Source organism: Enterobacter sp. FB, from assembly GCF_000805795.1.
Classification (GTDB): domain Bacteria; phylum Pseudomonadota; class Gammaproteobacteria; order Enterobacterales; family Enterobacteriaceae; genus Enterobacter; species Enterobacter roggenkampii.
Genome location: NZ_JSZC01000013.1, coordinates 1,247,123 through 1,303,893, shown reverse-complemented (window position 1 = coordinate 1,303,893; position 56,771 = coordinate 1,247,123). Strand labels below are relative to the sequence as shown.

Below are 56,771 nucleotides of genomic sequence, written 5' to 3'. Positions count from 1 at the left end.
CGCTGTCGCTTATCGTCACGTTCGATCATGCGCGAACGCCCGCGCAGGCCGGGAAGTTACTGTCTAAAGTTCAGGGAGGAGGATATATGATCGCCGCGCTCATGCCGCTAGTTGCAGGGATCGTTCGCGACAGTTCGGTCTCGCTCACCAGCGCATGGCTGGTGATGAGTGCGGGAGTCGTGCTGTTGATCGCTATCGCGTTCACTTTCAAACCCACCGTGAACGTGCAGGCGCGGTGAATGCGATACCAGAATTGAGAGTCGTATTTCAGAAGGCTCTACGCTAAATTCCGTCATTTCAGGCTATTAAGGAGTGGATATGTCGCAGACGTTACCGGGAATTGATGTCATGTTCGTCGCCGGGTTCGGGCCCATTTCACAGGATACAGCGTCCAGCACCGCGTTTTATATCCAGACACTCGGTCTGCCGCTGAAGCCGATGGAGGGCAATGCCGAGTATCTGCTCACCGAAGAGGGACGCTTACCGGGCGTGAAGCATTTTGCCGTCTGGCCGCTGTCACAGGCGGCAACGTCCTGTTTTGGTGAATCGGAGTGGCCCGTGGAGCATCCGATACCGCAGGGATGGATTGAATACGAGGTGCAGGATCTCGATTCCGCTACCCGTGTTCTGAGTGAAAAAGGCTATCGGTTGTTGGTCGCCAACCGCACGGAACCGTGGGGGCAAACCGTTACTCGCCTGCTCAGCCCGGAAGGTTTGCTGACCGGACTAACAGTTACGCCGTGGCTGCGTGGATAGAGGATGTTATAAGGTGCTGGCTTATATCACGATAGGGACAAATGACTTTCAGCGCGCCGTGAACTTTTATGACGCTATTTTTAACGTGCTGGGCTATTCACGTCTGCCCGCCTGGACTGATAGCTGGGCAATGTGGGGAAACGAAAATCATCCGGATGACGAATTTAGCTTCTGCATTTGTCCTCCTTTTGACCAGCAACCCGCGACGGCGGGAAACGGGACAATGTTCGCATTCAGAGCCGATAGCGCGGAAATTGTCAGACGCTTCCATGCAGTGGGCCTCCGTGCGGGAGGAAAGGATGAAGGCGTGCCTGGTACACGAACCGCCTACGGCCCCGATTTTTATGTTGCCTATCTGCGCGATCCTGACGGGCATAAACTGGCATGCGTTTACCGGAATTATTCACCTGATGCGGATACGCTTTCAGGAGAGGAAGAGTCACTTCAATAATAAAATTTTGCGGTAAGGACCGGTAGACACCCAGTCCTGCGGAGATCACTTCAGCTCCAGCGTGCTTATTACATGGGCAATATCCGCGATGTCGCCAGCTGACAACGGTTGCAGAGGGCGAGGCAGGCAATCCATGTCGGTAAGCCCAAGCACGCCAGCCGCAGCGGCAATAACGCGAATACTTCCGCCATGTTTCCGGAAGAGCGACCACAACGGCTCAAGGCGGGTTGTCAGGGCTGTAACGCGTTGATGATCGTTTGCCGCCGCAGCTTCGGTGATTTGTTTCGCCATCTCAGGGAACAGACCGCCACACACGGAATACCAGACTTCACAACCGGCATTTAATCCCAGCCCCGCATAAGCGTCGCCACTAATACCGATTGTTACGCCAGGGCGCAAAAGTTGACGTAACGCATTCACCCGTTCAATCGCTGCAGCGGGGCTATCCGGGACGCCAGGGATCTTGACCGAGCGAACCCCCTCAAGTGAGGAGAGACGACCGTGAAGTTCATCCGTAAAGGTAAAATGCGTAGTGCCCGGATTATCATAGATACACACCGGTACAGACACGTGCCGGGTAACGGTCTCAAAGAGTGAGAAGACTTCTTCGTCGCGGAGTGACTGGTAGCTGACCGCCGGGAGTAACAGCGCATTCGCACCAGCTGCCTGTGCATCCTCTGCCAGATGCAGAATGGCATCGGTACTGACCGCTCCCACACACACCATAACGGGGATGTTCCCTGCATGCTGTTTAGCCAACGTTGCTACGCGCTTGCGCTGCTCCCGGGTCAGATAGGCGTAGCTTCCGGTTGACCCCAGGATGCCCATAGAATCAACCCGAGCGTCTGTAAGACGGGAAAGAATATGGCTAAAACCCTTTTCATCCACGCCGCGGGTAGTGACTGGGGTTAATGGAAACGCCGACAAACCGGTAAACATAACTCTGTCTCCTGAAGGGTATTACAGCTGTTGTTCTTCGATGAGAGCAACTTCAAACCAGAGACCGGGCATCATTTTTTCCAGGCCGTCGGTCAGCATCTTCCCGGCTTCGTGAAGTCTATCCAGCGGCATCTGCGGGAGACTCTCCAGAATGAACCACATTTGCTGAGCTTCCACGCCTAAGCGGGTTCTGATCCCCTGTCGCCAGTTCCAGCGACGGCAGGTCACGCCGATATCATCACACCAGATAACCTCGCCTTGTGAAGGATACTCAACGGTGGCCTCTCCCTCTTTGACGGTATCAAAAGGCTCTGTTCCTTTTGCCACAGTCAGACGCGGCGCCCCCTGATAGGCAGAGAGATTCTCTCCACCAACCGGAACGGCATAGCGGAGACTAACGGCATTATAAAGATCAACGATAGGATCGAGCGCTGGCATCGTTCCGTCACGTAACACGCGCTTGCGTAACGCATCTGCTGAGCAAGGGGTGCGTTTAGGTTTAGCACCAAACTTTTGAAAAACGTCGGCCCATGCCGCCAGATGAGAGTCCGCCCAATCTGGTTCACCGGCCAGAACGGCTTCACAGGCTTCACGCAGCGCCGTTTCTCCAGCGTCGGGATTAAGCACTGGCGCAGCTTTTACGCAAATGCTCAGTGCACGAAAACCGGGAGCAATACGATAAATTTCAGGGGTAATTGACGGCGATACTGTTAGCACGTGATAATCCTGTAATGACCAATTTATTCCATAATAATGACCAATGACCAAAAAAGTCAATTTAATGACCGATGCAAACGCTATCGTCAACACTGTGAATGAAGCCGTATCTCAGCGAATTAAACTCTATCGTAAGCATAAGAAGATATCCCTCGATGAACTCTCCCGTCGGGCAGGCGTCAGCAAGGGAGCGCTGGTTGAGATAGAGGGATGCCGGGCGAATCCTAGCATTGCCCTGTTATGCCGCCTGGCTGCCGCAATGGGGGTTTCGGTGGCTGACTTTGTGGATGTCAGTTCAAAACCGACCGTGCATCTCATTGCTGAAGATGAGATCCCAGAATTGTGGGAAGGTGAAAAAGGCGGGAGAGCAAGATTGCTCGCAGGGTCAGGTGGCCCTGATATGACCGAGCTCTGGATGTGGGAAATGCAGCCGGGGGAAAAGTTTGCCTCCCCCGGCCACACGGAAGGTACGCTTGAACTGTTTTATGTGCAGTCGGGCACGCTCACACTCGGCGTACAGGAACACGCGTATCGGGTAAATACTGGCTGTTCGGCAACCGCCAGAACGGACGTTCCTCATTTCTATGAAAACCAGGGGGAGAACCCGCTGGTATTTATCATGACAGTACATGAAAAAGCATCCTGAGCATTCCCCGGCATAGAGGACAGCCCTGTGCCTCATCACAAGTAGCCCAAAAGGAGAAGTTCGGTGAATAATCAGCATCTGCGTTTTACCAAAGACAAATTTATTGTCACAACCGATCCCAGCTTTTTTCAGCTGGAAGCCATTCATGATTACCTCTCGCAATCGTCCTGGGCTCCTGGTATTGATGCTGAAACGGTCAGGATATCAATCCAGAACAGCCTTTGTTTCGCGCTCCTGGATGGAACAAGACAAATCGGCTTCGCCCGTCTGGTCACAGACTATGCCACTTTTGGTTATTTGTGCGACGTCTACGTGCTGAACGATTATCAGAAAAGTGGTCTTGGCCGTTGGCTGATTGAATGCTGTCATGCCCATCCATTGTTGTCACGTCTGCGACGGATAATGCTGGTAACCGACAGCGCGCCATGGTTATACCAGAAGCTGGGGTATAACCCATTGAACCGACCAGATTTTGTCTGGCAAATCAATCGACCCGATATTTATCGTAACCCCGGGCAAAAATAAAAGTACTTTTCAGAGAGTAATGATAAATGTGAATCCGCAGGGCCTGTCACTCTGATGCAGAAGAATTTGCTCTTTTAGCCGAACGAATCTTACGACATCCGCTTCTGGCACTGAGCGGATATGCTAACTGAGCTAAAGGTCCGCTGTGAGTGAGAAGCAAACATCTTAAGTAGGTTGTTCTTTTATGCTACTACCTCTATGTAGCCATGTTATATGGCTACATTTATACAGAAGTAAGGATTAGTCTTTTCCCGGACCATAATTAAATTTTGTCCCTTTGCCAATGGCGTAAAACTGTCCGCCAGCTACGTAATGGACAGTACGTAATTCATCTGGTGCATCATCAAAAATCCAGTGCCCATTTTTGAAAACGCGGTCATCACTCCATGCTCCGACAATTTCCCCCATGAACAAGTTGTGCTGCTTTTCATTTTCTTCATTGGGTATGACCTTACATACTAACCAGCCAGCGCAACCTTCCACTAAAGGCAGATCAAACTCTTTCTGATAAAATAGTGGGATTTTACTATTTTTATCGGGTGTGTCGGAATAACTGTGACCCCCAGCATATAAAACCATTTCCATCTGATTTACTACTGGGATCTGTACAACGTAATATCCGCTTTTTTCTACAAGCCCGCGAGTAAATGCCTGTGGACCTATAAAAGCCATCACTTTGTTATTGCCTACTAATCCCACCCAAGCCGCTGCCATGACATTTTCAATGCCATCATTTTTAGCCGATATCATCGTCGTTGGCCCCACCTGTAATAAACGATAGGCTTTGTTTAACTCTACTGGTTGAATTGACATAGTTTACTCTTTTGAGTTCTGATAAAAAGTAAGACAGGTTACTTATTTGATTGTTCGATTATATGGCTGGAATAGTTGCAAATTAATTGCTATTATCAAAATACATTATTGCAAATTTCACAATAATCATGGACAAACTTGACGCTCTAAAATTTTTTATCATCGCCTCTGAGACCTTGAACTTCCGCGAAGCAGCCATCAAGCTGTCGGTTTCACCATCAGTAGTAACCCGAACAGTCGCTGAGCTGGAGAAACAACTTGGTGAACCTTTATTCAAACGCAATACGCGTTCGATCTTTCTCACCAGTTTCGGCGAACTATTTTTACCCCAAGCGAAGCGACTGCTTGAAGATTCTGAAAAACTTTTTCAGACAGCGAAAGATGATAATGAAATGAAGGGTATTGTTCGTATCACATTACTTCGATTTCCAAATCATGAACAAATCTTGTATGAACTATTGACAGCACTACGTCCCTATCCTGAGTTATTTATCGACTGGCGTTTAGATATGATGAAACTTGATACTATTGAGCATCGTATCGATATAGGTATACGCGTAGGGCGAGAACCTAATCCAAACTTTATCATTAAAAATATCGCACAAGTTGAACATATTTTGGTTACATCCCCTGAACTTATTGAGCGCCTGGGAGCACCTACTGATTTAGAAGATCTTCGACAGCGTTATCCATTTAGTGGTTTAATTAATCCTGAAACGGGAAAATCATTTGAGTTTATGAGTGACGCAGTAAATACTTTTGTCCCTCGTCATATTGAGTTTTATACTACAGATCCATATGCCGAAATTCAGGCTGCATTGGCAGGGAGAACGGTTGTACAGTCCAGCGACTTTATCTGTAGGGAGTACTTAGCAAGCGGCCAACTTGTTCCCCCATTGCCAGAACTGCGACAGGAGAAATGGCAATTTTATTTATATCGGCCTTACCAGCTGATTACTCCCAAAAGGGTGACGGTCGTTTTCTCGTTATTAGAAAAAATATTACGCAAATATTTCGCATCAAAATAACATTCTCCTCGACGTCCGCATCTGGCACAGAGCGGACATCAGAATATCGGCTATCCCCAACAAACGGATGGCTCTGGCGACAAAAACACTCACCTTCCCAGTGCCGCAACAATTGCCCCCTCCATTTTCTCGGGCGTAGTCATCGGTGCAAAGCGCTTGAAGGGTTTACCGTCACGCCCGACAAGGAACTTGGTAAAGTTCCACTTGATCCGCCCACCCAGCACGCCGGGCAATTCGTCTTTCAGATAACGAAAAATCGGATGTGCTGCGGCACCGTTGACCTCGACTTTCTCGAACATGGGAAAGCTGACGCCGTAGTTAATGTAACAGGTCTTTGAGATGTCGTCGGCACCGCCGGGTTCCTGCTTACCGAACTGGTTGCAGGGGAAGCCAAGCACCACCAGCCCTTGAACGGCGTATTTTTTGTACAGTGCTTCAAGCCCCGCATACTGGGGCGTAAAGCCGCACTGGCTGGCCGTATTAACAACCAGAACCACCTTACCCGCATAGTCGGCCATAGAGATAAGTTGCCCATCCAGACGGGTGGCGGTAAGTTGATAAAAGCGAGTCATACTAATATCCCTCAAAGCTGGCCGAAAAGTCATGGTGACCACCCGCAGGGCCGTCACCGTGTAGAAAGTTTACATTCAAGCAGGCTATTTGTGATACATTCCTGGCGCGCCATGACCACCACACTCGCTATCAGGTATGCAGAACATAACAAAAAAATTTCGCTGGCTTCTGCTTACTCTGCCACTCCTCAGCGGTTGTGGCACGCTCTCGCAAATGTCCTCCCCGGAAGGTACTCAGGAACTTCTCACTCATGATTCGCTGGATGGCGACGTTGACAGCGTGGTGCGTCACTACATGGCGCAAAAATCCGTTCCCGGGATGACGGTCGCGGTGATCCATAATCACGGCTCACCGCAGTTTTACACCTGGGGCGTAACCGATGCGGTCAATCGCTATCCGGTCAGGCCCGACACCCTGTTTGCGCTCGGCTCGATCAGCAAAGGGATCACGGCGGAAGTGGTGGCTTGTCTGGTCAATGAAGGGCAACTGAACTGGAGCGATAACCTGGCGACATTGCTACCGCCGGGTACGCCGCTTAGCGCGGATGCACAAAAAATCACCCTACTTGAACTGGTAACCCACACCTCCGGCCTGCCGCGTCAGAATATGGATGTTCCGATGCTTGGAAAATTCATCAGCTACTTAAGCACCGGCGATAATTTCTACGGTGAGCTGGATAGCGATAACGTGCTGCTCTACCTCGCCGACTGGCGAGCGCCAAAGAATAAAGTGCCGCAATACTCCAATACCGGCTACGCCCTGATCGGCTACATCCTGAAGCACAAAACCGGCGAAGATATCCAGAGTTTAGCCTCGCGCTATATTTTCCGTCCGCTGCAGATGGCTAACAGCAGCTTTACGCCGCAGCAGCTAAAAGGATACCCCCAGCGGGCGCTAGGCCACGCGGGCGATCAGCCGAAATTTATCCCACGCGGGCAGCTCACACCGGACTGGCATTTTTCCAACAACATGGTGGCGGCAGCGAGCCTATACAGTAACGCCGAAGATCTGGCGACCTACGCCCGCTATCACGTCTCAACGACCCACAATCCCCTGCTGGACAGCGTCTTTGCCGAAGTGAGAAATACCGATATTCAACGTCCCGACGGGGTACAGGGTATTGCCTGGACCACCGACTTTATCGGTCTGGAAAAAATCACCTATCAGGTCGGCTATATCGGCGGCTACTCCAGCTTTATCGGTTATGACAAAGAAAGAGGCAATGCGGTGGTAGTGCTGCAAAATACCTTTAACTGGAGTAATTACATTGGCATTGCGCTATTGATGGATATGGCGAAAAAAGACGGCCTTACCCCTGGTTCGCCGACTTCGGCCTCAAATTCTCGTCAAACGTCAGCCGTTTCCGTTCAGGTTCAACCTCACGCAGCGGCTCGACCTGGTGCATAGTGAGCTTGCAGCGCTCCACCAGCACCTGATACTCCCGCGTGCCCTGCCGCTTCCACGCCAGCTCCTGCTCGCTTAGCTCACGAATCGCTTTGGCCGGGCTGCCGATAATCAGATGGTTGGCGGGCATCTCCGCTTTCGCCTTCACGAACGCCGCCGCGCCGACGATGCTGTTTTCACCAATGACCGCCCCGTCCATCACCACCGCGTTCATGCCCACCAGCGCATTGCGGCGGATCACGCAGCCGTGAAGAATGGCGCTGTGGCCGATGTGTCCGTCCTCTTCCACCACCGTGTCCTGCTCCGGGAAGCCGTGCATCACGCAGTTATCCTGAATGTTCGCCCCGTCTTTCACCACGATACGGCCAAAATCACCGCGCAGGCTGGCATTGGGACCGACATAAACGCCTTTGCCCAGAATCACGTCGCCAATGAGCACCGCCGTTGGGTGAACATAGCTCTCGTCAGGCACGACCGGCGTCAGGCCGTCAATTTGATAAACAGGCATCTTCCCTCCTTATGCGCTTGTAAGACCACCGAAGCGTTGATAGTAGAGCGTGCCGGGCACAGGCAGTTCGCCGACAGAGGTTTCGCCCTTCTCGCTGACAAACGCCAGCGCTCCCGGCGCGACACGCTGATAGATATTTATGCAGAGCTGTCGGGCGCTTTGCCCCGCCCAGTGCGCAGGCAGTAACTCTTCCGGCAGGAGCGGGTCCTTCAGCACCACGCGACGATAAAAATGAATCAGCAGCAGCTGGATCTGGAAACAGCGTTCCGGCGTCAGCTCCTCCGGCGCGGCCTCTTTCAACAGCGGCAGCAGCGGCCGGAACGAGTTGATAAACGACTCGTACATCGCGTTTTGCTCGGTTAACTGCCAGCACTCTTCTACGCGTGAACGCAGCGCGGCGCGCGAGAGCGCCAGCGGCGAGTGGGCTTCAAAAAAAATCACGTTTTCGGCCACGCCGGCATCGTGAAGCAGGGACTGCACGTCCGCCAGATGCTGCGACGGCGAGGCCATCAGGCTCGGCGCCAGCGTGCCAAACCCCTGCCAGATCAGCTGCTTTTTGACGTCGGCCAGGGTGGTTTTATCCAGCCCCTCGGAGAGCAGCAATAACCATTTGCCGTCCCAGGCGGGCAGTTCCGCGCGGTAGATCTTATTCTCCGCGCGACGCGTCAGGCGCAGCCCCTTATCGCTCAGGCGGTAAAAGCTGCGCCGCCCGATGCGCGAGACGTCCAGCCAGCCCTCTTTGTTGAGGCGAAACAGCGCGGTACGCACGAACCGTTCGCCAAACCCCATGCCTTCCAGTAAGGCAGCCAGGCTACCGAGCCAAATCTCACCGCCGCGATGGGAAAGCGCGTCACCGTATAGCGAGGAGATGAGCGAGGTCCCGCTGACGGGAACGGAGCTAACCGCGTGCTGGATAAAGGCGTCGAGTTTATTCATGTGATTCATTCTGTTGTTATTTTTGTCCTGGATGAATCATAGCATAGGATTCTGGGATAGCCCGTCACCCTAACCCCCTCCCTTTGGAAGAGGGCCGGGGTGAGAGGAAACTTAGCCGTTGGCCGCAACTTTACGCAGGTCAAACACCCGGCAGGCTTTCCCCTCCGAGCGCGGGATGCTGCCGCAGTTCACGATCGTCACGTCGGTGGAAATCCCCACCATCGATTTAATGCGGTGGCGCAGCTGGTGGCACACCTGGCAACGCTGCTCGTGCGTCAGCGTCAGGCTGCTCTCTTTCAGCTCCACCTTCACGGAAAGTGAATCAAGATGCCCGCGACGGTTCACCTCCAGCTGGTAGTGTGGAGAAAGGTGCTCGAACTTCACAATCTCCTCCTCCAGCTGCGACGGGAAGACGTTAACGCCGCGAATGATCAGCATATCGTCACTGCGGCCGCTGATCCGGTCCATACGGCGCATGCTGCGCGCGGTGGCCGGGAGCAGGCGCGTCAGGTCGCGGGTGCGGTAGCGGATCACCGGCAGCGCCTCTTTGGTCAGCGTGGTGAACAGCAGTTCGCCCTGCTGGCCGTCATCCAGCGGCGTGCCGTCGTTCGGGTTAACGATCTCAGGGTAGAAATGATCTTCCCAGATGGTCGGACCGTCGACGGTTTCGATACACTCCATCGCCACGCCCGGCCCCATCACTTCGGAGAGGCCATAGATGTCCAGGGCCGTAATGCCTAAGCGTTTTTCAATTTCGCGGCGCATGGCCTGCGTCCACGGCTCGGCGCCGAAGACGCCCACGCGCAGGGAACAGCCGCTGGCATCGCCGCCCATCTGGCGCTCCAGCTCCTCTATCAGGTTGAGGCAGTAGGATGGCGTCACCATGATCATGTCCGGCTGGAAATCACGGATCAGCTGCGCCTGTTTCTCCGTCTGGCCGCCGGACATCGGGATCACCGTCGCGCCTAAACGCTCGGCCCCGTAGTGCGCGCCCAGTCCGCCGGTAAACAAGCCGTAGCCATACGCCACGTGAATTTTGTCCTTCGCGCTGCCGCCCGCCGCGCGCAGGGAACGCGCCACCAGGTTGGCCCAGTTGTCGATGTCACCCTGCGTGTATCCGACAACGGTCGGCTTGCCGGTGGTGCCGGAAGACGCGTGAATGCGCACCACCTGCTCCATCGGCACGGCAAAGGTATCAAACGGATAGTTATCCCGCAGGTCCTGCTTGGTGGTGCACGGGAACTTACGGATATCCGCCAGCTCGTTGAAATCGTCAGGGTGAACGCCCGCGGCATCAAACTTGCGTTTGTACATCGGCACGTTGTTATAGGCATGATGCAGCGTCCATTTCAGACGCGCGGTCTGCAGCGCCTGTAACTCGTCAAGGGAGGCCGTTTCAATCGGATCAAGCTTTGTTGTATTTGTCATTGTAGGGTACTCACATTGTTTTTATGCTCAAACACGCTCGAGGATCATGGCAATGCCCTGACCCACACCGATGCACATCGTACACAGCGCGTAGCGCCCGCCGCGTCGGTGCAGTTCGTTACTCGCGGCCAGCGCCAGCCTGGCGCCGCTCATGCCCAGCGGGTGGCCCAGCGCAATCGCGCCACCGTTCGGGTTAACGTGCGCGGCATCATCCGGCAGGCCCAGCTGACGCAGCACGCCCAGCGCCTGCGCGGCGAAAGCTTCATTAAGCTCGATGACGTCCATATCGTGAATACTGAGTCCGGCGCGCTCCAGCACCCTGCGGGTGGCCGGTACCGGGCCGAGCCCCATCAGACGTGGCTCCACGCCCGCCGTCGCCATCGCCACGATCCGCGTGCGCGGGACTACCCCCTGCGCCAGCGCCATCTTCTCGCTGGCGACGATCAGCGCCGCCGCGCCGTCGTTAACCCCGGAGGCATTGCCCGCCGTGACCACCCCGTTCTTACGGAACGGCGCTTTCAGACCGGCAAGCTGTTCGAGCGTGGTGTCGGCGCGCGGATGTTCATCCACGCTGAACTCGTTGACCGCCCCTTTTTTGCCCGGCACCGGCACCGGCACGATCTCCTGCGCCAGAATGCCGTTCTGCTGCGCCTGCGCGGTACGCTGCTGGCTGCGCAAGGCAAACGCGTCCTGATCGGCACGGCTGATATTTAACAATTCAGCTACATTCTCTGCCGTTTCCGGCATACTGTCAGTTCCGAATTGCTGATGCATGAGCGGATTCACAAATCGCCAGCCGATGGTGGTATCGAAGATCTCCGCCTGTCGCTGAAACGCCGCGGTGGCTTTGCCCATCACAAACGGCGCGCGGGACATCGACTCCACCCCGCCCGCAATCAGCAGGTCGCCGTCGCCCGCCTTAATGGCGCGCGCGGCAAAACCAATCGCGTCCAGCCCGGATCCGCACAGGCGGTTGATAGTCGTGCCGGAGACCGTCTGCGGCAGACCGGCCAGCAGCAACGACATGCGCGCCACGTTGCGGTTATCTTCCCCCGCCTGGTTGGCGCAGCCGAATATCACGTCGTCAATCCGCTCCAGATCGAGCTGCGGGTAGCGGGCCAGCAGCGCGCGCAGCGGCACGGCGCCGAGATCGTCAGTTCGAACAGTGGAAAGCGCGCCACCGTAGCGGCCCACCAGGGTTCGAACGCCATCACAAATAAATGCGTCACGCATCAGGCCTCTCCTGTCACGCTGCCGCCGATGCGGTGAGATTTTCCGCGAAAAAGGGCGACGGTTTTCTGTTGTTGGTTCTGAATTTCAATGTCGTATACGCCGGTCAGCTTGCCCTGATGCTTCACCCGCGCGGTGGCGGTGAGCGTGTCCCCGGCGAAGCCCGGACGCAGAAAGTCAATCGAACAGCCGGAGGCTACCGCCGCCAGCCCCTGGCTGTTGCAGGCGTAGGCAAAAGCGGTGTCCGCCAGCGAAAACAGCTGTCCGCCGTGGCAGGTTTTATGGCCATTCAGCATCTGCGGGGTGATGGTCATGGTCACCACCGCGTAGCCCTCGTCCATCTCGACAATGTCCATCCCCATCGCCTGCGCGCAGGCGTCCCGTTCGTACATGGCGCGGGCGTTATGCCAGGCGTTATGACTCATAGCTACTCTCCAGAAGCGCGCGCTGGCGCAGCAGTGAACAGGGGCGATAGCGCTCTTCGCCGTAATGGCGCTGCAGGTTCTCCAGCAGCGTCAGCAGGCGCTGCCAGCCCAGACGCTCGCCCCAGGCGATCGGCCCGCTCGGGTAGTTCACGCCCAGGCGCATGGCGGTATCAATGTCCTTCTCGCTGGCGACCCCTTTTTGCAGGGCATCCAGCGCCTCGTTGGCAATCATCGCCAGCGTTCGCCAGATCAGCAGGCCGGGATAATCGGCAATTTGCACCACCCGGAACCCCTGCTGTTGCAGGTAGCGGATGGCTTTTTGCGTCGCGGTATGCGGGTTGCTGGCCGCGGCGGCAATGACCGCCACGTCGCGCTCAATGCGGTCGACCACCACGACCGGGCCGTTGAGCCGCAGCGCCAGCGCCTGCGCGGTCTCCCCCTGCGTTTCAATCAGGTACACATCATCAATTTCGGTGACGCCGTCACGTCTTTTTTCCACGCGCATCGGGCTATAGCTGTCGTTCACCGACTCAACCCACTGCACGTCGGGTTTGTCACCCTGCCAGTCGTAAACGCCCTTCCCGCTCTTTTTGCCCAACCTTCCTGCCAGCACCAGCTCCTGCTGAACCAGCGAAGGCAGAAAACGACGCTCCTGCCAGAAGGCGTTAAAGACCGAGCAGGTCACCGCAAAGTTCACGTCCTGACCAATCATGTCGGTCAGCTCCAGCGGGCCCATCGGGAAGCCGCCGCCTTCGCGCAGGGCGGCGTCAATCACCTCCGGCGGCGCGACCTGCTCTTCCAGCGCGCGCCAGGCTTCGGAATAGAACGGACGGGCGACGCGGTTGACGATGAACCCCGGCGTGGACTGGCAGCGAACGGGCTGTTTGCCCCAGTTCAGCGCCAGCTCGCACAGCGCGTCGGCCACTTCCGGAGAGGTCGCCAGCCCGCTGACCACCTCCACCAGCTTCATCACCGGCGCCGGGTTAAAGAAGTGCAGGCCTGCGACGCGTTCCGGGTGGTGGACGTCCGCCGCAATCGCCGTGACGGAGATGGAGGAGGTATTGCTGGTCAGCACCGTCTGCGGCGGACAGATCTCAGCCAGCTGCGCAAACAGCGCCTTTTTCACCTCCAGCCGCTCTGAGGCCGCTTCAATCACCAGATCGGCCGCGGAGAGCGCCTCGATATCCGTGACGGGAACCAGCCGGGCAAGGATCTGGCTCCCGGCATCGGCGGAGAGTTTTCCGCGCGTTACCCGGGAGGCCAGACGCTGGCGGATCCCGTCGATGGCGCGCGATATCGCATCGCTTGAGATGTCGTAGATCAGCACCTGATGACCATGGCTGGCGGCGACTTCGGCAATCCCTGCGCCCATCGTGCCGCTGCCGATCACGGCGACAGTCCGTATATTCAGCATCTTATTTCCCCGTAAAGTTCGGCGCGCGCTTCGCCAGGAAGGCGCTGACGCCCTCGCGGTAGTCATCGCTGCGCCCGGCCAGGCGCTGATAGTCGCGCTCGAGATCGAGCTGGGCGTCCAGAGTGTTGGTTTCCGCGGCATTGATCGCCTGCTTGATCAGCCCCAGCCCGAAGGTCGGCTGCGACGCAAAATGCAGGGCCATCTGCTGCGCCGTAGCGGAGAGCTGTTCGTCATCCACCACCTGCCAGATCATCCCCCACGCCTGCGCCTGTTCAGCGCTGAGCTTGTCACCGAGCAAAGCCAGCCCCATGGCGCGGGCGCGTCCGGCCACGCGCGGCAGCAGCCAGGTGCCGCCGCAGTCCGGCACCAGACCGAGCTTGCTGAAGGCCATCACAAAGCTGGCGGAGCGCGCCGCAATCACCATGTCGCAGCCGAGCGCCAGCGTGGCGCCCGCGCCCGCCGCTACGCCGTTAACGGCACAGATGACCGGCTTTGGCAGCTTTGCCAGACGGCGCACCAGCGGGTTGTAGAAGGTTTCAACGGACATGCCCAGATCCGGCGCAGGGCCGTTGGGGTCGACGTTGCGGTCGTTCAGGTCCTGACCGGCACAGAAGCCGCGTCCTGCGCCGGTGAGCAGCAGGCAGCGAACGGTGTCGTCGCGCTCGGCCTGTTTCAGGCACTCGGCCAGCTGCTGGTGCATCACGTCGTTAAAGCTGTTCAGACGCTCCGGACGGTTCAGCGTAAGGGTCATCACGCCCTGTTCTACATGACTGAGAATAAATTCCACAATTAGCGTCCTTTAAAGTCGGGAGTGCGTTTTTGTAAGAAGGCGTCGATACCTTCCCGGCGGTCTTCGGTGGCAGAAAGCAGCGTAAACAGCTGGCGCTCCTGGGCCAGACCGGCCTGGAGCGGCACTTCCTGGGACTGGCGCAGCGCCTGTTTGGCCGCCTGCAGCGCCAGCGGCGAGTGGCGCGCCATCCGTGCAGCCTGCTTCAGGGCATACTCCAGCGTCAGCGCCGCCGGGAAAACATCGCTCACCAGCCCGGCGCTCAGCGCCTGCCCGGCGGAAATGCTCTCGCCGGTCAGCACCATTTTGCTGGCCAGGGATTTCCCGACGCTGCGGATAAGGCGCTGGGTGCCGCCCGCGCCGGGCATGATGCCGAGCGTGATTTCCGGCAGGCCGAAACGGGCGTTGTCACCGGCAATCACCACGTCGCACAGCAGCGCCAGCTCGCAGCCCGCCCCCAGCGCGAAGCCATTTACGGCGGCGATCAGCGGTTTAGGAAACGCGTTGATTCGCGCCCACAGCTGCGGGCGAACATCGTTCAGAGTGGCAGGCAGGTCTTTCTCCGCCATTTCGTTGAGATCGGCCCCGGCGGCAAAGCAGCGCTCGCTGCCGTAAATCACGCAGACGGCGATGTCGGCATCCACAGCGGCGGCCTCAAGCTGTTCCGCAAGCTGGGTCAACAGCGCGTTGTTGAGGGCGTTGCGCGCCGCCGGACGGTTCAGCGTCAGCTGCAGCACGCGGCCATGACGAGTAACAATCAGTTCGCTCATGCCATCCCCTTCGCGTCAAAGTCGACAATTACGTCCGCGGTTAACGGCAGCGACTGGCAGCTCAGCACATACCCGGCGGCCAGCTCGTCCGGCTCCAGGCTGTAGTTGGTCGCCATGTCCACCTTCCCGCGCAGCACTTTGCATTTACAGGTGGCGCAGACGCCGCCCTTGCAGGCATACGGCAGATCCGCTCCCTGACGCAGGGCGGCATCCAGAATGCTTTCGTCCTCCGCCGTCAGGGTGATTTCACGGTCGCGCCCGTCCTGGCGAACGGTCACTTTCTGTCCTTCTGCCTGCACGTGCGCCGCGCGCTTAACGGTGATTCCGGAGGTGTTAAAGCGCTCAAGGTGAATGGATTTGTCCGGCATCCCCAGCGCCTTCAGCGTGGCTTCCGCGTCGTCCATCATTGCAGACGGGCCGCAGATAAACGCCTCGTCATACTGGCGGAAGTTGATCAGGTTTTTCGCCAGCGCCTGCAGCTTTTCCCCGTCGATGCGGCCATAGAGCAGGTCGCTGTCCAGCCGCTCCTGGCTGAAGATGGAGAGCAGCTGCAGCCGCTGCGGGTATTTGTCCTTCAGGTCCGCCAGCGCCTGGCGGAACATCATGCTCTGGCTGCTGCGGTTGCCGTAGATCAGGGTGAAATGGCTGTTGGGTTCGGTCTCAAGCGTCGCGGAGATAATCGCCAGCATCGGGGTGATCCCGGAGCCTGCCGCAATTGCCAGATAGTGGCCTTCGCGTTCGGCCCGCGGCTGGTAGCCAAACTGCCCCTGAGGAACCATTACCTCCAGCGCCATGCCCGCTTTGATCTCATCCCGGGCATAGCGGGAAAAGCGCCCGCCCTCAATCGCTTTGACCGCCACGCTGATTTCGCCCGGGGCGGTACTCCGGCAGATGGAGTAGCAGCGGCGCAGCTCGTCCCCGCCAAGCGTCGTTTTTAACGTCAGGTGCTGGCCGGGACGGAAGCGGTAGGCCTCCTGCAGGGCCTGCGGCACCGCAAAGGTGATGGTCACCGCGTCGCGGGTTTCGGGTTCCACTTTTGCCACTGTTAATGAATGAAACGTTGTCATGGCAGCCTCAAATACATTTGAAATAGTCGAAGGGCTCACGGCAGGAATTGCAGCGGTAGAGCGCTTTGCAGGCCGTCGAGCCAAATTCACTGATAAGCGCGGTGTCGGTGCTGGCGCAGCGCGGACAGCTCACCTCCACCGGGGCGTGCGCGTGACAGCTATGCCCCACCGGCGGACTGATGCCGTACGCCCGCAGGCGCTCGCGCGCGTCGGGGGTCATCCAGTCGGTGGTCCATGCGGGTTCAAGCTGGAGCACAATGTGCACCGGAGTAAAGCCGTGCGCGGTCATCGCCTCGCGGATCGCCCCCAGCAGGTGTTCCGTCGCCGGGCAGCCCGAGTAGGTCGGCGTGAAGCCGATAACCCAGCCTTCACCCTGCGCCTTCACGCTGCGCACCATGCCTAAATCGGTGATGGTTAACACCGGCACTTCCGGATCGGGGATCTGGCTTAACAGCGCCCAGATCTGCGGGATTTGCGCAGGCGCGATGTCGACGAGGCGTTGCATAGCGTTCTCCTTTACCACTGCTGACCGGGGTACGCGCGCTGGAGATACTGCATTTCCGCCAGCATCGGGCCCAGATGTTCGGTATGCAGCCCCTGCTTGCCCCCGGTGCGGTACGCCACCTCGGCGGGCACCTGCAGGCAGGCTTCGTTCAGACCGGCATACACTTCGCTTTCCCACGGCTGGCGCAGGAGGCGCGGGTCAACCGCCACGCCGGACTCAATCAGCTCCCGCTCGACGTCATCGGCGTCAAACAGCTCCGCCGTAAAACGCCACAGGCTGTCGATGGCCTGCTGCATTTTTTGCGCAGACGTTTCTGTCCCGTCGCCCAGCCGCACCAGCCAGCCGCGGCTGAAGCGCAGGTGGTAGCGCGCCTCTTTAATCGCCTTGGCGGCAATGGCGGCAAGCTGGCCGTCGCGGCTTTGGGTCAGGCGTTCGTACAGCGCCACGTTCCAGGCATCCATCAGGTACTGGCGGGCAATGGTGTCGGCGAAGCTGCCGTTCGGCTGCTCCACCAGCAGGACGTTGCGGAACTGGCGCTCGTCGCGGCCAAACGCCAGCGTGTCCTCATCGCCCTGGCCTTCCCGCTCCGCGGCATAGGTCAGGAAATTACGCGCCTGGCCCAGCAGGTCGAGCCCGATATTGGCGAGCGCGAGGTCGATTTCCAGCTCCGGCGCGTGGCCGCACCAGGCGCCGAGACGCTGGGAGAGCACCAGACCGTTGTCGCCCAGACGCAGGGCATAGGCAGTCACTGAGTTCATTCTTTGCCTCACATATGCTCGATGCCGTCAGGGATCGTGTAGAACGTCGGGTGGCGGTAAACCTTGCTTTCCGCCGGGTCGAAGAACTCGCCGCGCTCTTCCGGCTGGGAGGCGACAATCTCGCTCGCCTTCACCACCCAGATAGAACACCCTTCGCTGCGGCGGGTATAGGCATCACGCGCATTTTCCAGCGCCATGCGATCGTCGGCGGCATGCAGACTGCCCACGTGACGGTGGGACAACCCCTGTTTGCTGCGTACGAACACTTCGTACAGCGGCCAGTAGACATTGCTCATGGTTATTTCCTCTTAAGCGGCCTGACGGGCGCGTTGTTTTTCGGCGTGCGCCAGCGCGGCTTCCCGCACCCACGCGCCCTCTTCCCAGGCTTTACGTTTCGCGGCCAGGCGTTCGTGGTTGCAGATGCCGCGCCCGTTAATGACCTCGTCAAACTCGTGCCAGTCAATCTCGCCGAAGCGATAATGACCGCGCTCTTCATCAAAATGCAGGTCGGGATCGGGCACCGTCATGCCCAGCATCTCCACCTGCGGCACCGTGTTGTCGACAAAGCGCTGGCGCAGCTCGTCGTTGCCAAAGCGTTTGATTTTCCAGGCCAGGCTGCGGGCGCTGTTCGGCGAATTGTCGTCGTTCGGCCCGAACATCATCAGCGCGGGCCACCAGAAGCGGTTGATGGCGTCCTGCAGCATCTGGCGCTGAGCCTCGCTGCCCTGCGCCAGCGCCATGCAGGCTTCAAAGCCCTGACGCTGGTGGAAGCTCTCTTCTTTACAGATTTTCACCATCGCGCGGGCATACGGACCGTAAGAAGTGCGGCACAGCGCCACCTGGTTGACGATGGCGGCGCCGTCCACCAGCCAGCCGATCACGCCGATATCGGCCCAGCTCAGGGTCGGATAGTTGAAGATGGAGGAGTATTTCATCTTGCCGTCGAGCATTTTCTGGTAGATGTCTTCCCGCGCGCAGCCCAGCGTTTCCGCCGCGCTGTAGAGGTAAAGCCCGTGTCCGGCTTCGTCCTGCACTTTCGCCAGCAGGATCGCCTTGCGGCGCAGCGTCGGGGCGCGGGCGATCCAGTTCCCTTCCGGCAGCATGCCGACAATTTCGGAGTGCGCATGCTGGCCAATCTGGCGGATCAACGTCTTACGGTAGGCGTCAGGCATCCAGTCCTGAGGCTCAATCGCCGTCTCCTGCGCTATGCGCTGCTCAAACCGTTGTTCTTGCGTCACGTCATCACCTTTATGATTCGTTAGTTTGCAAATTAAAGCGTAATGTTGAATCACTTTGTTTTTTAAAAGTTACACAAAGGTTAAATATAACCCCAAGAATTGTTTGCTTGTTTTGTGATGCTGCTCGCAAGGCTTTTGCTTCAAGCCTTGATAGGCGGGCCTTGGTATTCTGTGATTCATCCATCCAGATCACATCGTTAACAATTCATTAAAAACTCAGCTTGATTTTTATGATTCACGATCAAACTATTAATGGGTAAACCACGTAACATTTGGAGATAAGCGATGCAGCAGTTAGCCAGCTTCTTGTCCGGCGCCTGGCAGTCTGGCCGGGGCCGCGAACGCACTATTCATCACGCCATCAGTGGCGAAGCGCTGTGGAGCGTGACCAGCGAAGGGCTGGACATGGCGGCCGCCCGTCGCTATGCGATTGAGCGCGGCGGCGAAGCGCTTCACGCGATGACCTTTATCGAACGCGCAGCCATGCTGAAGGCGGTGGCAAAGCACCTGCTTAGCGAGAAAGAGACGTTTTATGCTCTGTCCGCCCAGACCGGGGCGACGAAAGCAGACAGCTGGGTCGATATCGAAGGCGGGATCGGCACCCTCTTCACTTACGCCAGCCTGGGCAGCCGCGAGCTGCCGGATGACACCGTGTGGCCGGAAGACGAGCCGATCCCGCTGTCAAAAGAAGGCGGCTTTGCCGCGCGTCACGTCCTGACCTCGAAGTCCGGCGTGGCGGTGCACATCAACGCCTTTAACTTCCCCTGCTGGGGAATGCTGGAAAAACTGGCCCCGACCTGGCTTGCGGGCATGCCCGCCATCATCAAACCTGCCACCGCTACCGCGCAGGTGACGCAGGCGATGGTGAAATCCATCGTCGACAGCGGGCTGGTGCCGGACGGTGCCATCAGCCTGATCTGCGGCGGCGCGGGCGATCTGCTCGACCAGCTCGACAGCCAGGACGTGGTCACCTTTACCGGCTCCGCCAGTACCGGGCAAAGCCTGCGCGTGCACCCGAATATTGTGGCGAATGCCATTCCGTTCACGATGGAAGCCGACTCCCTGAACTGCTGCGTGCTGGGGGAAGACGTCACGCCGGAGCAGCCGGAATTTGCCCTGTTCATTCGGGAAGTGGTGCGCGAGATGACCGCCAAAGCCGGGCAGAAATGTACGGCCATCCGCCGCATTATCGTCCCGCAGAGCCAGATTGACGCCGTGAGCCAGGCGCTGGTTGCCCGGCTGGAAAAGGTGGCGGTGGGCGACCCGGCGCAGGAAGGGGTAAAGATGGGCGCGCTGGTCAACGCCGAACAGCGCGCGGACGTGCAGGAGAAAGTGGATCACCTGATCGCCGCAGGCTGCCAGGTCCGTCTGGGCGGCAAAGCGGATTTGCAGGCCGCGGGCGCGTTCTTCCCGCCGACCCTGCTGTTCTGCCCGCAGCCGGATGAAACTCCGGCAGTGCACTCAACCGAAGCTTTTGGCCCGGTTGCGACGCTGATGCCGTATCGCAACGCACAGCACGCAATGCAGCTTGCCCGTGCGGGCGGCGGCAGCCTGGCGGGCACGCTGGTCACCGCAGACCTGGACATTGCCCGCCAGTTTATTCTCGGCGCGGCGCGCGCCCACGGGCGTATCCAGATCCTCAACGAGGAAGCCTCGAAAGAATCCACCGGCCACGGTTCCCCGCTGCCACAGCTAGTGCACGGCGGTCCCGGACGTGCGGGCGGCGGCGAAGAGCTGGGTGGCCTGCGCGCAGTGAAGCACTACCTGCAGCGCACCGCGATTCAGGGCAGTCCAACCATGCTGGCCGCCATCGGCAAGCAGTGGGTGCGTGGCGCAGCGGTGCAGGAAGATCGCGTGCATCCGTTCCGCAAATACTTTGAGGAGCTGCAGCCGGGCGACAGCCTGCTGACGCCGCGCCGCACCCTGACGGAAGCGGACATCGTGAATTTTGCCTGCCTGAGCGGCGACCACTTTTACGCCCATATGGACAAGATCGGCGCGGCAGAGTCGATCTTTGGCGAGCGCGTGGTGCACGGCTACTTCCTGATTTCCGCCGCGGCAGGGCTGTTCGTTGATGCGGGCGTTGGGCCTGTCATTGCCAACTACGGCATGGAAAACCTGCGCTTTATCGAGCCGGTTAAACCGGGCGATACCATTCAGGTGCGTCTGACCTGCAAGCGTAAAACGCTGAAGAAACAACGCAGTGCCGAGGAAAAACCAACCGGCGTGGTGGAATGGGCGGTTGAGATCTTCAACCAGCACCAGCAGGCCGTGGCGCTCTACTCCATCCTGACGCTGGTGGCGCGCCAGCAGGGGGATTTCTGACACCTTCCCTTCACCGCCTTTCCTGCCGGGTGGCGCGATGCTTACCCGGCCTACGACGACCAGCCGGGGTGTGACATCGCCCCGCTCTTTTTTTAACCTGGCAAGACTGGCAAATAATCTGGCAGATGCAGGCAAACGCTTTTCTCAGGCGCCTGTCAGGATAGGGCTGTCACAACACTATAAACACAACAAGATGAGGTCTACGATGGGAAGCAATTCTTCTTTTTCTGCCCGTAGAACGGCGCTGGCTATGGCCGTTGCGCTGTGTTGCGCCTGGCAATCCCCTGTTTTCGCCCACGGCAGCGAGGCGCATATGGTCCCGATGGACAAAACGCTGCAGGACTTTGGCGCCGACGTTCAGTGGGATGATTACGCACAGATGTTTACCATTGCGAAAGACGGCGCCTTTGTGAAGGTCAAACCGGGCGCTAAAACCGCCATCGTCAACGGGAAAACCCTCAAGCTCGAGGTGCCGGTGGTGATGAAAGGCAAGAAAGCCTTTATCTCTGACAGCTTCATCAATGATGTTTTCCAGTCCGGTCTTGACCAGACTTTCCAGGTTGAAAAACGCCCTCACCCGCTGAACGCGCTGACGGCGGACGAAATTAAGCAGGCCGTTGAGATTGTCAAAGCCTCAGCGGATTTTAAACCGAATACCCGCTTTACCCAGATTGCCCTTGCTGAGCCAGAGAAAGCCAAAGTGTGGGACTTTGTGCTTAACGGTACGGCTGTGGATGCCCCGCGTCAGGCAAAGATTGTGATGCTCGATGGGAAGCACGTTATCGAAAGCGTGGTGGATCTGAAGGATAAAAAAATCCTGCGCTGGGAGCCGGTGAAAGACGCGCACGGCATGGTGCTGCTGGATGATTTCACTGCGGTGCAGCAGATTGTTAACGAGAGCACGGAGTTTGCCGGGGTGCTTAAAAAACACGGCATCACCGACCCGAAAAAAGTGATTACCACGCCGCTGACCGTGGGCTATTTCGACGGCAAAGACGGCCTGAAGCAGGAAGATCGCCTGCTGAAGGTGGTGAGCTATCTGGACGTCGGCGACGGCAACTACTGGGCGCACCCGATTGAGAACCTGGTGGCCGTGGTCGATCTTGAGCAGAAAAAAATCCAGAAGATTGAGGAAGGCGCCGTTGTTCCGGTTCCGATGACGCCGCGCCCCTACGATGGCCGCGACCGTATAGAGACGCCGAAAAAACCGCTCGACATCATTGAGCCGGAAGGCAAGAACTACACCATTACCGGCGATATGGTGCACTGGCAGAACTGGGATTTCCACCTGAGCCTGGACTCCCGCGTCGGCCCGATGATTTCAACCGTCACATATAACGACAACGGCAAAAAACGCCAGATTATGTATCAGGGGTCGCTCGGCGGCATGATCGTTCCTTACGGCGATCCGGACGTGGGCTGGTACTTCAAGGCCTATCTTGATTCCGGCGACTACGGCATGGGCACCCTGACCTCGCCGCTGGTGCGCGGGAAAGACGTGCCGTCCAACGCGGTGATGCTCAACGAAACTATCCCGGACTACACCGGCGCGCCGATGGAGATCCCGCGCGCGATTGCGATTTTCGAACGCTACGCGGGGCCGGAATATAAGCATCAGGAGATGGGCCAGCCTAACGTCAGCACCGAGCGCCGCGAACTGGTGGTGCGCTGGGTGAGTACCGTGGGCAACTACGATTACATCTTCGACTGGGTGTTCCATGAAAATGGCACCATCGGCATTGATGCCGGCGCGACGGGTATCGAGGCGGTGAAAGGCGTGCAGGCGAAAACCATGCACGACGCCACCGCCAAAGACGATACAAAATACGGCACGCTGATCGACCACAACATCGTGGGCACCACGCACCAGCACATCTACAACTTCCGTCTTGATATGGACGTGGACGGCATCAACAACAAGCTGGTGGCGATGGATCCGGAAGTGAAGCCGAATACCGCCGGGGGCCCGCGCACCAGCACCATGCAGATTAATCAGTACGATATCGATACCGAACAGCAGGCGGCGCAGAAATTCGACCCGGGCACCATTCGACTGCTGAGCAACACAAGTAAAGAGAACCGCATGGGCAACCCGGTCTCGTACCAGATCATCCCTTACGCGGGCGGCACGCACCCGGTGGCGACCGGCGCGAAATTTGCCCCGGACGAGTGGATCTACCATCGCCTGAGCTTTATGGACAAACAGCTGTGGGTGACCCGCTACCACCCTGATGAGCTCTACCCGGAAGGGAAATTCCCGAACCGCTCCATCCACGACACGGGCCTTGGGCAGTACAGCAAGGATAACGAGTCGCTGAACGATCAGGATGACGTGGTCTGGATGACCACCGGCACCACCCACGTGGCGCGTGCGGAAGAGTGGCCGATCATGCCGACGGAATGGGTGCATACCCTGCTTAAACCGTGGAATTTCTTCGACGAGACGCCAACGCTCGGGAAGAAAAAAGACGAAAAATAACCATCCGCCGGGCAATTGCCCGGTTTTTTTTGCCCTGGCGTTTGAGGATCGTCCTGGCTTGCTTATAGTTACTGATATCTCACCTGCATGATTTATCCCCCGGACGGGAAAGGGCTTTATGGAAAAAAGAAAAAAACCGACGCTGGAACGGGCAACCTGGCCAACGCGCCAGGCCATGGTCATGCATGGACTGGCGATGAACCTCCCGTGGCTGGCCTTCGTCAATATCAGCTTCGCGGTGATGATTCTGCTGCGACACGTTCTGCTTAAGGCCAGCGATCCTCTTTATCCCCACTCGCCGCAGCTGACGAGAATCGTCGATGCCTCCATGCTCGGTATTATCATCCTCTCGGCTGCGCTGATCCTTATGGCCTGGCGGCGCATCGCCGGCATCAGCGTGGTGTTGTTTATCTGCAGCGCCATCTGGTCGGTCTCCTGCTTCTGGTTTATCACCCAGCTGCTGCTGCCGCACGTCTGGCCGCTGTGCGTTATTCTGTTACTCGCCGGTTTGACGGCGCTCTATTTTTACCCTGAAGGGCTGCTCGCCTTTGTGCTCCCGCTCTGGATCACCCTGCCGATAGCAAGCTGGATACGAAACGATGGTCTCAACCTTCACTTCGTTGTTATCTGGAGCGTCTTTACGCTGATTCTGATCTGCGGGCGTTTTATTCTGCTGAGCTGGTTTGACGAAGCCTGGCGACGTAACCAGCAGAATCAACTGCTGATTTCGCGGCTGGATGCGCTGGCGCATCAGGACCCGTTAACCAAAACCGCCAATCGACGGAAAATGGAGGTGGTGCTGGAGAACGCGGTTGAGCAGAAAAAGCCCTTCTCGTTGATTATGCTGGATATCGACTACTTCAAGCGCTACAACGACACCTACGGGCACCAGGCGGGTGACGACTGTCTGACGCGCGTGGCGCGCGTGCTTAAGCAGTCGGTGCGCACACCTGAGGATGTGGTGTCACGCTACGGCGGCGAAGAGTTTCTGGTGATTCTGTTTAATTGCCCGGAGAACATCGCTGAAAAGGTCGCCCTGCGTATCCAGGACGGCCTTCGCGCAGAGGCCATACCGCACGGCGCCTCGACGGTCAGCGACCATGTCACCGTGAGCATGGGGATTGCGGGGATGGCGGGGGGACTCGCGGGCACCGAGATTATCGCCCGCGCCGATGCGGCGCTGTATCGGGCGAAAGAGGCCGGGCGGGATCGGTGGTCGCTGTAGATAAAAGCCGGGTGGCGCTGCGCTTACCCAGCCTACGGTTCGAGTCGTTGTAGGCCGGGTAAGGCGTAGCCGCCACCCGGCTTGCTTTTTAATACCGCACGCACACCGACTTGGTTTCACACCAGCCGTCCAGCCAGTCCGGACCAAAGTCACGCCCTGTCCCGGACTGCTTCATCCCGCCGAACGGCAGGTTGGCGTCGATCAGCGTATGGCTGTTCACCCACACGGTGCCCGCCTGCAGCCTGTCGGTGTACTCCAGCGCCTTGCTGATATTCTGCGTCCAGACGCTGGCCGTCAGGCCATATTCGGTGTCATTTGCCAGCTGGAGCGCCTCTTCCCCGTCGGCGACGCGTACCAGGTTGACCACCGGACCGAATACTTCTTCGCGGGTGAGCCGCAGCGAGGCATCCGGGTTCACCACCAGCGTCGGCGACACGTAATAGCCTTTGCCCTCCGGACCACGGTTACCGACGATCAGCTCCGCGTTGCGCGACGTCGCCTCATCAAGGAAAGACTGCACCTTGTCGCAGTGCGCACGTGACACCAGTGGGTTGATAAACGCCTCCGGCGACATGCCCGGCCCGACGCTCAGGGATTTCACCGCCTGTTCGAACCCGCCGACCAGCGTGTCAAACAGCGGGGCCTCTATGTAGATACGCGAGCTGGCCGCGCACACCTGCCCCTGGTTCAGGAAGCTGCCGGTCATTAGGCCTTCGATCACCCACGCCGGGTCCGCATCCTTGAGTACAATTGCCGGGTTTTTCCCGCCCAGCTCGAGGGTCACGCCGGTGAGCGTGTCCGCCGCCGCGCGGGCAATTTGCTTACCCGTCGCCGTTGAGCCGGTAAAGCTCACCTTCGCAATATGCGGGTGCGAGGTCAGCGCTGCGCCACACACCGCGCCGCTGCCGGTCACCACGTTGAACACCCCGTCCGGGATGCCCGCTTCACTGGCGAGTTCCGCCACGCGCAGCAGGGTCAGCGGCGTGGTTTCCGACGGCTTAATGACGATAGAGCAGCCCGCGGCCAGCGCTGGCATCACTTTCCACATGCCAATCATCAGCGGGAAGTTCCAGGGCACAATTCCGGCCACCACGCCAACCGGCTCTTTACGCGTCCACGCCTGATAGCGTGCCCCCTGCGGTAGCGGGATGGAGAGATCGAGGGTTTTGCCCGCAATTTTGGTGGTCAGCCCGGCGGTATAGCGCATCCAGTTCAGGGTGCAGCCGACTTCAAAGGCACGGGAGATGTTGATGGACTTGCCCTGCTCCAGCGTTTCAAGCTGAGCCAGCTCCTCGCCGTGCTTTTCAACGAGATCGGCGAAATGGAGCAGGATCCGCTCGCGCTCCGCCGGGAGTTTTCCGGCCCAGGTACGGGCCACATAGGCGCGCCAGCCGGACATGACGGCACGATCAACGTCGTCGACGCTGGCGTCGGCAGTTGAGGCAATCACCTCGCCCGTGGCCGGGTTGTAGACATTAAGCCGCTTTTCACTGTCCGACGCGGCCTGACGCCCTTCAATCCACAGGCCATGCTGTCGGTCTAAAAATTGTTGCACGGCAGGCTGAATAGCCACCAGTGATTCAGACATAGGATACTCCTTCGTTATTCTTCGCAGGGTGTTCATCCAGTCTAAGAGGGGTTTTACATTCTCGCTTTTGTCTCTGTGACATTCGCTTTGCCACCTGTGACAGGCGCCGCAAATCGCGATAATTGCCGCTTATATCGCTGTTACCGGTGAGTGTTCTTTCCTATAGTCAGCCTCATAGCTCTGACAAAATGCAACACAAATGCAACAATGCGAAAACGTTGACGGTGCAGTGAGAGAAACGATGGCGTGTGCAAGCGAGCAGGAACAGTATCAGCAGTGGCTGGCGCAAATTAACCAGGTTTGCGGGCGTTTTAACGCGCAGCCCACCGGGGGCAGATTCTACGGCGAGCTGGAGACCAGCTATGCGCGCAGCCTGAAGCTCAGCACCGTCACCGCCGGTGGTGTCAACCTGTTCCGCTCCCGTGAGGAGATCAAACAGAGTAACGATGCCTGGTTCTATACCGTGTTTCAGCTCGAAGGCAGCGCGGAGATTGAGCAGGATGACCGTCGCGCGGTACTCAGAACCGGGGATATCACGCTGATTGACGCCTCACGCCCCTGCTCGATCAACTGGCAGGAAAAATCCCGCCAGATTTCGCTCCTGGTTCCCCGTCAGATTATTGAGCAGCAGTGCCGTTTTCAGGAGATAAGCTGCGCCACCGCTCTTTCCCGCACGCTGCCCACGGTGCAGCTGAGCCATCGCCTGTTGATGGAGAGCATGAGCAATGCCAGCCTGAGTGACCGGGAGAGTGAAGCGGCGCTCGAAGCGATGATCTGCCTGCTGCGCCCCGCTTTCCAGCAGCGCGAAATCATTCAGCCGCGTAAGGAGCGCCAGTTCCAGCATGTGGTGGCTCTGATTGACGACCATATTCAGTCTGAATCGCTGCGTCCGGAGTGGATTGCCGCCGAGAGCGGAATGTCCGTGCGCAGCCTCTATCGCATGTTTGCCGAGAAGGGGCTGGTGGTTGCGCAGTACATTAAAAACCGCCGCCTGGATCGCTACGCGGAGGTGCTGCGCGCAGCCGGTGATGACGAAAAGCTGGCGGGCATTGGCTACAGCTGGGGGTTCACCGACCATAGCCATTTTTCAACGGCGTTTAAGCAGCGCTTTGGCGTTTCGCCGGGTGAATACCGCAAGCGCTACCGCTAGCTATTTTTTCAGCCATTTTCCGTTAATGCCCTTCACATACTCGCCCGGCTGGGCGCGAGCAACCAGTTTTTGCCCTGCCATTTTGGCCACTTCATCGACCGGCAAATTATTGCTGTCAGCCAGCTTCTGGTAGCTTTCCGTGCGCGCCGCGTTGATGCGATTGACCAGCGCCAACGTTTCGGCATCCTGTTGAATCGGGGCCAGATAACCGCTGAGGGTTTCCCCCACGCGCCCCTGTGCCCGGGCATCGTTGAGGGTGAGCGTAGCCGCCTGCACGTTCATCCCCAGCGCCAGTAAAATCAGAGCTACTCGTTTCATGGCGTCCTCAGAACAGATCGCTGCGCGATTTCAGCAGGGTTTCAACGTCTTTATCGACCTTAATCTGGATCTCATGTTCGATTTTGACATTCATGTTGATGGTAATCGGCTCCTTTGGCGCAGCGACTTCAATGCGCGGCGTACAGCCGGACAGTAGCGCGGCAACGGCAACGGTGAGCGCACCAGCCATCTTTTTCATTGTTATTCCTCACTTTCCTTGCCAGTCGAACTGCGGAGACCGGGTATCGCCGCGTGTTGCTCAAACCAGGTTTGCAGGTTGTCTCCAAAACGCAGGCTGCGCCAGAGGGTAAAGACATTCTCGTCATGGGTATAGTTCAGGTTGACGGAGCTGCTTTTGCCATCGACCCGGCTGGTCCCCTTGATGGTCGCCTGCATGGTTAATTCACCCAGGTTATCTAAATTGATTCTCGTCCACGAACGCGAAATTTCCATATAGCGGAGCCAGTTAATCGCGGCGCCCGCGACCATATTGTCTTTCACGATGGCGTCGGCCGTATCTTTGTCGATGCGCAGCGTCATTGGCCCCGGGTTGGTCAGCCAGCCATCCTTAATGATCCATTTTTCATTGTCCAGCCAGAACGGCAGCGCCCCGCTGACCGGCCCCGACATGGCGAACTGTTTCGGATTGACGGCGCTAATCAGCTCGCTCGAGGAGATATTGTCCACCCGCAGCAGAGCCGGATCGTGCTGCGGCATTCGCAGCTGCTGCATGGTGATCTTCCCGCCGAGGGTTTCCACCTTCACGTTGGTGAGCAGCAGCGGATTGTCATCCGTCCAGGGATAATCGCCCTGTAAATCCGCGGTAATGTTGCGCGCGGTCACCAGGTTCACCACTTCACCGATGCGCAACGTGACCGGACCGCGCGTGCCCAGAGACCAGGTGCCCTCGCTGAAGCGGAACGGCAGCACAAAATCGACGCCGTTAATCTGGTTATCGGGCATCCAGGCGCTGCCGGATTTCAGCACCCCGTGCCCGCCCGCTTCAAAGCCCTGATCGGCCGCCGCCGAGAAGGCGACCTGCGCATAAAGCGCCCCGTCGCGCAGCGTCATTTTCCAGTCCGGCGGAATAAGCGGCTGGAATACGGTGAAAGACTGTTTCGGCCACCAGGCCTGCCCGCGAAGGCGCACGCCATCCCAGCGTCCGTTAACCTGTACCGGGCCGATGTTGTCCGCATGGAGGTCACCCTTAAACTGAAAAATCGTCGGGTCGGTGCCGTCGACGCTGAAGGTCAGGACCGAGGGCGGCAACACGCTGCCGCCGGAGAAACGGGTTTGCCCTGCGTTGAGCGACAACGCCCCACTGAAGGTTGGTTTTTCGGCATCGCGCAGCCATCGTACAGGCCGATCCAGCACCAGACGCGGCGTGCTGACCTCCATCGTGCCATACTGAAGCTTGTCAAAGCCGGTGGAGAGTGCCGTCAGCTCAATAAGGTTGTCGCGCCACTCGCCTTTCCCGGCGACATCCCAGCGGGCATGCATCGGCGTAAAGCCGCCTTTGCCCCAGTAGCGCCACTGCCACAGGCCGTTATCGGGTAAAAAGTCGTTGGCCTGACCGTCCAGGTGGAGTTCAAAATCGCCCATCTCGTTTTCATGGGCGCGCAGAATCGCCTGTAAACGACCGTCCACCCCCTTCCGGGTGAGCTTCACGCCCGCCAGCGGCCAGCGGATTTCATCGATATCGAGCGAGTCAATGATGCGCCCGCGCGAGCGAAGCAGCGCGCCCGGCTCAAAGGCGAGCTGCGGTTCATACAGGCTGCCGGTCAGTTTTGCCGGTAATTTGGCGTAAAGAATGAGATCGTTTTGCTTCGCCTCGCCGCTCAGGTGCAGGGGCATGTCGCTGTTTTCCATGCTGAGCCTGCCGGGCCCAATATTCAGTACCGCGTTGCCTTTACCCGCATCGCCTTGCGTCAAGACGTTCAGTCGTCCGGTCAGGGTGGCTTTCTCCAGCCCCTGCTGCCAGTTGTCGGCGCGAAGGGACACCCGCCCGCTCAGCGGCATACCCGAGAGATCCCAGTTCCAGCGCCCGTCGCTGATGTTGAGCTGTTGCGCCGTGATCTGCCACGGCAGGTCGAGAAGCGGATCGGGGTTGTCTCTCGCCATCACCACCAGCTGTCCCTGATTGTCTTCCCAGTCGAGATCGGCATCGACCAGAGACGTTAACTGTGGCACGTTAAAGGTCGCCACCGCGTGGCCTTTCACCGGCACGCCGTCCGGCACCAGCGGCAGGGTAAACTCGCCCACCAGCTTAATCGGCTGCGGCTGATCCGGAAGCTGAACATCGAACTGGCTGACCGAGAGCGTCTGACCGCGAAGCGTGCCTTTAATGCTGACCTGCTCGCCTTTATAGGCGATCTCCTGGCTGGACGGGGTTAGCGACGCCTGCAGCTCGCCCTGCCACTGCTGCCAGGGCGACAGCGTCAGACGGTGAATCGTGAGCCAGGTATTGGGTAACACTGCCTGCCATTGTGCCAGCGTTTTGGGGGCGACCGTTGAGGGCGCCGACTGGGGAATTTTGCTCAGGCAGACGGTGTTAAGATCCAGCGCGCCGATATCCAGCTTCCAGCGGCTGGGGTGTGACAGCGTCACGTTATCGATGCGGGCAATTTCGCAGTCTTCCACCAGATAGCGAAGATCGGGGATCACCAGCGCGTGGCGAGTCAGTTTCGGGCTTTCTTCGAACGCGATGCGCGTCCCGACGGGAAGCCAGATCCCGGCGAGCGTCGGCACCCACTGGGCGAGCGTCATCAGCAGCGTCAGCGGCAACAGTATGAACAGCAGTAAAAGCGCAAGAGCGGCTTTGTATTTACCCTTCATGGGCAGTTAATATCCTGATTTAGCGAAAGAATTAAGCCGGCAGTGCCGATCATTGTCGCATGTTTAGCGGTTGAGTTGAAGTTGACGCCAAGTTAAGAATAGATGCTGTAATAGTAAGCGGTAATTTTTTTGCTATGCGTAACCTAAAGAATATAGTTTCGGTTCAATTGGTTACGCATAAGTTCAAGAATAATCGCAGAGCAGATTTGCGACATTAATACCTATTCCGTGGCATTGCCAGCAGGTAAAGCATGGCGAATATCAATGACCCCCAATACACCGAGTCGTACCGCCAGGGATCAAAATCAATATGTAAAAAACCGCTAACAAACTCATAGCCGTTGGCAAAAACGTTAATTTGAATGGCTGCGATGGCTATCACAAATAGCGTATAGGCAATGAACAGAGGATATTTATGAAGCCTGTTGACCTTGAGTTTCCCGAGGTACAACAAGAAAAAAACGACAATAGATACAATAAAATAGCATACGGCAGGTAGAATCGGTGGGGTTAATGACAACTCGAATTGTTCCGACATAATTAATTCTCTTTAGCTATCTGGTACATCTGCCAACCTGTGACGCTTCCACTGGTTAAATCCAGAGCCATCGCTGTTTTAGAAGCCTCTTGCCATCCTCTGATATAATCAGATTCAATGTTGCGAAACAGACTCCAGGATTTTTCTCGGGGAGCCAGTACTCTCCTGCCCGCGCCATAGGCTGATAAAGAGATATCAACTACTCCATAGACAATATCAGCTTCATTATTCCCATAGCCGAGTTTCGCTGCTACGTAACGATAAGCATCTCTTAGCGTGCCAGACCGATCTTCACGATAAAGAAGATAGTATCCATTTTCATACATGTTGTTTAGCCCATGAGTAATCATAGGTGCACCATACGCAGCACAGGCCAGACCCAGCGAACCGACGCATAAACTAGCGCCCCCATACACTTGCGCCCCACCGGCAACGAAACCGATCTGTTTAAGCGCTAAAGTCGTCGTTGTTGTTCGGTTTTTTTCAACAACAATAAATAACTTAGCTTTATTGAAGGTGAGTAAATCATCCTGTTCCTTAAGATGATGTATCTGTTCATCAAGTAATTGAATCCCGCCTGACCAGGTCAAGCAATGCGACTCGATCTCCCTTCTCAGGTGAGCAACAAGTTGTTGAGTTTCAAAAAACATACCAGCGGTACCATAAAGCAAATGCTTTGTGGCAATTCGCTGCGCAAGATTTTCAATCTCTAAGACTTTCTCTTCGAAATGACTTTTATCCCGATTATGGTTGTACATTCGGTCTCCCTGTCATTTTAAAATGATAGTAATAATACTACCTTCGATGTTAGGACATTCAAAGAGCTACGTCATTTTAACAGCTAAAGGTAGTCACATTTTCAAGCATTGGGAAACCACTTACCCAAACATACGCACTTGTTGTGACTTTAGTCTCCCCCATAGCCCCCTTAGAGTAAAACAAGCAGACATGTCGCTGGTGTCAGTCCCGCTTAAGAAATCGGTGGATATGAATATCATGGAGTTAGGGTGCACATATGCTCTAGAATAATTGATAGAACTTATTGAATTCAATAATATTTTAGAAATTGTAAGATAATTTTAATCATGCTAACGTGAATGCAAAATCACTGGAGAAAGTCTTATGAAACTCGCGGTATACAGCACAAAGCAGTACGACAAAAAGTATCTGCAACATGTTAACGAGGCTTACGGGTTTGAGCTTGAATTTTTCGACTTTCTGCTGTCCGAAAAAACCGCCAAAACGGCGCACGGCTGTGAAGGCGTCTGCATTTTCGTAAACGATGACGGCAGTCGCCCGGTGCTGGAAGAGTTGAAAAAACAGGGGGTGAAGTACATCGCCCTGCGCTGTGCGGGCTTCAACAATGTGGACCTCGACGCGGCAAAAGAGCTGGGTCTGAAGGTGGTGCGCGTTCCGGCGTACTCCCCGGAAGCGGTGGCTGAACATGCGATTGGCATGATGATGTCCCTCAACCGTCGTATTCACCGCGCTTATCAGCGCACCCGTGACGCCAACTTCTCGCTGGAAGGGCTGACCGGCTTTACCATGTACGGCAAAACCGCTGGCGTAATCGGCACCGGTAAAATTGGCGTGGCTGCCCTGCGCATTCTGAAAGGCTTTGGCATGCGTCTGCTGGCATTCGATCCGTACCCAAGCGCCGCAGCGCTGGATCTGGGCGTGGAGTACGTCGACCTGCCGACCCTGTTCTCGCAGTCCGACGTGATTTCCCTGCACTGTCCGCTGACGCCGGAAAACTATCACCTGCTTAACCAGGCGGCGTTTGACCAGATGAAGGATGGCGTGATGATCATCAACACCAGCCGCGGCGGACTGGTTGATTCTCAGGCTGCTATCGAAGCCCTGAAGACCCAGAAGATTGGCGCGCTGGGGATGGACGTGTATGAGAACGAACGCGATCTGTTCTTTGAAGACAAGTCTAATGACGTCATCCAGGACGACGTGTTCCGTCGCCTCTCTGCCTGCCATAACGTGCTGTTTACCGGTCACCAGGCGTTTCTGACGGCCGAAGCGCTGATCAGCATTTCTGAAACCACGCTGGGGAACCTGCAGCAGCTGGAAAAGGGCGAAGCGTGCCCTAACGAGCTGGCTTAAGTGCTACGCCGGGTGGGCGGCTAAGCCTCACCCGGCGCGTTTGTTTCCCAGCTCCGGTGCGCAACGCGCCACCAGAGCAGGACGGCAGCCAGCGCAATCGCGCTCAGGACACTGAATGCCGTCGCAAACGAGTAATGACCGGCGATCGTCCCGGTTAATGCCGGACTCATGGATGCCCCTACTCCCTGCATCAACATCACCACGCTCTGCCCGGCATTGACGTGCCCGCTTCCGCGCAGCAGCACCACAATAAACGACGGTACGACGACACCCAGGATCCCGGCGGCCAGGCCGTCGAGAATTTGTACCGGGATCATCATTAACGGCGCATCCGTGGATGCCGCCAGCGCCGCACGCACCGGCATAACCAGCAGCGCCAGCATAATCAAGCGCCAGTAGCCATAGTGTTCGATCCGGCGCGAGGCCCAGATGGCGACAGGGATCATCACGGCCTGAGAAATGATGACGGTACCTGCCGCATACAAACCGGGGTTGATCGCGGCAGGTGCCGCGGCAACCCTCATGCTCAGCATCGGCAGCAGCGCGGCGTTCGCCAGGTGGAACAGCAACAGCGTTAGCCCGGTCACAAACAGCGCCCGGTTTTTCATCAGCACCGCAAAACCGGGGACCGGCAGGCTCGCTGAAGAGGACAGCCCGCGCGCCGCGTCGTTATCGATATCGCTGTTGCGAATGGCAAGCAGCGCACACAGCGTTAGCAGCGTGGTGCTGGTCATCAGCAGGAAAATCCCGCCCACGCCCCAGTACCACGCAATGCCGCCCGCAATGAGCGCGGTGACAAAGTTGCCGCCGTGATTGAACGCTTCGTTTCTGCCCATCTGCGCGCTGAACCCGCTCTGCCCGGTCAACCCCAGCGTAATCCCGGCGATTAACGGCCCGACAAAGGCCGCACAGATACCGGTGACGACTTGCGACACGGCGACAACGCCGCTCTGCTGGCTAAACCAGAGCAGAAGCGTGCTGAGCGTGATCAGAATGCACAGAAGCGCGAGCACAGCGCGCTTGTTGCGGGAGGTGTCGGTGATGAACCCCGCTGGCAGCGTGGCCAATAAGCCCGCCAGCCCGCCGGCCGTCATCAGGATGCCGATATCATCAGGGGTCCAGTGGCGTTCGGTCAGGAAAATACCGAGGAAAGGCCCCAGACCGTCACGAACATCAGCAATGAAAAAACTTGTCAGGCATAACGCCCGCAGCGAACGAAGAGACATACTTCCTGCCTTGCCTGTTATTGCCTGAAATAAGCAAAATGCAGTATACCGGGTATTTTTGAAAATCAGATGACGTCTGAAAAATATTCCCTGCAAACTTAAACAATACATCAAGGGCGCTGTTTTTTTACTTTACTCATTATTGCGTCTGCTTATACTGGCAAAAATTTTCACAGGAGTCCTTCGTTGGAAAGCCATTTTATCGTTGATACGAAGGTAAGCTGACGCGATTTTCTCGCTGCTTACCTTAACGGTGGGCAGCAATCCTCTTGACGTGATTGCATCCCAATACATTAAGAACGGCCAAATTTGTGGGGCATCGCGATGTTCATGTTTAATCATTCACTCTTTCCGCCGCCCTCGCGCTGACATGCTTTGCGTTTTAACGGCGTCATACTGTGCTTTGTGAAGCGCTGACGCTTATCGTGTAACCATGTTAACAGGCGACAGGCTGATGTTCCCTTATATCTCTCATCTGCTCGCAGCGATGCTGCTGGGCGCAATTATTGGCGCGGAAAGACAGTGGCGCCAGCGTATGGCCGGGCTTCGCACCAATGCTCTGGTTGCAACGGGTGCGGCCGTGTTTATTTTAAGTTCCCTCTCGACGTCACCCGATAGCCCGGGACGTATTGCAGCGCAGATTGTCTCCGGAATAGGTTTTCTTGGCGCTGGCGTTATTATGCGTGAGGGAATGAATATTCGCGGTCTTAATACCGCCGCGACGCTGTGGTGTTCGGCCGGAATTGGCGTGCTATGTGGATTAGGTCAATTCTGGAATGCCGGTATGGCCAGCGTGATTATTCTGTGCGCCAACATCCTGCTTCGCGAAGCTGCGCAGCGGATTAATCAACTGCCCGCGCTCCATGAAGGCGATAAATGCTATGTCCTGAAAATCACCTGTGATGACGAGCATGAAGATGCGGTGCGGCAGAGTGTGGTCAACATGGCGAAAGAGTTGACGTTGAGTCTGAAAGCCATTTATTGCGATACGGCGCAAGCAGAAGGAAAAACTGAAATACGGGCCGAGGTAATGACCCGTGAGGAATACCGGAAATTACTCGAGCTAATTATGGATAATATTGGCGGGAATAAAATTATGGCTTCCGTAAGCTGCCACGCAATATGAACACGATACCGGGCATTGCGTCCGGTTGAGGCTTTGCCGTTTTGCAGAAAACGGACCGTGACGCGAAGAGATTCATCCCCGGATGTCCCTGTTCGTTGTCACGCCACGTTGGCAAGATCACGGACAGGTTCGACTGTACGCCTATCACATAACCAAAATTTGTCTCCGTTATGACACCCTGCTCTCTGTTTTGCTGAAATTAACGATCTACCCTGAATTGTGCAAAAAACACTCAGGAGGGACACATGTACAACTCAATTTTGGTTCCCATTGACATTTCCGAGGATAGCCTGACGCACATGGTTATCCCGTTCGTTCAGGCACACACCGCACTTAACACGGCCAAGGTCCACTTTCTTACTGTCATTCCATCGCTTCCCTATTATTCATCGTTAGGTTTGGCCTACTCCGTGGAAATGCCGAAGATGAAAGAATTCCAGCACGCTGCTTTAGCGAAACTGGATGAGATTGTTAAGCAATTCAAAATTCCTGCAGATAAGATACAGACTCATGCCGTGACGGGATCGCCTAAGGATCAAATCCTTAAGCTCGCTGACACAATCGACGCCGACCTGATCATCATTGCCTCTCATAAGCCGGACATCTCGACCTATCTGTTGGGTTCGAACGCTGCGGCAGTGGTGCGGCATGCGAAATGTCCTGTGCTGGTCGTTAGATAGATCGCGCTTGCGCCTCTGTATACGGTCAGATAGCAGATGACAAAAAACCGGGCGAGAAGCCCGGTTTTTCATTTTCGCTTCCCGGCGTAAAGCGTGTGAAGCTGATGGAAGCACACTTTAAAGATCTATTCTGTTTGCGTTTAAATTTAATTCCGTAATGGAAGCCGGTTTTCCAAGCAAGTAGCCCTGAACTTCATCACATCTATTTTTTTTAAGAAAAGAGAGCTGTTCGGTGGTCTCCACCCCTTCTGCAGTGACCGCCATTGAATAGGCCTTACCCAGATCGATAATTTTTTCTACGACTGATTGGTTCTGCGGCGAATCGGCCAGGGTAAAAATAAAACTCTTGTCGAGCTTGAGTCCATCAAACTGAAACTTCCGGAGATAGCTCAGAGAGGCATAGCCGGTACCGAAATCGTCAATCAAAATACGGACGCCCATTTTTTTGAGAGCCTTCATGGTCTGCAAGGTCTTTTCAGGATCGGAAAGCGTGACATTTTCCGTCACTTCTATTTCCAGTCGGTCAGGTTCTAGCCCTGTTTCGTGCAGGATCTCTTTTATCCTTTCAGCAAGATCGCTTGCCTGGAATTCGATAGCGGAAATATTTACGGATACCGATAGCCCCGGCAATTTATCTTTCGTCTCCGCACACGCTTTGCGTATGACCCAGTTGCTGAGGTTAATAATCAGACCTGTTTCTTCAGCCAGCGGGATGAACTGATCGGGCATCATCGTCCCTCGGTGCGGGTGCTGCCAACGTACCAGCGCTTCGACGGCCTCTATCTTAGAATATCGGAGGTTATAACGGGGCTGGTACACCAGATAGAGTTGTTCTTCGCGAATCGCGGTTTTCAGTTCGAGTTCCAGTTTTCTCCGTTCAGTTAACTTTTCCGACATATCCGGGCGATAATAGACCCATCGGTTTCTGCCGGATTGCTTAGCCTGGTAAAGCGCAATATCGGCATAGCGTAAAAGATCGTTTGCGCTGCTGCTATCCAGGGGAGCCAGCGCAATCCCCATGCTTACGCCTATTGCGACATCATTACCCTCAATGGAGAAAGGACGGTTGAGTTCCTGTACGATGCGGTGACACACCTCATCAATCTGGTCTTTTTGGCTGGTATTGCCGAGAAGAAGCATAAATTCATCCCCTCCCTGCCGTGCGACAAAATCACCTCGACGAACGCAATTTTTAAGACGTAGAGCGACCTCGCCAAGCAGCGCATCCCCCGTGGAGTGCCCAAAAATATCATTGACGGGTTTAAACTTGTCTAAATCGAGGCAAATCATGGCAAAGGGATAATGGTTAAGGTCTTCTTTAGCCAACTGGCCTGCCAGAAATTCCTTAATATGATAGCGGTTCGGCAGACCGGTTAATTCATCATGACGTGACAGGAACTCCACCCGTTTAGTTGCTTCAACTTCCAGAGAAACGTCGGTTGCCGCGCCTCGCAAGACCACCGTTCCATCAGGCTGAGCAGAAAGCTTTGCCAGAAGCGTGCAATAGGCCGTAGATTGTTGCGCATGAATATAAGGACAGTTCTTAAATTCAAAGCGTTCAGTTAATTCCCTGAGCCTCACACAGTTTTGTAATAATCCGCGTGACGCAGGAAAGAGTTCATCCAGCCTGCGGCCTATCCATTTGCTATTTTCATATCCCGTTACTGTAGAAAAACGACCTGAAAGCCAGGTTATCTTTAACGATAAATCTGTTTCCCAGAACCAGTCGCTGGTTGTTTCACTGACGTCCCGGAATCGTTTTTCACTGGTGATAAGATTCAACCGCGCCTGCTCGAGGAGAAAGGTATTTTCGTCAAGCATTCTTGCCTTCTGCATAATATGGCGCATGAGAATAACCGTCATCGATACCGTCAGAATAACTGAAAGAATGAGTAATGGTAAAAAATAAATAATCAACGCCTGGCCGGGATTTTCACCGTCCCAGATGATTTGCACATCACCATTCTGGGTGCTTAAGGTTAATTCTGTTTGATTGTTTATTTGAGAAGTGACTGCATCAGGTGACGTACGAACATTTTTAATACCGGCATCCTGCCCAATCGCGAGGAGTTTTTTAGCCGTTAACTTGTCTACAAACACCATTACTGACGGTTTCCCCGGCAAGGGTTGCACGCTCGCGTCATCGCCCGTTGTTATCCATTCAGCAGAAACAATGGCTGGAACGGAATCGATAAGCGTGAGCATAGAAACCGGCAATCCATTGTTAACGCTCACCTCACGGAGTAATCGCTCCTTGGTTGATTTATCTAACCAGCGCCCGAGATCCTGAAGCTTCAGTTTCCCGTCAAGCACGCTGTATCGCGTGGTTCCTTCCGGGGAGAGAATAAACACCCCTTCGTAGCCAAAGTTGTCATACAGGGACTTACCCAGGTTCTGCTTTTCCCATGCCCAGTGAACGTCAGTGTTCAAATGAAGATGTTTGTAGGCATCTCCCCATTCAGCATTATCTTTCAAGTGACTTCGCATGCTTTCCTGGCGGGAATCCAGGGCTTTCCTTAACAAAAATTCATCGTGCTTATCGCTGATTTTATTAACATTATTTTTTATTAATAGCAGGGAAATTATTGCCGCAATGAAAATACTTATCAACAATGTCACTATATAGGTAAAGGTTTTATTTATCAGCCCCTTAGAAGGCTCGGCATCCGTAAAACCGGGATTGTTCAGAGGTAGGGTCATCATTCGCCTTCTTATACTGCTAATACGTCAATTTTTATGCCACCTTTATTTAACGGCAAAGAATAATAAAAATTTATAGTTAAAACCCTTAAGCTTAAAGAACATTTGATTTTTACAATCCAGATCAAATTATTAGCTCTCTTACAGCCTGAATTCGGTTAAATACATCTCCCGGAGGGAGTGACCTTTAACCTCGCCGGTTTTATTTATAAAGAACATAATCTTAGTTTTTATGCTGTAACGGTTACAGGCGTATAAAAAACCGGGCGTAAAGCCCGGTTCTTTTTTCATACGGCATTGACTCTATTCGCTCAATCCGCGGTTATCCAGCATCGGCTCAATCTTCGGATCGTGCCCGCGCCAGTTGCGATACAGTTCGGCTAAATCTGTGCTGTTCCCGCGCGACAAAATGGCCTCGCGGAATGTCTGCCCGTTTTCACGCGTCAACCCGCCCTGCTCGACAAACCACTGATAGCCATCGTCAGCGAGCATCTGCGTCCACAGGTAGGCGTAATACCCCGCCGCGTAGCCGCCGCCGAAGATATGGGCAAAATAGCTGCTGCGGTAGCGCGGCGGAACGGCAGGCAGATCCAGCCCCTCTTTCTTCAACGCTGCCGCTTCAAAATCCTCCACGCTCAAAACGGCCTCGCTGATGCCGTGCCAGTTCATGTCCAGCAGCGCGGCACCCAGCAGTTCGGTCATGTCATAACCCTTGTTGAAATGGGTCGCGTTTAGCATGCTTTCCCGCAGCGCGTCCGGCATCGGTTCGCCGGTTTCGTAATGGCGCGCATAGTGGGTAAACACCTGAGGATGGCTGGCCCAGTGCTCGTTGATTTGCGACGGGAACTCAACGAAATCACGCGGCGTATTGGTGCCGGAAAGCGTGGCGAAACGCTGGCTGGCAAAGAGACCGTGCAGCGTATGGCCAAACTCGTGGAACAGGGTTATTACGTCATCCCAGGAGAGAAGCGCGATACCGCCATTCGCCGGTTTCTGGTAGTTACAGACGTTGTAGATCACCGGACGGGCAGCAAACTCGAAGGATTGCTCGACGAAATTCCCCATCCATGCCCCGCCCTGTTTGGAATCACGGGCAAAGAAGTCGCCGTAAAACAGCGCCATGCCCTCGCCGGTGTGGTCGAAAATTTCCCATACGCGGACGTCCGGATGATACACCGGGATATCAAAGCGTTCGACGAAGCGAATGCCAAACAGCTGGCTGGCAGCCCAGAATACGCCATCCTGCAGCACGGTATTGAGCGCAAAGTAGGGCCTGATCTGCGACTCATCGAGGGCATATTTTGCCTGGCGCACGCGCTCCGCATAAAAGGGCCAGTCCCAGGCCTCCACGGTGAAACCGCCCTGCTCGTCGTCGATGACTTTCTGAATATCGGCCTGCTCGCGTTCCGCGCGGGCGCGGGCGGCAGGCACAATGCCGCGCATAAATTCCAGCGCGGCGGCCGGGGTTTTCGCCATCTGGTCAGCGATGCTCCAGCTAGCGTAATCCTCAAAGCCCAGCAGACGGGCCTGCCGCGCGCGCAGCGCCGTCAGACGAAGAATCAGCGCGCGGGTGTCGTTTTCGTCCCCTTTCTGGGTACGCGTCCAGCCTGCGTTGAAGAGGTTTTCGCGGGTCTGACGATTGCGCAGCGCGGAAAGCGCGGGCTGCTGGGTGGTGTTCAAAAGCGGGATCAGCCAGCGATCGTTTAGCCCTCGCTCCGCGGCAGCCTGCGCCGCGTCAGCGATCTCCGTTGCGCTGAGCCCGTCAAGCTGGTGCGCATAATCCACCACCAGCCCACCGGTCTTATCGGCAGCCAGCAGACGCTGGTTAAACTGGCTGGTCAGGGAGGCCGCCTCGGTATTCAGCGCCTTCAGCTCGGCCTTTTCTGTCTCATTCAGACGCGCACCGGCCAGAATAAACCGCTGATACAGCTCCTCGACCAGACGACGGCATTCGGCGTCCAGCGCGGCACGGTCCTGCCAGACGCTCTCCACGCGGGCGAACAGCGCGTCATTCAGCCAGATATCGTTTGCCAGCGCGGCAAGCTCGGTGGAGAACTGTTCTTCCAGCTCCTGTAAATACGGATTGGTGTGCGCGGAAGTCATGGCGAAGAACACGCTGCTGACGCGCGCGAGCAAAGCGCCGCTTTTCTCCAGCGCCAGCACGGTGTTAGCGAAGTCAGGCGCAGCGGCCTGAGCGACAATCGCGTCAATGTCCGCCCGCTTCTGGCGAAGGGCTTCATCGAAGGCCGGACGATAGTGGCTGTCGTCGATCTGATCAAAATGGGGGGCCTGGTAAGGCAGCAGGCTGATGTCAAAAAAGGGATTCGTGGCCGTCATCTTTCACTCCTGAGTACGGGTATCCTCCCAGAGTAGGCCAGGCCGCCATCCCCTGCAACGCTGTCATACAAATGTTGCCTTAACGCACCCTCTGCGGCCGTGCTATGTTAGTTAAACACAAAAAGCGTTGAGGAACAGTGAGATGATTATTTTAGTTACCGGGGCAACGGCAGGTTTTGGTGAAAGCATCACGCGTCGCTTCGTCGCCAACGGGCACAAGGTTATTGCAACGGGCCGCCGTCAGGAACGTCTGCAGGAGCTGAAGGACGAATTAGGCGACAGCATCCTGACCGCGCAGCTGGACGTGCGTAACCGCGCGGCGATTGAGGAGATGATTGCCAACCTGCCCGCCGAGTGGCGCGCCATCGACGTGCTGGTCAACAATGCCGGTCTGGCGCTGGGCATGGAGCCGGCACACAAAGCCAGCGTGGAAGACTGGGAAAACATGATCGACACCAACAACAAAGGGCTGGTCTATATGACCCGCGCGGTGCTGCCGGGCATGGTTGAGCGCAATCGTGGCCACATTATCAATATCGGTTCCACCGCCGGGAGCTGGCCTTACGCGGGCGGCAACGTTTATGGCGCGACGAAAGCGTTTGTGCGCCAGTTCAGCCTTAACCTGCGTACCGATCTGCACGGCACCGCCATTCGCGTCACCGACATCGAGCCGGGCCTGGTGGGTGGCACCGAGTTTTCCAACGTGCGTTTCAAAGGCGACGACGCGAAAGCGGACAAAACCTATGAAAACGCGAACGCCCTGACGCCGGAAGATGTCACCGAAACGGTCTGGTGGGTGGCGACGCTGCCAAAACACGTCAACATCAATACCGTAGAAATGATGCCAGTCAGCCAGAGTTTTGCCGGACTTAGCGTCCATCGTGGCTAACGCTGCCCTTCCCGGCCTGCGGGCCGGGTCTGTTTCGGATTATAAAAGAATGGTAGTATGTTCGGGCTAACTCTCTGAGAAATGACAACTCATGGCCGCTGAATCGCAACTCAATCCCACCCAGCCCGTAAACCAGCAAATCTATCGCATTTTGCGACGTGATATTGTCCATTGCCTGATCCCACCGGGAACGCCGCTTTCAGAAAAAGAGGTCTCCGTGCGGTTTGACGTTTCCCGTCAGCCGGTGCGTGAAGCGTTTATTAAGCTTGCGGAAAACGGTCTGATTCAGATCCGCCCGCAGCGCGGCAGCTACGTGAACAAAATTTCACTCTCTCAGGTGCGCAACGGCTGTTTTGTTCGTCAGGCCATTGAATGCGCGGTGGCGCGCCGTGCCGCAACGCTCATCAACGACACGCAGTGTTACCTGCTGGAGCAAAACCTGCATCAGCAGCGGATTGCGATTGACCGTAAGCAGCTGAATGATTTCTTCCAGCTTGATGATGAATTCCACCAGAAGCTGGCGCAGATTGCGGATTGCCAGCTGGCCTGGGACACCATCGAAAACATCAAGGCCACCATCGACCGCGTGCGTTATATGAGTCTCGATCACGTCTCTCCGCCGGAAATGCTGCTCCGACAGCATCATGATATTTTCAGCGCGCTGGAAAAACGCGACCCGGACGGCGTGGAAAAGGCGATGACGCTGCATCTGCAGGAAATCAGCGAATCCGTGCAGCTGATTCGTCAGGAAAATAGCGAGTGGTTTAGCGAAGAGTAATATTACGCCGCCCCCTTTCGGACGCGGCGATGGGTTTAGCGAACGACTAACACCGGAATTGTGGCGTAGCGCAGGATAGATTCCGCATTTGATCCCAGCAGATGGGTGGTGATGCCCGGGTTTTTCGACCCGATGACGATCGCGTCATATTCCCCCTCTTTGCTCAGCCTGATAATTTCATCGCGGACGTTGCCAAAGCGAACCAGGCTGTCAATTTTCTCCGGCGAGATGTCGAACAGCCTTTTTAAGGCGTTCATTTTCTTCCCGGATTCCTCAGTCATATATTCTTCGAACTTTTTAATATCGGCGTTAAAACCGCGCAGCAGGGATCGGCTGCTGGTCGGCAGAATATTGACCAGTGTAATCGACGCGCCCTCGGCCTTCGCGAGGTTAGCCGCGTGGCGAACCGCTTTGTCGCTCAAATCCATTTCAAATACATCAACAGGCATCAAAATCTTCTTATACATAAGCCTGGCTCCTTATTCCGATGAAAGGGTTATTTCCTGTACCCAGAATGGCATCGGGAATATAAACCAACCCTCAACGCTTCCCTGCTGAAACTATCAGTTAATGAAAATAACGGTCTGCTTTGTCAATTGCTGTCGTGAACGGTCAGCGCCCGACGCAATAAAGAAAAAAGTGTGAGTTTGATCAAAAACAAAAACATCTGATGCAGACAGGCGTATTTATATGCCCCGTGAACGGCAACCCTGAAATAACGCCGTAACGAACAGGTTAGAGAGGAGAAAATACCATGATGACATACGACCGTAACCGCAATGCAATCACCACCGGCAGCCGCGTCATGATTAGCGGCACAGGCAAAACTGGCGTGATTAAAGCGATCCACAGCGACGGGCTGGATGCCGCGCAGGTGCGCCGCAGCAAAACGGTTGAAGTGGAAGGATGCGAAGGTAAGTTCGAACCGATTGAGCTGATTCGCCTGGGTATGCACTAAACGGTGCGCAGACATGCCGCCGCGAACGGCGGCATGTGCTGAATTACCGTTGAGACACGTACTGCGCCACGGTCGCTTTCGCGCCCTTTTGCAGCAGCGTCTGGTATGCCTTCATCACCGCATCAACAAAGACGGCTTCACGCGGTAGCTCCTTGCCAAAGATGGCTTCAATGCCGAGCAGCGCCCTGACCCGGCTTTCCCCTTCCGCACTGCCTTTAACCGCCGCCTGAATCGCTGCCAGCTGCGGATCGCTCACGTCAATTGCGTTACCCTGCTCATCCACGCCGCCGACATAGCGCATCCACCCTGCCACGCCCAGCGCCAGCAGCGGGAAAGGCTTCTGATGCACCAGGTGCCAGCGCACGGAATCCAGCATGCGCTGCGGAAGCTTCTGGCTGCCGTCCATCGCAATTTGCCAGGTCCGATGGCGCAGGGCCGGGTTGCTGTAGCGGGCAATCAGGAGATCGGCATAGCGTCCTAAATCGACGCCTTTGACCTTCAGCGTAGGCGCCTGCTCGTTAAGCATCAGCGCGTGCGCGGCGATGCGGTAGTTTTCATCTTCCATACAGTCGTTAATATGCTGATAGCCCGCCAGATAGCCCAGGTACGCCAGGAATGAGTGGCTGCCGTTAAGCATGCGCAGCTTCATCTCTTCAAACGGGATAACATCTGACACCAGCTCGGCTCCGGCTTTTTCCCACGCTGGACGGCCGGCCACAAAGTTATCTTCGATCACCCACTGACGGAACGGTTCACAGGCCACCGCCGCCGGATCGCGCACGCCGGTAAGCTGTTCAATTTTATCCAGCGTGTCGGGGGTGACCGCAGGCACGATGCGATCCACCATCGTTGACGGGAAAGTAACGTGGGATTCGATCCAGTCCGCCAGTTCACCGTCTACCGCACGGGCGTACGCGCAGGTGACATTGCGCATCACGTGACCGTTCTCCGGCATGTTATCGCAGGACATCACGCTAAACGCAGGCAGACCCGCCGCCTTACGCCGCGCCAGCGCTTCCACGATCACACCCGGCGCAGATTTCGGCTGGTGCGGGTTTTGCAGGTCTGCGACGATAAAAGGGTGATCGAGCATCAGTTGCCCGGTCGCCGGGGAATGGCAGTACCCTTTCTCGGTGATGGTCAGCGAGACAATCGCCACCTGCGGTTCGCACATCGCGGCCAGCACGGTCTCGAGCCCGTCAACCTGCGCATGCAGCGCCTTTTTTACCACGCCAACCACGCGGGAGGTCCACGCATCGGCAGACATTTCCGCCACGGTATAGAGATTATCCTGCGCGTTCAGATCGGCAATCTGCTGTTCGCCGCCAATCAGGTTAACCTCACAGTATCCCCAGTCGCTACCGTGTTCCACGGCGAGGATGTCGGCGTACACTGCCTGATGCGCACGGTGAAACGCGCCAAACCCTAAATGAACGATGCGTGCTTTAAGGCTGTCGCGATCGTACTGTGGAAGCGTCGCGTTGGCCTGTAATAAGGTATTTTCCATGATTAAGACTCGTTAATTAGAAAGCTGTGGATCGCTGCCGCCCATGCTGAAGCGGCAGCGCCTGCTGACTACACCAACTAGAATGGTAGCTGGGGTAAAAAAAGTGAACTGCCATCAACCATACTGATACTGCCGTTTGAGTTTTTGATTTATATTAACTTTTGTTCATGTGGTGTGACACAAAATCAAAGTTGTGTGACAGGCAACGCAAGTTATAAACCATCAGCGTCTTGAGGAGACGGCACCGTAACCGACCGTCTCTTTCGGCGCAGACTCGGCTGCGTCTTGCGCCGCGCTTAAATCACGGTCGCGCACTTCCGGCATCAGGATCGCCGAGATCAGTCCAATCACGGAATAGGCCACCAGCATGGCGACAATCGGCCACCAGGAGCCGGTCATATTGCAGAAAATCCCTGCCAGTACCGGACCAAAGCCCACCGCTACGAGCCCGCCCGCCTCTTTGGAGATCGCCATACGGGTAAAGCGATTTCGCGAGCCAAACATCTCCGCCATGGTGATATTTTCCAGCGCAAACAGCCCCAGCACGGCGAAGTTATGGATAACGATGATGCAGAGCATGATCGTCCCCGGCGCATAGCTCTTATCGACGATGATCGACAGCATCGGATAGGCCAGAATAATGGCGGAGATATTGAGAATAATGTACGGCAGACGGCGCCCCACTTTATCGGAAAGCCAGCCCAGCAGCGGAATGGAGATAAACCCGAGAATGGAGCTGATCATCAGCGCATCGGTCGGGATGGCCTTATCGAACAGCAGCGTCTGCACCAGATAGCCCGCGAGGAAGGTCTGGATCAAACCTGAGTTGCCTGCCTGGCCGAAACGCAGGCCGGTCGCCAGCCAGAAGGATTTGCTTTTCACCATGGAACCCAGTGAGGTGTCCGGCTGCGCAGCTTGCACATCGTTCACTTTCTCAAAGACCGGGCTCTCCTTGAGGTTCATACGCAGCCAGATGGCGAAGATCATCACCACGACGCTGGCGAGGAAAGGCACGCGCCAGCCCCAGGCGAGCAGCTGTTCACGATCGAGGGCAAAGAACATGATGGCCCAGATCGCCGTTGCGCTCAGCGTCCCGCAGTTAGTCCCCATCGCCACCAGCGAGGAGATGATGCCGCGTTTACCTTTCGGCGCGTACTCCGCCAGCATAGTTCCGGCCCCGGAGATCTCGGCCCCGGCACCGAGGCCCTGAATAATGCGCAGCGTCACCAGCAGCACGGGGGCAAAAATCCCGATCTGCGCGTAGGTCGGCAGGACGCCAATCAGCGTGGTGCAGATCCCCATCATGGTGATGGTAATGAACAGCACCTTCTTACGACCAATGCTGTCGCCCATTCTGCCGAAGATAAAGGCGCCGACGATGCGCGCAATATAGCCTGCGCCGTAGGTGCCCATCGCGAGGATCAGCGCCATCGCGGCGGACTGTTCCGGGAAGAAGATCTCATGGAAGACCAGAGCGGCACCCAGCGAGTAAAGCTGGAAGTCCATAATTTAAAGGTGCAAAAAATGAAAGCGTGAGTATGTAGAAAGTAAGCAGGTAAAAAGCAAAGTGTTAGCGCAAGACGAATCATCACCTTCTGTGTGTTTGAGTTGTTTTGCGCTAATTTTTTGCCCCATATATGCCCCATCACATCACCGGACAATCATCAAACTCACCAGACCGTGCATCGTTGATGATGTAGGTGATCACACCAAAAACCGGACGCGACGTATCCGATACCTCATCCTTTGAGGGTAATGGCTCCCTCCTTCCATTTTCAGGGTTTTCCAGACAAGGATGCTGAAGCGTCCTGTAACGCATGACCCTGAACTCACCATCAATAGCACACACAAGCAGAGAACCGTCCTTCGGCGTCAGCGACGAGTCAACGATAAGCATTGCGCCCTTCATTATGCCAGCGCGCAGGTATGTAGAGCCCGCTACCATCATGTAAGTGGCAGAAGGATGAGCGATAAAACGCTTGTCGAGTGATATGCGTTCTTCAACGTAGTCTGCTGCAGGACTCGGGAATCCCATGATGCACCTCCGATAGTTACTGTGTATGCATACAGTATTATTGATCGGCACTATCGATCAATATGCGGAATGCAAAAAAGCCCACCAAAGTGGGCTTTATCATCTAATCAAACCGGTTCGTCAAAGTCGCATTCAGGACAAATCCAGCACAGAAAGCCGTACCGCTCCCCCTGATACATTTGCGTTCCGCAGATAGGGCAGAATCTAACTGCTGTTGATTCTGCTGATGACTGAATTTCAGTGGACTGTGAATCGTTGGTTTCTGGCATATTTTCTCCACTCATTTATGGGTATTGGGCAATGATTGCAGCCCTGTCACTAGCATATTGCGTCTTGCGTGTATTGATTTGAGCCAGTACAGCATCTTTTTTTGTTGTCTCATTTACCCCATCGTTTACCGCTGCTGCAAGCCAAGCCCTGTTTAAAGACTCTATGTCTTGCTGATATGTAATGCTAAGAGCTGATAGTGCTTGTTTCCTGAGCTCTGCATTGGTTGGTGGCTGGGGTTCGTTTGGGTTTGTAAATACTCCATCGGAATAATTCCAGCCAATAGCTACAGGGCTATCTGTTTTGATTGCTTCCCCTGACGCTGGCGACCACTCACCTTCACCATCCCATACAACCACATTTGTTACGACGCCATTCTCAACTACAGCATACAGACTCATTAGCAATACTCCTCAACAATGATAATCCCTGCACCGCCTCTTCCGCCGTATTGAGTTGATGCAGAAACCTGGCTAATGCCACCTGATGCACCAGATCCATAAATACCATCGTTCCCAGCTGCATTTCCGACTCGCCCTCCAGGACCGGCGCTCATAATGCTGCTACCTCCAGCTCCTGATATCCCGCCATTTACTGGTGGCATGATTGCTGCAGAACCTGATTGCCCAAATGCATTGATCTCTCCACCAGAACCAAGACCCCCAGCGCCGCCAGACATGATGTATGACGAATTATTTGTTGCAGCCGTACCTGCACCACCATCGCCGCCTGATGCTGAGCAATATGAACCGAACGATGAAGATCCTCCCGCGCCGCCTGCATATCCTGACTGGCCGCCAGGTATCCCGCCAGCACCAACGGTGACGCTAACAGGAGTAAATCCGGTTCCTACTGTTATTGTTGCCTCTGAGTAACCTCCAGCACCGCCTCCACCACCTATTGCGGTAAATCCGCTATTTGTATTACCAGCCGCGCCGCCACCACCACCGGCACCGATTACTCTGACCTTAATTAATTTTGCGTCTGATGAAGGGGTAAATGTTCCGCTGGCTGTAACAAATCTGCGGCGAAGGAAACGCCCTGGCATTGCTTTAGCGAATTCGGTTGTAGCGATCTGCGTATTATTTGTTGCAGCAGCGGCTGTCGGTGCGGTAGGAACAGATATAGTGCTATCAAGGATAAGCCATGATGATGCGGATGCAGACCATTTAACCGTTACATGACTGCCAGATGCGATTTCTCCGGCGATCAGTGTCTGCCCGAACTTATTAAGCACAGGAAACGCACCGAGCGAACATACATTAAGCGTGCTTGAAGTCGTGTTCGCATTGGTTGCCTTGAAGTTTACTACCATCCCGTCAGATAGCGTCAGAATACCGGGGTTGATATTAACCACATAGGCATTCGCCACTCCGGTATCAGCGGCATAAGTCATCGTACTCCGCTGAATGCCGTCAACAATACCACCCTGTGGAAGGAAAGGCGCGTTCGCATAAGTGGCAATATTTCCAGCCGTAACTGTGGTTGCGCCCTGAGCAACGGTGATCACATACAAGCCGATACAGCCTGAATCAGGGGAAGGTGTAACCTGAGTTCCGGTCGTTGCGGCTACACCAGCTTTGAGTGATACAGTGCAAACGCCCTGGCGTACGGTGTATTGCGCTGTGCCGCTGTTGTTTGGGCCGCTCCATGCAACAGATGGGTTGGCAGCATTGTAATAAGGCAATACAGTTGAGCCGCCATCCACATCGGCATACGTCGCCTGAATAAGGTAGTTAATGCTATAGCCAGATGTTGATGGGGCTGTCAGCGTAAATTGCTGTGCATCAAGCACATACCCCTGCTTTAAAATGCTGTGAGTGGTATCAGCTGGCAGTGAAGAATAGGCGGTTCCGTCGATATTTTGCAGGCTGTAAATTTGCCCTGCTGCAACGTTCACAACCATTGATGCCGGGCTTGATGGTGTGCATGCGAGTCCATGAACGTACGTATTACCCCCCATCAAAGAAGACGCAAGCTTTGCCAGCCCCAGCATTGCATATTTGTTGGTATTAAGCAGATCTGTTTCGAGTGGAATTGCTCCAGGATAGACAATCTGACGGTTCATATTTTTCCCATACAAAAAAGGCCGCCCGCTGGCAGCCTGTCTATTAATTAAGTTAACGGTAAATTATTCGATACGAACCCACACGGCGGTTCCTTCCATCTTCACAGAGGCTACTGCAGCGTAAATTTGCGCATCAGTGACGCTGGTTAGCTCTGAGTAAGAAGCGTACTTACCGCGAGATGGCGTGTTGTACCCTGAAACCGTCGATGTGTAACCACCAACATAAGGAATTCCGGCACCAGTTGGACGATACGCTATTACGAAAGCCTGATATGGCATTGACATGGAACCATAAGCACCGGCTACACCATACCCCATGCATGGCATGCTGTAGCCTCCGCAATCCTGTGGCCTTGATGGTTCGATTATTTTAGGCGTATGCCCAGTCAAATCCTCAAGAACCTTAATAATCGCCTGCCTTGTTCCCCTTTCCCTGAATAAATTAATCCTTATGATATTGAGAAAATCTTCATCAGTTTGCCCAGCCTGGCGTTTTATCCTTTCGCCGAAAAAATCGTTGGCGATAATATCAAGCCATCCATCTGTAGCAGTGAGTATCCTAGTCTGCAAAACAGCATAAGCGTACAGTTGATAGACCCATGAAAGTGCGGATGCCAGACCATTTAAGACAGCATCAAGTATGGGGTTTGAATCGTTAAACCACTGTACGGGCAATACTGATTTCAGCCTTCTGACGAAATCATCCTGGTCACCGGTTGCCATGTTACCCTCTTAACTTATTACGATGGTGCCTGAGCGAATAACCTGCTTCACGGTTGCGGTTAAATCGGCCGTTAGCCCATTTATTGTGATGCTGGTTACGTTTGTAACGTAGGGGCTGGCACCATATGCAAGAGATGCAATCTTTGTTACAGGAAGTGATTGCCCCAGCGTCAGAGTAGCAATGTAATTGGCGATCGCAGCATTCACGAGGGCAGTAATATCGCCATGCACCGCAGAAGAAGAAGTGGTAATAGTCGCTGATACATTGGCTGTTACGACAACCGGTGCAAATACACCGAAAGTGGTCGTAAACCCCCTCACTGCGTCTATTGCTGTGTAAACAGTATTAAGGAATCCGCTAGTCGGGCTGCCGGAACCATCATCAACAACGGCATAGAAATATCCATATTGCGTGGCCCCTGCGTAACTTTGGTTTTCCACTACCTGATAAGAAACGCCCTGCTGAACGCTTGAAATCGCATACTCAATAGCTGACTTAGTTGCTTTAGATAAAGAGGCCACCCACAACTGAAACCTCGTTCTCGCTGCATCATCAGACTCGGCATCTGCTCCGTTTGCAAATGAGCTTGCGTTGGTAACTGTATCTATTCCAGGAATCGCTCCCACGATTACGGTAACTGTATTTGCTGAGGCATTTCCTGCAGAACCGGCAGTAACAGCAGATACAGGGACTGTTACCGAAGCCGTAGACGCTGGCACAACATACCCTGATTGCGTTGCGTCATATGCCGGGTTGGATGTATCAGCAACAACCATAAATGATTGCGTGCCGTCAGTGGTCTGAACTTGCGAACCGGTGGGTATAAGTGCGGCATTTGTCGCTGTGAAACGAGAGAATGTTACATTACCCGTGGCGGAAACTGCTGGCTCACGATAGAAACCGAAGTCAGCAAACCACGAATCCAGATCTGATCCAGAGCATGTGGAAGCTCTGGTAATGACCAACAGATTGACAATTAACTGCTGCAGCCAAAGGATAACGCCGCTATTTGACTCAACTATAGCTCGCAAGATGCTGCCGATAGCAAAATCCAGCAGTTGAGTGCTTTTAGTCTGAATGGCTGTAACCTGCTGCGTTACAATGTCGGAGAACGACTTAATATTTAGCGCCACGGCTTACCTCGTAATATCGAAATTAAGGAATTCAGCAGTTCCCGAGACTGAGTCGTTGTATCTGACATCTACGTTTACGCCGTTATCTATCGTTTTTAACGTCACTACAGGCTCCGGTATCCTTGCCACGCAGTCCTCTAGCTTCATCTGACCTAGAATCAGCGCTTTCCATTCCGAGACGTTAACGTGCTCACCGATTTTCTTCCCTAGCCCCGCCCCATATTCAGGGTGAAAAACAAGCTCGCCTGGATTGGTGATCAGTCGACGTAAAATCCTTTGTTTTCTTCTCTCCGTGCCGGTAACAGACAAAAGGTCGCCGCTTGGCGACGCGGATAAATCCGTGCCCACATAGTGGAAAATGTCAAACATGATTTTGCCTTAGGTGGTTGGGCTGTCAGTGGTATTTGTAGTTCCGCTGCCTGTCTGGACGCCGCTATGTTTGTGACCATTGTATTTGATACGCAGATCGCCAAGTGAGCCATGAGTACCATTCTGGTCTTTTACTGAGCCTGATGACTGGAAATTCCCATTGTTCTGCATGTTTGCATTAATGGTCATTCCATCTGACGCAGTATGAGTCGATGTTCCATTTCCATTCAGGGAAAACACGGTACCTGCCTTGTCCTGTATCACTACTGCCCCACTGTTGAGGAACTTCAGCATCGACCCTGACTGATGGACTATCCAGAGCTCACCAGAGGGAGGGCCAGGGCTCCTGTCTTCATTGTTATAGAATTGGCCGCCTGCCATTCCTACGCCGATCGTGCCTGAGTCAAAATCAATCTGAACCTCTGCACCTATCATCGGCCCTGCCGCAAAACCCCATCCATTACCTGCCCACGGAGTGCCAAGAGGAATCCATCCCGTTTCTTCACCAGTAGGCTGCAGCGATGCCTTAATGGCATACTCTTTCGGGTCATAGGCTGTAATTACCCCCTGCCTCGTGCCAGAAAATCCAGCAAAAGCTTGCTGAGCCCTCATCGCAATGAGGTTATTTAGCTGGTTCATTCTGTTGTTATCTCCAGAGCAGGAGAGTGATTCTTGCCGGTGATATACATCGTATAGCCGCTATCCCAGTCCATGCGCCGACGCACTGAATCACACCAGTAATTCTGATCGTAAAGCGACTTCGTGCCTTCTATCCTGACCAGCGTGCGTGGCGTTAGCAGATTGTCACCGGCTGTTGAGCAGGAAAACTTAAGCTCATGAAGAACCACGTCTCGGTATATCTTCTCAGCCATTGCCTGGGCTTGTTCCGGGTTTAACCCGTTACGGATGATGCGATAAACCTGTGTTTTCGGTGTTGATGCACCAGGCGATAGGTTTTTCGCCGTTTTTGGGTAGTAGGCAGTAAACTGTTTGTTTTTGGTCTTTGAGTTCCACGACATAACCTCAACGGTTACTCCCTTTGAGATGGTCAGTGCGCGGGAGAATCTCAGGTCTTCAGAGACGTTAGCCTGCGGATATAGGTTTATCGCCCCAGGCGGCTGATACTTGATGACATAACTGTCACCAGACATCTGGCTCGCCTCCGGGTGGAAGTTCAGAGTATCTCCATCAACCCAGACAGAGTAGTTCTCAAGAGCTGCAAGCGTTGTCAGCAAGTCCCACTCAGTTTGCTCACCAGTAAGGTGCGCAGAGTCAATCTGATAGAATTCACCAAATCGCTGAGAGGTCGCAGTGGCGCTTATCTTAAGCCCCTGCCGCTTAGCCAGGATTTCCGCTATCTGGCTGGAAGTGTAGTTCTTGAACGTTTCCCCTGCCGTCTTGGCATCAATGAAAAGGGCCGCGAAATCGCGACCCTCACATGAGATGCTAAACCGCGCTGGGTCATAGTCCCACGTATCAACATTACCCTTAATCAGGCTCTTAGAGTCCACTCCAGCGGCGGAGGTAATATCTGCCCAAAGCTCTACCGTCACAGTAGTGGTTTTCGCCCACCAATCTAACTGCATATCAGGTGGCAGCGCAGATATGACAAGCTCAACGCTGTAAGTGCTGGCGCCACGGAATCCGTTGCTGGTCACATCATACGATTTGAATGGAACTGATACCCCATTCAGATAACAGCGGCCAGACACATGCCTCACGTCTGGCGCGATAATAGGGTTGTTCACATCCATAAATTACCCCGGATAGGAAGCTTTTGAAGCCTGTGCGGACGGCGTGGTAGGAACCTGAATCGAGTTAATACCTGTGAGTTGTGGATCGTCAATTCCGTTAACTGTTGCCAGGCTTTCCCACAACGTAGCATCTCCATACTGGTCGGAAGCAATCTGGTAGAGATTGCCACCTGACAGCGTAATGGTTTTAACCCCGTTAGCCGTTTGGCCGGTTCTGACGTTTTTATCGACACGCCCAAGCACATTAGACAGGTTGTAAAGCGCTGGAATGCGAGTCATGCCGTCTGCCTGAGTGAGAAGGTTGTTCACGGTTTTTGAAATCGGGAACCCAGGAACAATTCCGCCAAGCGTTGTTATCGTGTTAAGCGAGTTTTCGAGCGACGAGATGTTGGTCTGGATAATCTGCTGGGCAGCGATAATGGGCCTGACTACAGTTTGCACCGTGTCAACGGTAGCAGTTGCAAAGTCAGAAACCGATTGTACGGCGCTCTGAACAGTGCTTACTGCATCGGTTACTGTCTGGATGTCGATAATGTTTGACAGCCCCACAGCCTGCCCTATATCGCTATTTATCAGCGCATTTAATGCACCTGTAAGCGAGTCAACGGAAATCGGGTTATCATTGCGCTGAATAACAGCCAGTGAAATCGAGTACGGCTGACGGTAAGCAAACTCGTATGTCGGGTTAAAGTCAGTGATGACTACGTCAAACGAGTAATTATCAAGCGTCAGCGTTAGCTTCTGCCCGGCGTCACGCATGGCCATCAAAAACGAGACGCGCGACTTGGTAGTTGAGCCGGTGAAAATACCAGACCAGGTAATCGGATCGTACTCAACGCCAAGCACGTCAATAAGCCGCTTCCCACCAATCATCTGGTGAATTGCAACCTTTTGACGGCCTGGTATCACTATCCTTTCCGGTATTTCAAAGTCCAGGAACTCAAAGGTTCCTGACGTGCCGGAAAGAATCAACCTTGTTGCGGAAAGGTCAAACCCCTGCGCTACGCCAGCAAGCGAAGACAGTTTTCCAAAAATAGCCATTTAGTCTCCTGTTAGCGCGGAACAAGGCTGCCCATTCCTGCATGGATAAGGTTCATTGACGAGTCCACACCGGATGGGCCTGTAGGCGCTCTTGAGGCCTGTTTTACCTGGTGGGTGGTGACACCTTCAGCGATTTTCTTACCGTCCATATGCAGGTTAGAGTAAACCTGTATCATCTGGTCGTTTTTTGAAACAACTTGGGGAGCAGACATGCCTGCAGCAGTCTGACGCATTCCTTCAGCAAATGACTGGCCGCCAGTAGTTTTAGCAGATTCAGTGTAGATTCCACTTACTGGTGCCTTACCTTCGCCAGATGTTATTGAGTGAATGTCCTGCATCAGCTGCAGTGCATTTCCCTTCACATTCTGCTCTGAAGATGTCAGGAAATTAGCGCCAGGAATTTTATTCAGAATGCCAATGATGTAGTCATAAATCCCATTCCACCCGCGCTGCATTTTACCAGCGAAACTGTCAAAGCCTTCCTCTACCGGCTTAATGAAGTTTGAGTAAACATGATTTCCGACCTGTTTAAGCATGGTGCCTATATCAGACATGATCATGCCAAACTCTTCGCCCATCTTTTTGGCTTCTGACTTAATTCTGTCCCAGTTTTTGTAAATCAATAAACCGGCAGCAGCTGCAGCCATAGCTGCCCATACCAAGGGACCGCCGAGTACGCCAACAAGTGAGCTAACCACGCCAAGTGATGACACTACCCTTGCAGCCATTATCGCAGCACCAAGCAACGTAACGGCGCCAGCAATCGTGGTTAGTCCCGCAGCTGCTGCAATGGCGTATGTGGCCATTTTCGTGAGCGTAGGATGCTTCTCGGCAAACTCAGACATCTTGTCAAAAAGCTTGGCAAGGCCCATGGTGAGCTTGGTTACAGTAGGCAAAAGTTGCAGTCCAATTACAGCCTTAAGATTTGTCCACGAACTTGACAGAGCAAGAGCAGCACCATCCGGAGAATTCATGTACGTGTCGTAAGCCGCATTGTAGTCCTGAGCATGCCGGAATATGGCGGTGTCTTTGGCAAACTTCGTTCTGTTCAGGATGTGCTGACCGATAAAGTTACCGGTGTTCCTGTTGAAGTTCTTCGCAATAAGCTCAGCAACCTGCTCATCAGTCATTCCCTGACCAAATCTAGCCCTGACATTCTTTGCCATTTCAGCAGCAAGCTGATCAGGATTTGCAAACATCGCAGCATACTGTGACTTCAATCCGCCAGCAAGCAAGGATTCTCCGCCGATGCTTTGCATGTAGATCTTGCGTTCGTCAGCAGACATGCCTTTCATGGCATCCTGCATCAGTTTCAGGCGATTTTTGCTTACCCCCTCTTCATACATTCCAATATCGGCAAGGAATCCTTTTGCCTTCTTGTCCATGTGACCGCCAATGAGCGAGCTGAACGCCGTCATTAGCGCGGTACCAGACTGGAAGCCGCCATTCATCGACATCAGTCCGGCGAACTGACCATACAGATATTCAGGAGAGAGAAGCGCGTAAGCCATCTTGCCCGTTTGAGATGCCTGCAGGTAATCTTTTGGGCTCACGCGGTTACGTGTCGCTAGTTGAACCTGCGTAGCCATCGCAAGTTCTTTCTGGAACTCTTTAGGGTCGTTTACTACTTTTCCACCCCTGTGCTCCAGGGCGCGAGCCATGGCGTTTACTGCGCCATCTGCTGCTCTCTC

Annotated in this window: 57 protein-coding genes and 1 pseudogene (2 of these 58 running past the window's edge); 17 read left to right on the top strand and 41 right to left on the bottom strand. The window is 55.1% G+C overall.

Annotation, left to right across the window (positions count from 1 at the left end; genetic code table 11):
* The 3 genes from PI91_RS13265 to PI91_RS13255 form a co-directional block, all read left to right on the top strand.
* On the top strand, positions 1-239 hold the 3' end of the coding sequence (locus PI91_RS13265) for an MFS transporter (protein ID WP_039266337.1). It extends 922 nt beyond the left edge of the window; 239 of the gene's 1,161 nt are visible here — the last part of the coding sequence; its start codon lies beyond the left edge, outside the window; it ends in the stop codon at positions 237-239.
* Positions 240-318: 79 nt separating this feature from the next.
* On the top strand, positions 319-756 hold the full coding sequence (locus tag PI91_RS13260; protein ID WP_039266336.1) for a VOC family protein: 438 nt from the start codon (positions 319-321) through the stop codon (positions 754-756).
* Positions 757-769: 13 nt separating this feature from the next.
* Positions 770-1,207, top strand: a complete 438-nt coding sequence (locus tag PI91_RS13255; RefSeq protein WP_039266335.1) for a VOC family protein — start codon at positions 770-772, stop codon at positions 1,205-1,207.
* Between the two features lie 45 nt (positions 1,208-1,252).
* On the opposite strand, the gene PI91_RS13250 is transcribed toward PI91_RS13255, so the two are convergent.
* Both PI91_RS13250 and PI91_RS13245 read right to left on the bottom strand, forming a co-directional pair.
* Complete coding sequence (locus tag PI91_RS13250) at positions 1,253-2,146, bottom strand: dihydrodipicolinate synthase family protein (protein WP_039266334.1); 894 nt, start codon at positions 2,144-2,146, stop codon at positions 1,253-1,255.
* Positions 2,147-2,167: 21 nt separating this feature from the next.
* Positions 2,168-2,863 (bottom strand): B3/4 domain-containing protein, encoded by a 696-nt coding sequence (locus PI91_RS13245; protein ID WP_039266333.1) that lies wholly within the window; start codon positions 2,861-2,863, stop codon positions 2,168-2,170.
* 43 nt (positions 2,864-2,906) lie between these two features.
* On the opposite strand from PI91_RS13245, the gene PI91_RS13240 reads away from it, so the two are divergent.
* Positions 2,907-3,509 carry an XRE family transcriptional regulator gene (locus tag PI91_RS13240; RefSeq protein ID WP_039266332.1) on the top strand — a complete coding sequence of 201 codons (603 nt, stop codon included), beginning with the start codon at positions 2,907-2,909 and terminating at the stop codon, positions 3,507-3,509.
* Between the two features lie 63 nt (positions 3,510-3,572).
* On the top strand, positions 3,573-4,034 hold the full coding sequence (locus tag PI91_RS13235; RefSeq protein WP_008502363.1) for a GNAT family N-acetyltransferase: 462 nt from the start codon (positions 3,573-3,575) through the stop codon (positions 4,032-4,034).
* A gap of 240 nt (positions 4,035-4,274) precedes the next feature.
* Here PI91_RS13235 and PI91_RS13230 read toward each other — a convergent pair whose 3' ends face one another.
* Entirely contained in the window at positions 4,275-4,847 is a 573-nt protein-coding gene (locus PI91_RS13230) for a flavin reductase family protein (RefSeq protein ID WP_021241342.1), read from the bottom strand.
* A gap of 128 nt (positions 4,848-4,975) precedes the next feature.
* Here PI91_RS13230 and PI91_RS13225 point away from each other — a divergent pair, with 128 nt between their 5' ends.
* Positions 4,976-5,875, top strand: a complete 900-nt coding sequence (locus tag PI91_RS13225; protein WP_039266917.1) for a LysR family transcriptional regulator — start codon at positions 4,976-4,978, stop codon at positions 5,873-5,875.
* A gap of 89 nt (positions 5,876-5,964) precedes the next feature.
* On the opposite strand, the gene PI91_RS13220 is transcribed toward PI91_RS13225, so the two are convergent.
* The gene (locus tag PI91_RS13220) at positions 5,965-6,447 is read right to left on the bottom strand and encodes a glutathione peroxidase (protein ID WP_039266331.1); all 483 of its coding nucleotides are present in this window, start codon (positions 6,445-6,447) and stop codon (positions 5,965-5,967) included.
* 136 nt (positions 6,448-6,583) lie between these two features.
* Between PI91_RS13220 and PI91_RS13215 the strand changes: the two genes are divergently transcribed.
* Entirely contained in the window at positions 6,584-7,855 is a 1,272-nt protein-coding gene (locus PI91_RS13215; protein WP_039266330.1) for a serine hydrolase, read from the top strand.
* Here PI91_RS13215 and paaY read toward each other — a convergent pair.
* The 14 genes from paaY to PI91_RS26170 all read right to left on the bottom strand — a co-directional run bounded on the left by paaY (position 7,758) and on the right by PI91_RS26170 (position 19,102).
* A complete protein-coding gene (gene paaY, locus PI91_RS13210; RefSeq protein ID WP_039266329.1) occupies positions 7,758-8,360 on the bottom strand; it encodes a phenylacetic acid degradation protein PaaY in 603 nt (200 codons plus the stop codon). The genes PI91_RS13215 and paaY overlap by 98 nt on opposite strands.
* 9 nt (positions 8,361-8,369) lie before the next feature.
* Complete coding sequence (gene paaX / locus PI91_RS13205) at positions 8,370-9,305, bottom strand: phenylacetic acid degradation operon negative regulatory protein PaaX (protein WP_021241337.1); 936 nt, start codon at positions 9,303-9,305, stop codon at positions 8,370-8,372.
* Positions 9,306-9,407: 102 nt separating this feature from the next.
* Entirely contained in the window at positions 9,408-10,724 is a 1,317-nt protein-coding gene (gene paaK / locus PI91_RS13200) for a phenylacetate--CoA ligase PaaK (RefSeq protein ID WP_023327374.1), read from the bottom strand.
* 27 nt (positions 10,725-10,751) lie between these two features.
* Complete coding sequence (pcaF, locus tag PI91_RS13195) at positions 10,752-11,957, bottom strand: 3-oxoadipyl-CoA thiolase (RefSeq protein ID WP_039266328.1); 1,206 nt, start codon at positions 11,955-11,957, stop codon at positions 10,752-10,754.
* Positions 11,957-12,379, bottom strand: coding sequence for a hydroxyphenylacetyl-CoA thioesterase PaaI (paaI, locus tag PI91_RS13190; RefSeq protein ID WP_023327372.1), 423 nt, complete (start codon positions 12,377-12,379; stop codon positions 11,957-11,959). Before paaI ends, pcaF begins: the two co-directional genes overlap by 1 nt.
* Positions 12,369-13,793: a 3-hydroxyacyl-CoA dehydrogenase PaaH gene (paaH, locus tag PI91_RS13185; protein ID WP_039266327.1), complete on the bottom strand. Its 1,425-nt coding sequence runs from the start codon at positions 13,791-13,793 to the stop codon at positions 12,369-12,371. The genes paaI and paaH overlap by 11 nt, the downstream gene beginning before the upstream one ends.
* 1 nt (position 13,794) lies before the next feature.
* Positions 13,795-14,583 carry a 2-(1,2-epoxy-1,2-dihydrophenyl)acetyl-CoA isomerase PaaG gene (paaG, locus tag PI91_RS13180; protein ID WP_032623001.1) on the bottom strand — a complete coding sequence of 263 codons (789 nt, stop codon included), beginning with the start codon at positions 14,581-14,583 and terminating at the stop codon, positions 13,795-13,797.
* A complete protein-coding gene (paaF, locus tag PI91_RS13175) occupies positions 14,583-15,350 on the bottom strand; it encodes a 2,3-dehydroadipyl-CoA hydratase PaaF (protein WP_039266326.1) in 768 nt (255 codons plus the stop codon). The genes paaG and paaF overlap by 1 nt, the downstream gene beginning before the upstream one ends.
* Complete coding sequence (gene paaE / locus PI91_RS13170; RefSeq protein ID WP_039266324.1) at positions 15,347-16,417, bottom strand: 1,2-phenylacetyl-CoA epoxidase subunit PaaE; 1,071 nt, start codon at positions 16,415-16,417, stop codon at positions 15,347-15,349. Before paaE ends, paaF begins: the two co-directional genes overlap by 4 nt.
* Before the next feature lie 7 nt (positions 16,418-16,424).
* Positions 16,425-16,922: a 1,2-phenylacetyl-CoA epoxidase subunit PaaD gene (gene paaD / locus PI91_RS13165; RefSeq protein WP_008502378.1), complete on the bottom strand. Its 498-nt coding sequence runs from the start codon at positions 16,920-16,922 to the stop codon at positions 16,425-16,427.
* An 11-nt stretch (positions 16,923-16,933) separates the two neighbouring features.
* Positions 16,934-17,680 (bottom strand): 1,2-phenylacetyl-CoA epoxidase subunit PaaC, encoded by a 747-nt coding sequence (paaC, locus tag PI91_RS13160; protein WP_039266323.1) that lies wholly within the window; start codon positions 17,678-17,680, stop codon positions 16,934-16,936.
* A gap of 8 nt (positions 17,681-17,688) precedes the next feature.
* Positions 17,689-17,976 carry a 1,2-phenylacetyl-CoA epoxidase subunit PaaB gene (gene paaB / locus PI91_RS13155; protein ID WP_008502380.1) on the bottom strand — a complete coding sequence of 96 codons (288 nt, stop codon included), beginning with the start codon at positions 17,974-17,976 and terminating at the stop codon, positions 17,689-17,691.
* A gap of 12 nt (positions 17,977-17,988) precedes the next feature.
* Positions 17,989-18,918 carry a 1,2-phenylacetyl-CoA epoxidase subunit PaaA gene (gene paaA, locus PI91_RS13150; protein ID WP_032651705.1) on the bottom strand — a complete coding sequence of 310 codons (930 nt, stop codon included), beginning with the start codon at positions 18,916-18,918 and terminating at the stop codon, positions 17,989-17,991.
* Between the two features lie 10 nt (positions 18,919-18,928).
* Positions 18,929-19,102 carry a hypothetical protein gene (locus PI91_RS26170; protein WP_162269499.1) on the bottom strand — a complete coding sequence of 58 codons (174 nt, stop codon included), beginning with the start codon at positions 19,100-19,102 and terminating at the stop codon, positions 18,929-18,931.
* Positions 19,103-19,203: 101 nt separating this feature from the next.
* Here PI91_RS26170 and paaZ point away from each other — a divergent pair, with 101 nt between their 5' ends.
* The 3 genes from paaZ (at position 19,204) to PI91_RS13135 (ending at position 24,947) form a co-directional block, all read left to right on the top strand.
* Complete coding sequence (paaZ, locus tag PI91_RS13145) at positions 19,204-21,243, top strand: phenylacetic acid degradation bifunctional protein PaaZ (RefSeq protein ID WP_039266322.1); 2,040 nt, start codon at positions 19,204-19,206, stop codon at positions 21,241-21,243.
* Between the two features lie 205 nt (positions 21,244-21,448).
* The gene (gene tynA / locus PI91_RS13140; RefSeq protein WP_039025619.1) at positions 21,449-23,722 is read left to right on the top strand and encodes a primary-amine oxidase; all 2,274 of its coding nucleotides are present in this window, start codon (positions 21,449-21,451) and stop codon (positions 23,720-23,722) included.
* Between the two features lie 118 nt (positions 23,723-23,840).
* Positions 23,841-24,947, top strand: coding sequence for a GGDEF domain-containing protein (locus tag PI91_RS13135; RefSeq protein ID WP_023344047.1), 1,107 nt, complete (start codon positions 23,841-23,843; stop codon positions 24,945-24,947).
* An 88-nt stretch (positions 24,948-25,035) separates the two neighbouring features.
* On the opposite strand, the gene PI91_RS13130 is transcribed toward PI91_RS13135, so the two are convergent.
* Positions 25,036-26,535, bottom strand: a complete 1,500-nt coding sequence (locus tag PI91_RS13130; RefSeq protein WP_032663599.1) for an aldehyde dehydrogenase family protein — start codon at positions 26,533-26,535, stop codon at positions 25,036-25,038.
* A gap of 241 nt (positions 26,536-26,776) precedes the next feature.
* Here PI91_RS13130 and feaR point away from each other — a divergent pair, with 241 nt between their 5' ends.
* Complete coding sequence (feaR, locus tag PI91_RS13125) at positions 26,777-27,685, top strand: transcriptional regulator FeaR (RefSeq protein WP_039266916.1); 909 nt, start codon at positions 26,777-26,779, stop codon at positions 27,683-27,685.
* Here feaR and PI91_RS13120 read toward each other — a convergent pair whose 3' ends face one another.
* The 5 genes from PI91_RS13120 to PI91_RS13100 all read right to left on the bottom strand — a co-directional run bounded on the left by PI91_RS13120 (position 27,686) and on the right by PI91_RS13100 (position 32,134).
* Entirely contained in the window at positions 27,686-28,003 is a 318-nt protein-coding gene (locus tag PI91_RS13120; RefSeq protein WP_008502387.1) for a YdbL family protein, read from the bottom strand.
* A gap of 7 nt (positions 28,004-28,010) precedes the next feature.
* Positions 28,011-28,202, bottom strand: a complete 192-nt coding sequence (locus tag PI91_RS13115; protein WP_039266317.1) for a YnbE family lipoprotein — start codon at positions 28,200-28,202, stop codon at positions 28,011-28,013.
* A 2-nt stretch (positions 28,203-28,204) separates the two neighbouring features.
* Positions 28,205-30,838, bottom strand: coding sequence for a YdbH family protein (locus PI91_RS13110; protein WP_039266315.1), 2,634 nt, complete (start codon positions 30,836-30,838; stop codon positions 28,205-28,207).
* A gap of 214 nt (positions 30,839-31,052) precedes the next feature.
* Complete coding sequence (locus PI91_RS13105; protein ID WP_008502390.1) at positions 31,053-31,376, bottom strand: hypothetical protein; 324 nt, start codon at positions 31,374-31,376, stop codon at positions 31,053-31,055.
* A gap of 2 nt (positions 31,377-31,378) precedes the next feature.
* Positions 31,379-32,134: a DUF4225 domain-containing protein gene (locus PI91_RS13100; RefSeq protein WP_023327356.1), complete on the bottom strand. Its 756-nt coding sequence runs from the start codon at positions 32,132-32,134 to the stop codon at positions 31,379-31,381.
* A gap of 364 nt (positions 32,135-32,498) precedes the next feature.
* On the opposite strand from PI91_RS13100, the gene PI91_RS13095 reads away from it, so the two are divergent.
* Positions 32,499-33,488, top strand: a complete 990-nt coding sequence (locus tag PI91_RS13095) for a 2-hydroxyacid dehydrogenase (RefSeq protein WP_008502392.1) — start codon at positions 32,499-32,501, stop codon at positions 33,486-33,488.
* 20 nt (positions 33,489-33,508) lie between these two features.
* Here the strand turns inward: PI91_RS13095 and PI91_RS13090 are convergent, their stop codons facing one another.
* Positions 33,509-34,714 carry an MFS transporter gene (locus PI91_RS13090; RefSeq protein WP_039266314.1) on the bottom strand — a complete coding sequence of 402 codons (1,206 nt, stop codon included), beginning with the start codon at positions 34,712-34,714 and terminating at the stop codon, positions 33,509-33,511.
* 454 nt (positions 34,715-35,168) lie between these two features.
* Here PI91_RS13090 and PI91_RS13080 point away from each other — a divergent pair, with 454 nt between their 5' ends.
* Entirely contained in the window at positions 35,169-35,840 is a 672-nt protein-coding gene (locus PI91_RS13080; RefSeq protein WP_039266312.1) for an MgtC family protein, read from the top strand.
* A gap of 245 nt (positions 35,841-36,085) precedes the next feature.
* A complete protein-coding gene (gene uspF, locus PI91_RS13075; protein ID WP_023344035.1) occupies positions 36,086-36,520 on the top strand; it encodes a universal stress protein UspF in 435 nt (144 codons plus the stop codon).
* Between the two features lie 117 nt (positions 36,521-36,637).
* Here uspF and PI91_RS13070 read toward each other — a convergent pair whose 3' ends face one another.
* Both PI91_RS13070 and dcp read right to left on the bottom strand, forming a co-directional pair.
* The gene (locus tag PI91_RS13070) at positions 36,638-39,220 is read right to left on the bottom strand and encodes an EAL domain-containing protein (protein ID WP_039266915.1); all 2,583 of its coding nucleotides are present in this window, start codon (positions 39,218-39,220) and stop codon (positions 36,638-36,640) included.
* A gap of 303 nt (positions 39,221-39,523) precedes the next feature.
* Positions 39,524-41,557, bottom strand: coding sequence for a peptidyl-dipeptidase Dcp (gene dcp, locus PI91_RS13065; RefSeq protein WP_039266311.1), 2,034 nt, complete (start codon positions 41,555-41,557; stop codon positions 39,524-39,526).
* Between the two features lie 142 nt (positions 41,558-41,699).
* On the opposite strand from dcp, the gene ydfG reads away from it, so the two are divergent.
* Positions 41,700-42,446, top strand: a complete 747-nt coding sequence (gene ydfG / locus PI91_RS13060; RefSeq protein WP_023292548.1) for a bifunctional NADP-dependent 3-hydroxy acid dehydrogenase/3-hydroxypropionate dehydrogenase YdfG — start codon at positions 41,700-41,702, stop codon at positions 42,444-42,446.
* 91 nt (positions 42,447-42,537) lie between these two features.
* Positions 42,538-43,224 (top strand): GntR family transcriptional regulator, encoded by a 687-nt coding sequence (locus PI91_RS13055; RefSeq protein WP_039266310.1) that lies wholly within the window; start codon positions 42,538-42,540, stop codon positions 43,222-43,224.
* Between the two features lie 35 nt (positions 43,225-43,259).
* Here the strand turns inward: PI91_RS13055 and PI91_RS13050 are convergent, their stop codons facing one another.
* The gene (locus PI91_RS13050; RefSeq protein WP_023292549.1) at positions 43,260-43,691 is read right to left on the bottom strand and encodes a universal stress protein; all 432 of its coding nucleotides are present in this window, start codon (positions 43,689-43,691) and stop codon (positions 43,260-43,262) included.
* A gap of 287 nt (positions 43,692-43,978) precedes the next feature.
* Between PI91_RS13050 and ydfZ the strand changes: the two genes are divergently transcribed.
* Positions 43,979-44,182: a putative selenium delivery protein YdfZ gene (gene ydfZ / locus PI91_RS13045; protein ID WP_014883679.1), complete on the top strand. Its 204-nt coding sequence runs from the start codon at positions 43,979-43,981 to the stop codon at positions 44,180-44,182.
* Between the two features lie 43 nt (positions 44,183-44,225).
* Here ydfZ and PI91_RS13040 read toward each other — a convergent pair whose 3' ends face one another.
* The 13 genes and pseudogenes from PI91_RS13040 to PI91_RS12985 all read right to left on the bottom strand — a co-directional run.
* On the bottom strand, positions 44,226-45,689 hold the full coding sequence (locus PI91_RS13040) for a mannitol dehydrogenase family protein (protein ID WP_039266309.1): 1,464 nt from the start codon (positions 45,687-45,689) through the stop codon (positions 44,226-44,228).
* A 222-nt stretch (positions 45,690-45,911) separates the two neighbouring features.
* A pseudogene (locus PI91_RS13035) lies at positions 45,912-47,195 on the bottom strand (MFS transporter); the annotation flags it as partial.
* Between the two features lie 139 nt (positions 47,196-47,334).
* Entirely contained in the window at positions 47,335-47,724 is a 390-nt protein-coding gene (locus tag PI91_RS13030) for a S24 family peptidase (protein ID WP_039266307.1), read from the bottom strand.
* Positions 47,725-47,831: 107 nt separating this feature from the next.
* Complete coding sequence (locus tag PI91_RS26630) at positions 47,832-47,993, bottom strand: zf-TFIIB domain-containing protein (protein WP_157841589.1); 162 nt, start codon at positions 47,991-47,993, stop codon at positions 47,832-47,834.
* Positions 47,994-48,008: 15 nt separating this feature from the next.
* A complete protein-coding gene (locus PI91_RS24185; RefSeq protein WP_052232731.1) occupies positions 48,009-48,392 on the bottom strand; it encodes a hypothetical protein in 384 nt (127 codons plus the stop codon).
* Positions 48,392-50,059: a hypothetical protein gene (locus tag PI91_RS25325; protein ID WP_084635619.1), complete on the bottom strand. Its 1,668-nt coding sequence runs from the start codon at positions 50,057-50,059 to the stop codon at positions 48,392-48,394. Before PI91_RS25325 ends, PI91_RS24185 begins: the two co-directional genes overlap by 1 nt.
* A gap of 63 nt (positions 50,060-50,122) precedes the next feature.
* Positions 50,123-50,782 (bottom strand): hypothetical protein, encoded by a 660-nt coding sequence (locus PI91_RS13015; RefSeq protein ID WP_039266306.1) that lies wholly within the window; start codon positions 50,780-50,782, stop codon positions 50,123-50,125.
* A 9-nt stretch (positions 50,783-50,791) separates the two neighbouring features.
* Positions 50,792-51,916, bottom strand: a complete 1,125-nt coding sequence (locus PI91_RS13010; RefSeq protein ID WP_039266305.1) for a baseplate J/gp47 family protein — start codon at positions 51,914-51,916, stop codon at positions 50,792-50,794.
* Positions 51,917-51,919: 3 nt separating this feature from the next.
* Positions 51,920-52,285 (bottom strand): hypothetical protein, encoded by a 366-nt coding sequence (locus PI91_RS13005; protein WP_039266304.1) that lies wholly within the window; start codon positions 52,283-52,285, stop codon positions 51,920-51,922.
* Between the two features lie 9 nt (positions 52,286-52,294).
* Entirely contained in the window at positions 52,295-52,924 is a 630-nt protein-coding gene (locus tag PI91_RS13000; protein ID WP_039266303.1) for a phage baseplate assembly protein V, read from the bottom strand.
* Entirely contained in the window at positions 52,921-54,039 is a 1,119-nt protein-coding gene (locus tag PI91_RS12995) for a phage late control D family protein (RefSeq protein ID WP_039266302.1), read from the bottom strand. The genes PI91_RS13000 and PI91_RS12995 overlap by 4 nt, the downstream gene beginning before the upstream one ends.
* Positions 54,040-54,042: 3 nt before the next feature.
* On the bottom strand, positions 54,043-55,080 hold the full coding sequence (locus PI91_RS12990; RefSeq protein WP_039266301.1) for a hypothetical protein: 1,038 nt from the start codon (positions 55,078-55,080) through the stop codon (positions 54,043-54,045).
* A gap of 11 nt (positions 55,081-55,091) precedes the next feature.
* A protein-coding gene (locus PI91_RS12985; RefSeq protein ID WP_039266300.1) for a hypothetical protein crosses the window boundary here: on the bottom strand, positions 55,092-56,771 show its 3' portion. The gene runs 456 nt beyond the window's last position; the window shows 1,680 of its 2,136 coding nt (coding positions 457-2,136); its start codon lies off the right edge, out of view; its stop codon occupies positions 55,092-55,094.

What these genes read in the sequence shown, in the direction of transcription:
- PI91_RS13260 (WP_039266336.1), top strand. Translation starts at nt 319, where the DNA reads ATGTCGCAGACGTTACCGGGAATTGATGTCATGTTCGTCGCCGGGTTC.
- PI91_RS13250 (WP_039266334.1), bottom strand. Translation starts at nt 2,146, where the DNA reads ATGTTTACCGGTTTGTCGGCGTTTCCATTAACCCCAGTCACTACCCGC.
- PI91_RS13240 (WP_039266332.1), top strand. Translation starts at nt 2,907, where the DNA reads ATGACCAAAAAAGTCAATTTAATGACCGATGCAAACGCTATCGTCAAC.
- PI91_RS13230 (WP_021241342.1), bottom strand. Translation starts at nt 4,847, where the DNA reads ATGTCAATTCAACCAGTAGAGTTAAACAAAGCCTATCGTTTATTACAG.
- PI91_RS13225 (WP_039266917.1), top strand. Translation starts at nt 4,976, where the DNA reads ATGGACAAACTTGACGCTCTAAAATTTTTTATCATCGCCTCTGAGACC.
- PI91_RS13220 (WP_039266331.1), bottom strand. Translation starts at nt 6,447, where the DNA reads ATGACTCGCTTTTATCAACTTACCGCCACCCGTCTGGATGGGCAACTT.
- PI91_RS13215 (WP_039266330.1), top strand. Translation starts at nt 6,584, where the DNA reads ATGCAGAACATAACAAAAAAATTTCGCTGGCTTCTGCTTACTCTGCCA.
- paaY (WP_039266329.1), bottom strand. Translation starts at nt 8,360, where the DNA reads ATGCCTGTTTATCAAATTGACGGCCTGACGCCGGTCGTGCCTGACGAG.
- paaX (WP_021241337.1), bottom strand. Translation starts at nt 9,305, where the DNA reads ATGAATCACATGAATAAACTCGACGCCTTTATCCAGCACGCGGTTAGC.
- paaK (WP_023327374.1), bottom strand. Translation starts at nt 10,724, where the DNA reads ATGACAAATACAACAAAGCTTGATCCGATTGAAACGGCCTCCCTTGAC.
- pcaF (WP_039266328.1), bottom strand. Translation starts at nt 11,957, where the DNA reads ATGCGTGACGCATTTATTTGTGATGGCGTTCGAACCCTGGTGGGCCGC.
- paaI (WP_023327372.1), bottom strand. Translation starts at nt 12,379, where the DNA reads ATGAGTCATAACGCCTGGCATAACGCCCGCGCCATGTACGAACGGGAC.
- paaH (WP_039266327.1), bottom strand. Translation starts at nt 13,793, where the DNA reads ATGCTGAATATACGGACTGTCGCCGTGATCGGCAGCGGCACGATGGGC.
- paaF (WP_039266326.1), bottom strand. Translation starts at nt 15,350, where the DNA reads ATGAGCGAACTGATTGTTACTCGTCATGGCCGCGTGCTGCAGCTGACG.
- paaE (WP_039266324.1), bottom strand. Translation starts at nt 16,417, where the DNA reads ATGACAACGTTTCATTCATTAACAGTGGCAAAAGTGGAACCCGAAACC.
- paaD (WP_008502378.1), bottom strand. Translation starts at nt 16,922, where the DNA reads ATGCAACGCCTCGTCGACATCGCGCCTGCGCAAATCCCGCAGATCTGG.
- paaC (WP_039266323.1), bottom strand. Translation starts at nt 17,680, where the DNA reads ATGAACTCAGTGACTGCCTATGCCCTGCGTCTGGGCGACAACGGTCTG.
- paaB (WP_008502380.1), bottom strand. Translation starts at nt 17,976, where the DNA reads ATGAGCAATGTCTACTGGCCGCTGTACGAAGTGTTCGTACGCAGCAAA.
- PI91_RS26170 (WP_162269499.1), bottom strand. Translation starts at nt 19,102, where the DNA reads ATGGATGAATCACAGAATACCAAGGCCCGCCTATCAAGGCTTGAAGCA.
- paaZ (WP_039266322.1), top strand. Translation starts at nt 19,204, where the DNA reads ATGCAGCAGTTAGCCAGCTTCTTGTCCGGCGCCTGGCAGTCTGGCCGG.
- tynA (WP_039025619.1), top strand. Translation starts at nt 21,449, where the DNA reads ATGGGAAGCAATTCTTCTTTTTCTGCCCGTAGAACGGCGCTGGCTATG.
- PI91_RS13135 (WP_023344047.1), top strand. Translation starts at nt 23,841, where the DNA reads ATGGAAAAAAGAAAAAAACCGACGCTGGAACGGGCAACCTGGCCAACG.
- PI91_RS13130 (WP_032663599.1), bottom strand. Translation starts at nt 26,535, where the DNA reads ATGTCTGAATCACTGGTGGCTATTCAGCCTGCCGTGCAACAATTTTTA.
- feaR (WP_039266916.1), top strand. Translation starts at nt 26,777, where the DNA reads ATGGCGTGTGCAAGCGAGCAGGAACAGTATCAGCAGTGGCTGGCGCAA.
- PI91_RS13120 (WP_008502387.1), bottom strand. Translation starts at nt 28,003, where the DNA reads ATGAAACGAGTAGCTCTGATTTTACTGGCGCTGGGGATGAACGTGCAG.
- PI91_RS13115 (WP_039266317.1), bottom strand. Translation starts at nt 28,202, where the DNA reads ATGAAAAAGATGGCTGGTGCGCTCACCGTTGCCGTTGCCGCGCTACTG.
- PI91_RS13110 (WP_039266315.1), bottom strand. Translation starts at nt 30,838, where the DNA reads ATGAAGGGTAAATACAAAGCCGCTCTTGCGCTTTTACTGCTGTTCATA.
- PI91_RS13105 (WP_008502390.1), bottom strand. Translation starts at nt 31,376, where the DNA reads ATGTCGGAACAATTCGAGTTGTCATTAACCCCACCGATTCTACCTGCC.
- PI91_RS13100 (WP_023327356.1), bottom strand. Translation starts at nt 32,134, where the DNA reads ATGTACAACCATAATCGGGATAAAAGTCATTTCGAAGAGAAAGTCTTA.
- PI91_RS13095 (WP_008502392.1), top strand. Translation starts at nt 32,499, where the DNA reads ATGAAACTCGCGGTATACAGCACAAAGCAGTACGACAAAAAGTATCTG.
- PI91_RS13090 (WP_039266314.1), bottom strand. Translation starts at nt 34,714, where the DNA reads ATGTCTCTTCGTTCGCTGCGGGCGTTATGCCTGACAAGTTTTTTCATT.
- PI91_RS13080 (WP_039266312.1), top strand. Translation starts at nt 35,169, where the DNA reads ATGTTCCCTTATATCTCTCATCTGCTCGCAGCGATGCTGCTGGGCGCA.
- uspF (WP_023344035.1), top strand. Translation starts at nt 36,086, where the DNA reads ATGTACAACTCAATTTTGGTTCCCATTGACATTTCCGAGGATAGCCTG.
- PI91_RS13070 (WP_039266915.1), bottom strand. Translation starts at nt 39,220, where the DNA reads ATGACCCTACCTCTGAACAATCCCGGTTTTACGGATGCCGAGCCTTCT.
- dcp (WP_039266311.1), bottom strand. Translation starts at nt 41,557, where the DNA reads ATGACGGCCACGAATCCCTTTTTTGACATCAGCCTGCTGCCTTACCAG.
- ydfG (WP_023292548.1), top strand. Translation starts at nt 41,700, where the DNA reads ATGATTATTTTAGTTACCGGGGCAACGGCAGGTTTTGGTGAAAGCATC.
- PI91_RS13055 (WP_039266310.1), top strand. Translation starts at nt 42,538, where the DNA reads ATGGCCGCTGAATCGCAACTCAATCCCACCCAGCCCGTAAACCAGCAA.
- PI91_RS13050 (WP_023292549.1), bottom strand. Translation starts at nt 43,691, where the DNA reads ATGTATAAGAAGATTTTGATGCCTGTTGATGTATTTGAAATGGATTTG.
- ydfZ (WP_014883679.1), top strand. Translation starts at nt 43,979, where the DNA reads ATGATGACATACGACCGTAACCGCAATGCAATCACCACCGGCAGCCGC.
- PI91_RS13040 (WP_039266309.1), bottom strand. Translation starts at nt 45,689, where the DNA reads ATGGAAAATACCTTATTACAGGCCAACGCGACGCTTCCACAGTACGAT.
- PI91_RS13030 (WP_039266307.1), bottom strand. Translation starts at nt 47,724, where the DNA reads ATGGGATTCCCGAGTCCTGCAGCAGACTACGTTGAAGAACGCATATCA.
- PI91_RS26630 (WP_157841589.1), bottom strand. Translation starts at nt 47,993, where the DNA reads ATGCCAGAAACCAACGATTCACAGTCCACTGAAATTCAGTCATCAGCA.
- PI91_RS24185 (WP_052232731.1), bottom strand. Translation starts at nt 48,392, where the DNA reads ATGAGTCTGTATGCTGTAGTTGAGAATGGCGTCGTAACAAATGTGGTT.
- PI91_RS25325 (WP_084635619.1), bottom strand. Translation starts at nt 50,059, where the DNA reads ATGAACCGTCAGATTGTCTATCCTGGAGCAATTCCACTCGAAACAGAT.
- PI91_RS13015 (WP_039266306.1), bottom strand. Translation starts at nt 50,782, where the DNA reads ATGGCAACCGGTGACCAGGATGATTTCGTCAGAAGGCTGAAATCAGTA.
- PI91_RS13005 (WP_039266304.1), bottom strand. Translation starts at nt 52,285, where the DNA reads ATGTTTGACATTTTCCACTATGTGGGCACGGATTTATCCGCGTCGCCA.
- PI91_RS13000 (WP_039266303.1), bottom strand. Translation starts at nt 52,924, where the DNA reads ATGAACCAGCTAAATAACCTCATTGCGATGAGGGCTCAGCAAGCTTTT.
- PI91_RS12995 (WP_039266302.1), bottom strand. Translation starts at nt 54,039, where the DNA reads ATGGATGTGAACAACCCTATTATCGCGCCAGACGTGAGGCATGTGTCT.
- PI91_RS12990 (WP_039266301.1), bottom strand. Translation starts at nt 55,080, where the DNA reads ATGGCTATTTTTGGAAAACTGTCTTCGCTTGCTGGCGTAGCGCAGGGG.